The sequence below is a fragment of the Xenorhabdus budapestensis genome, assembly GCF_017743015.1.
In the GTDB taxonomy this organism is placed as follows: domain Bacteria; phylum Pseudomonadota; class Gammaproteobacteria; order Enterobacterales; family Enterobacteriaceae; genus Xenorhabdus; species Xenorhabdus budapestensis.
Window position 1 is genome coordinate 1,759,646 of the sequence record NZ_CP072455.1, and the last position, 57,671, is coordinate 1,817,316.

At 39.4% G+C, this 57,671-nt stretch carries 44 protein-coding genes, 2 tRNA genes and 6 pseudogenes (1 of these 52 cut by a window edge); 29 read left to right on the top strand and 23 right to left on the bottom strand.

What is annotated here, in order from left to right; all coding sequences use genetic code 11:
- Nucleotides 1-771: 771 nt before the first annotated feature.
- Together HGO23_RS08020 and yccS are read right to left on the bottom strand one after the other, a co-directional pair.
- A complete protein-coding gene (locus HGO23_RS08020) occupies nucleotides 772-1,917 on the bottom strand; it encodes a hypothetical protein (RefSeq protein WP_099135707.1) in 1,146 nt (381 codons plus the stop codon).
- A 399-nt stretch (nucleotides 1,918-2,316) separates the two neighbouring features.
- Nucleotides 2,317-3,774: pseudogene (gene yccS, locus HGO23_RS08025) on the bottom strand (YccS family putative transporter); the annotation flags it as partial.
- A 66-nt stretch (nucleotides 3,775-3,840) separates the two neighbouring features.
- Here yccS and helD point away from each other — a divergent pair.
- Nucleotides 3,841-5,937 carry a DNA helicase IV gene (helD, locus tag HGO23_RS08030; RefSeq protein ID WP_209028503.1) on the top strand — a complete coding sequence of 699 codons (2,097 nt, stop codon included), beginning with the start codon at nucleotides 3,841-3,843 and terminating at the stop codon, nucleotides 5,935-5,937.
- Nucleotides 5,938-6,086: 149 nt separating this feature from the next.
- Nucleotides 6,087-6,500 (top strand): CoA-binding protein, encoded by a 414-nt coding sequence (locus HGO23_RS08035; protein ID WP_099135711.1) that lies wholly within the window; start codon nucleotides 6,087-6,089, stop codon nucleotides 6,498-6,500.
- An 82-nt stretch (nucleotides 6,501-6,582) separates the two neighbouring features.
- On the opposite strand, the gene hspQ is transcribed toward HGO23_RS08035, so the two are convergent.
- On the bottom strand, nucleotides 6,583-6,903 hold the full coding sequence (hspQ, locus tag HGO23_RS08040) for a heat shock protein HspQ (RefSeq protein ID WP_176551317.1): 321 nt from the start codon (nucleotides 6,901-6,903) through the stop codon (nucleotides 6,583-6,585).
- 297 nt (nucleotides 6,904-7,200) lie between these two features.
- Here hspQ and yccX point away from each other — a divergent pair, with 297 nt between their 5' ends.
- A complete protein-coding gene (gene yccX / locus HGO23_RS08045; RefSeq protein ID WP_209028504.1) occupies nucleotides 7,201-7,479 on the top strand; it encodes an acylphosphatase in 279 nt (92 codons plus the stop codon).
- Between the two features lie 15 nt (nucleotides 7,480-7,494).
- On the opposite strand, the gene tusE is transcribed toward yccX, so the two are convergent.
- Nucleotides 7,495-7,824: a sulfurtransferase TusE gene (gene tusE, locus HGO23_RS08050; RefSeq protein WP_209028505.1), complete on the bottom strand. Its 330-nt coding sequence runs from the start codon at nucleotides 7,822-7,824 to the stop codon at nucleotides 7,495-7,497.
- A gap of 182 nt (nucleotides 7,825-8,006) precedes the next feature.
- Between tusE and HGO23_RS08055 the strand changes: the two genes are divergently transcribed.
- The 3 genes and pseudogenes from HGO23_RS08055 (at nucleotide 8,007) to HGO23_RS08065 (ending at nucleotide 12,047) form a co-directional block, all read left to right on the top strand.
- A tRNA-Ser gene (locus tag HGO23_RS08055) sits at nucleotides 8,007-8,094 on the top strand.
- 194 nt (nucleotides 8,095-8,288) lie between these two features.
- Nucleotides 8,289-9,503 (top strand): annotated as a pseudogene (locus HGO23_RS08060) (tyrosine-type recombinase/integrase).
- A 105-nt stretch (nucleotides 9,504-9,608) separates the two neighbouring features.
- On the top strand, nucleotides 9,609-12,047 hold the full coding sequence (locus HGO23_RS08065; protein ID WP_244967952.1) for a DUF5906 domain-containing protein: 2,439 nt from the start codon (nucleotides 9,609-9,611) through the stop codon (nucleotides 12,045-12,047).
- Between the two features lie 1,055 nt (nucleotides 12,048-13,102).
- Here HGO23_RS08065 and HGO23_RS08075 read toward each other — a convergent pair.
- From HGO23_RS08075 to HGO23_RS08085, 3 genes are read right to left on the bottom strand one after another with little or no spacing between them, the layout of a single operon-like run.
- Nucleotides 13,103-15,082 carry an AAA family ATPase gene (locus HGO23_RS08075; protein ID WP_209028506.1) on the bottom strand — a complete coding sequence of 660 codons (1,980 nt, stop codon included), beginning with the start codon at nucleotides 15,080-15,082 and terminating at the stop codon, nucleotides 13,103-13,105.
- Nucleotides 15,079-15,585 carry an ABC-three component system middle component 4 gene (locus HGO23_RS08080; RefSeq protein ID WP_209028507.1) on the bottom strand — a complete coding sequence of 169 codons (507 nt, stop codon included), beginning with the start codon at nucleotides 15,583-15,585 and terminating at the stop codon, nucleotides 15,079-15,081. The genes HGO23_RS08075 and HGO23_RS08080 overlap by 4 nt, the downstream gene beginning before the upstream one ends.
- A complete protein-coding gene (locus HGO23_RS08085; protein ID WP_209028508.1) occupies nucleotides 15,582-16,790 on the bottom strand; it encodes an ABC-three component system protein in 1,209 nt (402 codons plus the stop codon). The genes HGO23_RS08080 and HGO23_RS08085 overlap by 4 nt, the downstream gene beginning before the upstream one ends.
- Before the next feature lie 508 nt (nucleotides 16,791-17,298).
- Here HGO23_RS08085 and HGO23_RS19640 point away from each other — a divergent pair.
- The 6 genes and pseudogenes from HGO23_RS19640 to HGO23_RS08110 all read left to right on the top strand — a co-directional run.
- Nucleotides 17,299-17,483, top strand: a pseudogene (locus HGO23_RS19640) (DNA primase); the annotation flags it as partial.
- Nucleotides 17,484-19,039: 1,556 nt separating this feature from the next.
- On the top strand, nucleotides 19,040-19,306 hold the full coding sequence (locus tag HGO23_RS08090) for a helix-turn-helix domain-containing protein (protein WP_099134068.1): 267 nt from the start codon (nucleotides 19,040-19,042) through the stop codon (nucleotides 19,304-19,306).
- 398 nt (nucleotides 19,307-19,704) lie between these two features.
- A pseudogene (locus tag HGO23_RS08095) lies at nucleotides 19,705-20,918 on the top strand (tyrosine-type recombinase/integrase).
- A gap of 143 nt (nucleotides 20,919-21,061) precedes the next feature.
- Nucleotides 21,062-21,895 carry a DUF6387 family protein gene (locus tag HGO23_RS08100; RefSeq protein ID WP_209028509.1) on the top strand — a complete coding sequence of 278 codons (834 nt, stop codon included), beginning with the start codon at nucleotides 21,062-21,064 and terminating at the stop codon, nucleotides 21,893-21,895.
- 193 nt (nucleotides 21,896-22,088) lie between these two features.
- On the top strand, nucleotides 22,089-22,304 hold the full coding sequence (locus HGO23_RS08105) for a helix-turn-helix transcriptional regulator (protein ID WP_209028510.1): 216 nt from the start codon (nucleotides 22,089-22,091) through the stop codon (nucleotides 22,302-22,304).
- A gap of 82 nt (nucleotides 22,305-22,386) precedes the next feature.
- Nucleotides 22,387-23,253 carry a hypothetical protein gene (locus tag HGO23_RS08110; protein ID WP_209028511.1) on the top strand — a complete coding sequence of 289 codons (867 nt, stop codon included), beginning with the start codon at nucleotides 22,387-22,389 and terminating at the stop codon, nucleotides 23,251-23,253.
- A 535-nt stretch (nucleotides 23,254-23,788) separates the two neighbouring features.
- Here HGO23_RS08110 and HGO23_RS08115 read toward each other — a convergent pair.
- Nucleotides 23,789-24,067 (bottom strand): annotated as a pseudogene (locus HGO23_RS08115) (integrase core domain-containing protein); the annotation flags it as partial.
- Between the two features lie 82 nt (nucleotides 24,068-24,149).
- Nucleotides 24,150-24,575 (bottom strand): annotated as a pseudogene (gene tnpA / locus HGO23_RS08120) (IS200/IS605 family transposase).
- A 225-nt stretch (nucleotides 24,576-24,800) separates the two neighbouring features.
- Between tnpA and HGO23_RS08125 the strand changes: the two are divergent.
- Both HGO23_RS08125 and HGO23_RS08130 read left to right on the top strand, forming a co-directional pair.
- The gene (locus HGO23_RS08125) at nucleotides 24,801-24,977 is read left to right on the top strand and encodes a hypothetical protein (protein ID WP_209028513.1); all 177 of its coding nucleotides are present in this window, start codon (nucleotides 24,801-24,803) and stop codon (nucleotides 24,975-24,977) included.
- A 4-nt stretch (nucleotides 24,978-24,981) separates the two neighbouring features.
- The gene (locus HGO23_RS08130; RefSeq protein WP_209028514.1) at nucleotides 24,982-26,109 is read left to right on the top strand and encodes a phage baseplate protein; all 1,128 of its coding nucleotides are present in this window, start codon (nucleotides 24,982-24,984) and stop codon (nucleotides 26,107-26,109) included.
- 31 nt (nucleotides 26,110-26,140) lie between these two features.
- Here HGO23_RS08130 and HGO23_RS08135 read toward each other — a convergent pair whose 3' ends face one another.
- The 4 genes from HGO23_RS08135 to HGO23_RS08150 all read right to left on the bottom strand — a co-directional run bounded on the left by HGO23_RS08135 (nucleotide 26,141) and on the right by HGO23_RS08150 (nucleotide 29,566).
- Complete coding sequence (locus tag HGO23_RS08135) at nucleotides 26,141-26,875, bottom strand: glycosyltransferase family 25 protein (RefSeq protein WP_209028515.1); 735 nt, start codon at nucleotides 26,873-26,875, stop codon at nucleotides 26,141-26,143.
- 537 nt (nucleotides 26,876-27,412) lie between these two features.
- Nucleotides 27,413-27,489: transfer RNA gene (locus HGO23_RS08140), tRNA-Pro, on the bottom strand.
- Nucleotides 27,490-27,564: 75 nt separating this feature from the next.
- Nucleotides 27,565-29,307 (bottom strand): LPS biosynthesis-modulating metalloenzyme YejM, encoded by a 1,743-nt coding sequence (gene yejM, locus HGO23_RS08145; RefSeq protein ID WP_209028516.1) that lies wholly within the window; start codon nucleotides 29,305-29,307, stop codon nucleotides 27,565-27,567.
- A gap of 31 nt (nucleotides 29,308-29,338) precedes the next feature.
- A complete protein-coding gene (locus tag HGO23_RS08150; RefSeq protein WP_099134811.1) occupies nucleotides 29,339-29,566 on the bottom strand; it encodes a YejL family protein in 228 nt (75 codons plus the stop codon).
- Between the two features lie 277 nt (nucleotides 29,567-29,843).
- Here HGO23_RS08150 and yejK point away from each other — a divergent pair, with 277 nt between their 5' ends.
- Complete coding sequence (yejK, locus tag HGO23_RS08155; protein ID WP_099134810.1) at nucleotides 29,844-30,851, top strand: nucleoid-associated protein YejK; 1,008 nt, start codon at nucleotides 29,844-29,846, stop codon at nucleotides 30,849-30,851.
- Nucleotides 30,852-30,963: 112 nt separating this feature from the next.
- Here yejK and rplY read toward each other — a convergent pair whose 3' ends face one another.
- Both rplY and radD read right to left on the bottom strand, forming a co-directional pair.
- On the bottom strand, nucleotides 30,964-31,245 hold the full coding sequence (rplY, locus tag HGO23_RS08160; RefSeq protein ID WP_209028517.1) for a 50S ribosomal protein L25: 282 nt from the start codon (nucleotides 31,243-31,245) through the stop codon (nucleotides 30,964-30,966).
- 164 nt (nucleotides 31,246-31,409) lie between these two features.
- A complete protein-coding gene (gene radD / locus HGO23_RS08165) occupies nucleotides 31,410-33,167 on the bottom strand; it encodes a DNA repair helicase RadD (protein ID WP_209028518.1) in 1,758 nt (585 codons plus the stop codon).
- A gap of 266 nt (nucleotides 33,168-33,433) precedes the next feature.
- Here radD and rsuA point away from each other — a divergent pair, with 266 nt between their 5' ends.
- The 3 genes from rsuA (at nucleotide 33,434) to HGO23_RS08180 (ending at nucleotide 36,382) form a co-directional block, all read left to right on the top strand.
- On the top strand, nucleotides 33,434-34,141 hold the full coding sequence (gene rsuA, locus HGO23_RS08170; RefSeq protein ID WP_209028519.1) for a 16S rRNA pseudouridine(516) synthase RsuA: 708 nt from the start codon (nucleotides 33,434-33,436) through the stop codon (nucleotides 34,139-34,141).
- Between the two features lie 43 nt (nucleotides 34,142-34,184).
- A complete protein-coding gene (locus HGO23_RS08175; protein WP_209028520.1) occupies nucleotides 34,185-35,372 on the top strand; it encodes a Bcr/CflA family multidrug efflux MFS transporter in 1,188 nt (395 codons plus the stop codon).
- A 659-nt stretch (nucleotides 35,373-36,031) separates the two neighbouring features.
- Nucleotides 36,032-36,382, top strand: coding sequence for a YejG family protein (locus tag HGO23_RS08180; RefSeq protein ID WP_099134806.1), 351 nt, complete (start codon nucleotides 36,032-36,034; stop codon nucleotides 36,380-36,382).
- An 89-nt stretch (nucleotides 36,383-36,471) separates the two neighbouring features.
- Here the strand turns inward: HGO23_RS08180 and mepS are convergent, their stop codons facing one another.
- Both mepS and HGO23_RS08190 read right to left on the bottom strand, forming a co-directional pair.
- The gene (gene mepS / locus HGO23_RS08185) at nucleotides 36,472-37,068 is read right to left on the bottom strand and encodes a bifunctional murein DD-endopeptidase/murein LD-carboxypeptidase (protein WP_099134805.1); all 597 of its coding nucleotides are present in this window, start codon (nucleotides 37,066-37,068) and stop codon (nucleotides 36,472-36,474) included.
- Nucleotides 37,069-37,409: 341 nt separating this feature from the next.
- Complete coding sequence (locus tag HGO23_RS08190) at nucleotides 37,410-38,114, bottom strand: phosphatase PAP2 family protein (protein WP_209028521.1); 705 nt, start codon at nucleotides 38,112-38,114, stop codon at nucleotides 37,410-37,412.
- A gap of 926 nt (nucleotides 38,115-39,040) precedes the next feature.
- Between HGO23_RS08190 and HGO23_RS08195 the strand changes: the two genes are divergently transcribed.
- Nucleotides 39,041-39,358: a type 1 fimbrial protein gene (locus tag HGO23_RS08195; RefSeq protein ID WP_099134802.1), complete on the top strand. Its 318-nt coding sequence runs from the start codon at nucleotides 39,041-39,043 to the stop codon at nucleotides 39,356-39,358.
- Between the two features lie 78 nt (nucleotides 39,359-39,436).
- Here the strand turns inward: HGO23_RS08195 and yeiP are convergent, their stop codons facing one another.
- The 3 genes from yeiP to HGO23_RS08210 all read right to left on the bottom strand — a co-directional run bounded on the left by yeiP (nucleotide 39,437) and on the right by HGO23_RS08210 (nucleotide 41,945).
- Nucleotides 39,437-40,009 carry an elongation factor P-like protein YeiP gene (yeiP, locus tag HGO23_RS08200; protein WP_099134801.1) on the bottom strand — a complete coding sequence of 191 codons (573 nt, stop codon included), beginning with the start codon at nucleotides 40,007-40,009 and terminating at the stop codon, nucleotides 39,437-39,439.
- 134 nt (nucleotides 40,010-40,143) lie between these two features.
- A complete protein-coding gene (gene mtr, locus HGO23_RS08205; RefSeq protein ID WP_209028522.1) occupies nucleotides 40,144-41,388 on the bottom strand; it encodes a tryptophan permease in 1,245 nt (414 codons plus the stop codon).
- 137 nt (nucleotides 41,389-41,525) lie between these two features.
- Complete coding sequence (locus HGO23_RS08210) at nucleotides 41,526-41,945, bottom strand: nucleotide triphosphate diphosphatase NUDT15 (RefSeq protein ID WP_099134799.1); 420 nt, start codon at nucleotides 41,943-41,945, stop codon at nucleotides 41,526-41,528.
- Between the two features lie 242 nt (nucleotides 41,946-42,187).
- Between HGO23_RS08210 and fruK the strand changes: the two genes are divergently transcribed.
- On the top strand, nucleotides 42,188-43,126 hold the full coding sequence (gene fruK / locus HGO23_RS08215; RefSeq protein ID WP_099134798.1) for a 1-phosphofructokinase: 939 nt from the start codon (nucleotides 42,188-42,190) through the stop codon (nucleotides 43,124-43,126).
- Here fruK and nfo read toward each other — a convergent pair whose 3' ends face one another.
- Together nfo and HGO23_RS08225 are read right to left on the bottom strand one after the other, a co-directional pair.
- On the bottom strand, nucleotides 43,127-43,969 hold the full coding sequence (gene nfo / locus HGO23_RS08220; protein WP_209028523.1) for a deoxyribonuclease IV: 843 nt from the start codon (nucleotides 43,967-43,969) through the stop codon (nucleotides 43,127-43,129). It lies immediately after the preceding gene.
- A 125-nt stretch (nucleotides 43,970-44,094) separates the two neighbouring features.
- On the bottom strand, nucleotides 44,095-45,177 hold the full coding sequence (locus HGO23_RS08225; RefSeq protein ID WP_209028524.1) for a YeiH family protein: 1,083 nt from the start codon (nucleotides 45,175-45,177) through the stop codon (nucleotides 44,095-44,097).
- Nucleotides 45,178-45,368: 191 nt separating this feature from the next.
- On the opposite strand from HGO23_RS08225, the gene yieE reads away from it, so the two are divergent.
- The 9 genes from yieE to dld all read left to right on the top strand — a co-directional run bounded on the left by yieE (nucleotide 45,369) and on the right by dld (nucleotide 57,262).
- Nucleotides 45,369-46,232 (top strand): DNA-binding transcriptional regulator YeiE, encoded by an 864-nt coding sequence (gene yieE / locus HGO23_RS08230; protein ID WP_099134795.1) that lies wholly within the window; start codon nucleotides 45,369-45,371, stop codon nucleotides 46,230-46,232.
- 158 nt (nucleotides 46,233-46,390) lie between these two features.
- Nucleotides 46,391-47,878 carry an amino acid permease gene (locus HGO23_RS08235; protein WP_099134794.1) on the top strand — a complete coding sequence of 496 codons (1,488 nt, stop codon included), beginning with the start codon at nucleotides 46,391-46,393 and terminating at the stop codon, nucleotides 47,876-47,878.
- Between the two features lie 229 nt (nucleotides 47,879-48,107).
- Complete coding sequence (locus HGO23_RS08240; protein WP_280529534.1) at nucleotides 48,108-49,241, top strand: ABC transporter substrate-binding protein; 1,134 nt, start codon at nucleotides 48,108-48,110, stop codon at nucleotides 49,239-49,241.
- Nucleotides 49,242-49,260: 19 nt separating this feature from the next.
- Complete coding sequence (locus HGO23_RS08245; RefSeq protein WP_099134792.1) at nucleotides 49,261-50,343, top strand: FecCD family ABC transporter permease; 1,083 nt, start codon at nucleotides 49,261-49,263, stop codon at nucleotides 50,341-50,343.
- Nucleotides 50,340-51,128: an ABC transporter ATP-binding protein gene (locus tag HGO23_RS08250; RefSeq protein ID WP_209028526.1), complete on the top strand. Its 789-nt coding sequence runs from the start codon at nucleotides 50,340-50,342 to the stop codon at nucleotides 51,126-51,128. The genes HGO23_RS08245 and HGO23_RS08250 overlap by 4 nt, the downstream gene beginning before the upstream one ends.
- A gap of 146 nt (nucleotides 51,129-51,274) precedes the next feature.
- A complete protein-coding gene (locus HGO23_RS08255; protein WP_209028527.1) occupies nucleotides 51,275-53,278 on the top strand; it encodes a ligand-gated channel protein in 2,004 nt (667 codons plus the stop codon).
- 460 nt (nucleotides 53,279-53,738) lie between these two features.
- Nucleotides 53,739-53,951 carry a hypothetical protein gene (locus HGO23_RS08260; RefSeq protein WP_209028528.1) on the top strand — a complete coding sequence of 71 codons (213 nt, stop codon included), beginning with the start codon at nucleotides 53,739-53,741 and terminating at the stop codon, nucleotides 53,949-53,951.
- A complete protein-coding gene (locus tag HGO23_RS08265) occupies nucleotides 53,941-55,323 on the top strand; it encodes an APC family permease (RefSeq protein WP_209028529.1) in 1,383 nt (460 codons plus the stop codon). The genes HGO23_RS08260 and HGO23_RS08265 overlap by 11 nt, the downstream gene beginning before the upstream one ends.
- Nucleotides 55,324-55,504: 181 nt before the next feature.
- Nucleotides 55,505-57,262, top strand: coding sequence for a D-lactate dehydrogenase (gene dld, locus HGO23_RS08270; protein WP_209028530.1), 1,758 nt, complete (start codon nucleotides 55,505-55,507; stop codon nucleotides 57,260-57,262).
- 65 nt (nucleotides 57,263-57,327) lie between these two features.
- Here dld and sbcB read toward each other — a convergent pair whose 3' ends face one another.
- Nucleotides 57,328-57,671, bottom strand: partial view of an exodeoxyribonuclease I gene (gene sbcB, locus HGO23_RS08275; protein WP_209028531.1) — the 3' end only. 1,084 nt of this gene lie beyond the right edge of the window; the window shows 344 of its 1,428 coding nt (coding positions 1,085-1,428); the start codon falls outside the window, past its right edge — the gene reads right to left on this strand; the stop codon is at nucleotides 57,328-57,330.

The following is a 57,671-nucleotide window of genomic DNA, read 5'->3' on the forward strand; positions in this document are numbered from 1 at the left end:
ATAATAAAATTATTAAGTTATAAATACATAATTTATGATAGAAGTATAATAGAAAGAACTCCAATTGGCCTGATGAGAATCATATGGGAAGAGTTTTCATTTATCTATAATAGATTTTAATGCGGAGGGATAAAATTCTTCCCTGGAACAGAGAGAGGAATGAGCGAAATAAGAGTGTGTAGAAAATAAGTAAAAGTTTAAGTACGCACCAGTAAAATTAAATCGGAATAGTAAAACACACAATTTATGTCATTGCCTGTTTTTGATATTTGGATTTTATGATTGCTCAAAGTGTAATTTTATATATGTTTTGAGCATCATGGAGTGAATTTGGACTAATTCCCATAAAATAGGGAGATGATTTTTTATTATTAATGTGATGGTTTTCATTATGATAATAAGTATCACGCTTGGATTCGCCTAATAAGTACATTTTCTTTCGGGAAAACTGCATCAATTAAACTCATTATTTATAGGTGAAATATGATAAATAACAATGAAGAAAAAGAGGATATGATCGTTCAATCAGATACTGAAGTTGTTGTTACAAGTGTACATGGCAGTTTTTTTAAAGTGCATCCGGCACTCGCTGAGGTTTTTCCCTGCCGATGTTGTTGGGGAAGAAAATGACTCAATCCTCTGATAGTGTAGTTCGTAATGGGCAGAGAAAACCACTGCCAAAACGCAGGTAAATCTCTGAAAGAAATCACTCGCAGGACCAATCGATCAGAGGTACTGGATCTGATTTGTCGACGGAATGGCTTCGATTTTTTAAATTCTATTTTCAATATAATTGGCGATAATATTATTTTCATTATTTTTAAAACATTCATTATTAAAATTTGTTTTTGATTTTTCTTTTTTTAAGAAAATATTGATCATATCTATGGATCGTTGTCGTTCCTTTGAATTACTTATGAATAAATTTTGACACTCTTGTATTAATCGTATTCCTTCTTTTTCAGGTATATCGGCTGGAATATCAGGATAACCATATTCACGACTCCATAAAAAGCCGTATTCATTTGAGTAATAATTTTTAAGATAAATCTCTAATTGCAACTGCTGGCTATAGTTCTGTGGAGGCAAAAAAAAGACATCTTTATTAAGTATTGTGCATTCATAAAAAGTTGTTAACCCAGGGTTTGCCAAAACCTTACGGGCATGATGTAGTCTTTGCAGAAAATCCTGCCGTTCAAGGCAGCTAATTTTAATATGCGGATGTGTTTTGGCGAATAAATTTGCCAGTTTGTTAATAGTATTTCCACCACCGGCAATAGTGATATTGGGCTCCTGATTTAGATTGGAAATAGTCAGTAAATCTTGAAGAAAATGGAAATAGAAGTCAGAGGTGTCAGCATAAACAGTATCAATACCGCCTAGTGTGATTAGGATGCCGTCAGATTCGGAGGGATCCATCATATATTGGTACACAGAGCTATGAATAATGGGAGGAACTACCTGATAATTTCCCAGCTTACTATGAAACTTTGCGATTTTAAACTCCACTCCATGGAAATTTTGAATAAATGTTTTCTCTATATGGCGTAGATCAACAGGTAGCGAATCCCACATCCAAAATAAAGTATCAATATAGATAATAGGTGTTCCTAAATTAGAAACAAAATTAATTGAGTTTGGATTAGTATTGGTGATATACAGTTTGGCTCCTGCAATGATTTCAGTATAGTGGGAGAGAGCAGTACAAGAAGTCGTATCGCACTCATAAATTTGATCAAAAAGGTTGGATTTATGGCTCAATTGTGTGGAGGTAAGAGTGCCTAATAAAATGATTTTAGTTCCTGATCTTAATCTTTTTCTGGTTCTTAATTGTTCTACTATATTAAGTGTGGTGGATATAGGGCCAAAACAAAATGGGTCAGCATCAAAAATGATATATGGATTATTTTGTAACATATCATTGCCTCATGAAGGAATATTCACAAATAAAAACAGGTCATTATCACATTGTGAAGTACGCTGTTCGAGCATGGTGGCGGTTTGAAATCTTACGAAAGCTGCCTTGGCTGAGACAGGATTCGTTTTATGTTTGTTAAACAAAGGCGTAACAATTGAATAAATAACTCTACCATTTAATATTTTTCCTGTTTATTAATTTGTTTTTTTAATGTAACAATTTCCGGTAATAATTCAATCAATAACCCCACCTGCTGTAATACAAGTTGGACTTTATTGTTATCAGAGGTCAGCTGATTACTTCTTTTGATCAAATGCTCTGAAATATCCTGAAGAGGCTCATTATCGATTCTGTTCTGTTGTAATACAAATTCAACATGACAGATTGCGCCATTAAGTCACACCTGAAATCACGATCAAAAATAGTTGTCCTTCAATAGAAGGCACAAGGTAGAGAATGGGTAACCCAATCAAAATGCCTGCCAGCGTGCCAATAACACGGAAAGCAAGACGACGGAGGGTTGCACTATAGTTAGGTTGGCAAACAAATAGGCTGGTCAGCAAGATCCAATAGCCCCGTTGTAAATCAAACAGTTGAATAATCGCATAACCAGTACATAGCAGAGCAGATATACGAATAGCATGGCGGAACAGGGTTGATTTTGGTGTCAGATTGCTGCGGAGCCGAAACCAAATATCACGCCAACCCGTTAAGGTTTCATCGGATAATTGTGTATCTTCTTGTTTATCATGGTTTTGATTCTTATTGCTTTGCTTATTACTGCCTTGCTTATCAATGTAAGAGAACCCTGGGGAAATGAAATATTGGTCAGAACTGAGCCCTGCTAATTGAGTATCAATTGCTCGTAAGTTATTCAGTAAATTATTGAATATGTTTATCTTAGTGTCAGCTATTTGCTTGTTTTTTAATCTCTCCAGCGAGTTTTCAAGATAGTTGAAAGCATTCTTGAAACGTGAGCTATGCTGATACTGTTTACGCAGGATAATGGATTGTGAAACTTGCTCACAGGCGTGTGCTTGCATGGATAATAATCGTTGGAAACGAAATAGAATATCGCTGTGACGCAACGTTTCCCGTAGCTTTTGATATTGAATGTGGGATGAACTGGCCCGTTCATGGATATCCTGAATAACAAAATAATAGTGGAGAGTCTTACGGGTTCCCTGTTGTCCTCGATCCCCTTTCAGACGACTTAATAAAGCTATTTTGGCCTGATTGAGTGCTGTAACTAATGTGCTGTTAGCCATAACAACATCAAATACAGCTTGTTTATATTCTTCGGCTTCAGAATCGGGGTCAAACAGATTCGTTTTGGTGTAAAGGTATGCAGAAAGCTGGTGGTAACAACGGGCCAGATTTTCTTGTAATGGGCGAATAGGAAACAGTAAATGCCCCGCCAATGTCAGCAAGTTATACCAAATTACACCAGTGAGTAATAATAAAGGTTGCTGATACCAGACAGGAAATATGGATGCACCGAGCATGGTATAAATAGCAATCAATAAAGCGCCGAGCAGGATAAAACTACAGGTAGAGATTGCCAGACCAAAAAAGAAAAGCCAGGGATAAGGAAAAAGCAGAGTGATGGATACAGAGGCAGCAAAGAAGGAGATTAAAGTGATAACAAGGTTGCGTAAACGGCCGACTAAGCGATCATCCAAATCTGTTAATGCTGCGGGCAACGACGCCTAAAGTGAATGGGACGTGATTTTGGGTTCTTCCTGCAATAACCAGGGAACGAGAGTTGTTCCTGTTAGCGCAATGAATATACGAATATAATAGAGAACGTGATTGTTATACAGAAAATGGCGGGCGCTGGAAAAAACCGTTAGCACAAAATACTCCTAATAACATTTATATGAGCGGGGCGCTCAACAATTTTCAGGTACGGTGCTATTACAATGGAACTAAAATCAACACAAATTGGTCAACGACTTGCCCGGCACCCATATAATCGGGTGCGTTTGCTTAATGCTGGCATTGAAGTCAGTGGTGACAAGCATCAGTACCTAATTCCATTTAATCAATTAATTAATGTTCAGTGTAAGCGAGGGATTGTCTGGGGGGAACTGGAATTTGAATTACCTGAAGGAAAAGTTGTCCGGTTACATGGGACTGAATGGCAGCAAACACAGCATTTTTATCATTATTTACTGAAAAAATGGCAGGTATGGAGCCTTGATATGAGTGATGTCAGTGCTGATGTATTGGCTGCCCAGGTAAATCAAATTGATGAAATCAGGCAACTGAACCGTTGGATTAAAATAGCAGATTTGTCTTTATTGCAGCAACAAATCCAGGAAACATTTCAATCCCTCCCTTTACCCTTACAAAGAGTTAAACAATTTGAGAATTGCTGTGATAACTATCAGATTTGTTTGGACTGGTTGAATGAAGGAGAAAGAAAATTAAAGCTCATAAACCAGCAGTGGGTTGAGCGCATGTTGGAACAATATGGTGAGTTTTTCCAGTCCATAGAAAATTTGTCATTTAATCATTCTCAGTGCCGGGCCGTAGTTAACGGTGAAAAATCCATATTAGTTTTGGGAAGTGCTGGGAGTGGGAAAACCTCTGTTTTAGTTGCGCGTGCTGGATGGTTATTGTTACGCCAACAGGCACGTCCTGAACAGATTTTATTACTCTCTTGCGAGCGTCAGTCGGCTGATGAGATAAATAAACGTATTCAGTTACGTTTGGAAACAAAAGAGATAAAAGCGCAAACATTCCATGAACTGGCACTCAATATTATTCGGCAAGCCGGTAATCATGTTACCAAAATCAGCGAATTAGAAACTAATGCTCAAAAGCGCCGTGATTTTCTCATTCGGGAATGGCAAAAACAGTGCAATGAAAAAAAAGCGCAGGCAAAAGGTTGGCGAGAATGGTTGGAAGAAGAGCTGGACTGGCAATTACCGTATGGAGAATACTGGCATGATAAACAAGTGCAGACTTGTTTATCCAGTCGTCTGGAACACTGGCTGGGGCTAATAAGAATGCACGGTGGCAGCCAGAAAGAGATGATTGAGCAGGCTTTGCCTGAACATGCTGGCCTGTTTCAAAAACGCATACGTCTTATGGCACCATTACTGAAGGCCTGGAAATCAGCATTAAAGACAGAAGGGACGATGGATTTCTCTGGTTTGATCTATCAGGCAATAAATGTTCTGGGAAAAGGGCGTTTCATTAGCCCGTGGAAACATATTTTGCTGGATGATTTTCAGAATATCTCTCCATTAAGCGTCAGGTTATTGGCAGCACTGAGAGTACAGAATAAACAAAGTAATATATTTGCTGTTGCAGATGATTGGCAGGGAATTTATCAAATTAATGATACAAACCCGACTTTTTATTTTGCTGAAGAGGTTTTCGGTAAAAGTATTTCTGATGAGAGTATTTCTGACGAGGTTACTGAGTGTATTTTGGATACCACTTATCGTTTTAATGATCACATTGGTGAAATTGCTAATGGATTTATCCGGCAATATCCCCATCAAGTGAGCCATTCATGCAGTAAACTAACCACTCATAATTTAAGAAAAGGGAATAAAAAATCAGTTGTAATCTTGCCGGAAGAGCAACTGGAAGCATTACTGAACAAAATGAGTGGTTATGTCACTAACGAAGAGACCATCTTGTTATTGGCTCGTTACCATCACCTTAAGCCTGATCTAATGAAAAAATCTTCTACCCGTTGGCCGAATTTGAATATTAAATTCATGACGATCCATGAATCCCAGGGACAACAGGCAGATTACGTAATTGTCTTGGGATTACGGCAAGGTAGAGATGGTTTTCCTGTATCAGAGAAAGGTTCTGTATTAGAACAGGTGTTATTGCCACAACCTGAAAAATTTTCTGATGCAGAAGAGAGTTACCTTTTGTATGTTGCACTGACAAGGGCAAAAAAACAGGTATGGTTGATGCAGGAGTCGAAGAACCCATCGGTCTTTATTCACCAACTCTCTCAATTGGGTGTTCCAATCCAGCGTAAACCTTAGGTTTTCGGGAGAGGGCAGACTCTATCCTTATTGATGGCTGAAACTATTTTAATTTTTCATGCAGATAACCTTGATAGTCCGGTACAAGAATATCGACTTTTTCTGTAAAAAGGGGAGAGTTGATAATGAAAGGCATAAAGGAGGATTAAATGAGTGATCAGTACATAGAAAATATTCTGAAAAAGGTCAAAACCATCGCGTTAGTCGGGGCGAGTGAGAAACAGGAACGGCCGAGTTATAAAGTCATGGAATATCTACTCAATCAGGGATATTGCGTTATTCCGGTCAGCCCTAAATTAGTGGGAAAAACATTATTGGGACAGATGGTAGTGGGGCAATTATCTGATATCGGACAATCAGTTGATATGGTTGAAGTATTCCGCAATGCAACTGCTGCTTATGGTGTTGCTGAGGAAACTATTACTATTGGGGCAAAAGTGCTTTGGCTACAAAAAGGGGTAATTAATGATGAAGCAAAATTACTGGCAGAAAATAAGGGATTAAACGTTGTCATGGATCGCTGCCCAAAAATTGAAATTCCCCGTTTAGGATTGGAAAAATAAAGAAGGCGATGTTCGTTTTTGTTTCACCGCCTTTCTTTACCAGAATTGTTAAAATTATTTTCAGTAAAGAGAAGAGATTTGTTTAATTTCTTAACCTTGGGGCTAACAATTGGCTGCGGATAGACTCAGCTAACTCATCCAAAGAAGGATGTTCTGGGTGGTCATCTGATATCTCGTAAGTCAATTGTGCCTCTGCCAAATAGGTGTGAACGGGTTGCCCATCATCACCTTCCATCACAACGTGATACCACGGAGCTGAACGTAAAGTAGCATTAGATGCAATATCATTTTCCTGCGGTTGTTCTAAAGAATATTCAGCATCAATATCTACAACAACACCCAAATAGCCTAGCAACTTATGCCTAACTTGCTGGCCGATACCGAATTTGCTGGCGATCATCATAGTCACCTCCAGAGAAACCTTGCAATCACTCTTATATAAGGGCAAAAAGGTAAATTTCAAGCGCACACCCGGTAACCGGAATCTTGCATTCAGGATGGTATGTGATCACCATCTCATAATTCAGGTTAGCTGTTGTGTATATAAAATACAATACTAAAAGTGGTCTTAGTATGCCAAAGTTATTATACCCAATAGATTTCGAACGGTTACACAAGGAAAAAGAAACGCACTTTCGGCAACATGTCCTATTAGGTGACTGGGGATATTTCTTCAATTTTGCTTGTGGGGAGACAAAAGATGACTACTCAAAGTATCACTATTTATGTATATGGACGAGTACAGGGAGTTGGCTTTCGTTATCAAACATATCACTGGGCAAAACAGAATAAACTGTTGGGATATGTTCGCAATATGAATGATGGTAGTGTCAAAATAGTTGCTTGTGGTAATGAGGGGCAAATCAAAAAATTAATCCATTGGTTAGAGCAGGGAGGGCCTCCGGGGTCAAAGATTGAACATTTTCAATCGCAGTTTTGTGAGGTGAAAGAAATGGACGATTTCAGCATCCGCCATTAAAGACGGATGTCTGATTCAGATACATTTTACTGGTTTTGGAAGACCTGCAATTTTAGTTGCTTGTTTTGCTGGCCCTTTGGGAAATAAGCGATAAAGATAGCGACTATTTCCTTTTTCTTCGCCATATTTCTGTGAAATTGCTTTGACTAACATTCGGATAGCAGGAGAAGTGTTGAACTCCTCATAAAATTCGCGCACAAAACGAACCACTTGCCAATGTTGTTCGGTCAAAGTGATATCTTCCTGCTCAGCAAGCAATGGTGCCATAGCTTCTTTCCAGTCACTGCTGTTTTTCAGATAACCTTGTGCATCAGTTTCGATCTCACGACCTTCAAATACCAACATAACTTTTTAACCAATCTATAATGATGGCGGCAATTTAGCAAAAATCACCTTTGTTCCCAAGAAAGATCATCATAAATGCTGAATAAATGATCCAATAAACAGTGATGTGAACAATTTGACATCAATTGAACATATAAATACTTTACATTGGGAACAGTGATGTTTATAGTGCTCGACATCGCGGAGGGGTGGCCGAGCGGCTGAAGGCAGCGGTCTTGAAAACCGCCGATGGGAAACCATCCGAGAGTTCGAATCTCTCCTCCTCCGCCAGTTACACTTCTAGCAGCATCTCTTAAAGTCTACTTTTCCCAATAAAATCAACGAAAATCCCCAAATAACACTCTATCAACGTCTACTGGCATCTATTGCAATGTACCCCAGTCAGGGGGTATATATAGGGGTAACTTTCTGTACCCCCTAAAAAAATACCCCCATTACTGTGAGGGGGCAAGGATGCTAGAAATATGAAACTAACAGCCCGACAAGTTGAAACAGTAAAACCCCAAGATAAAGATTTTAAGCTATCGGATGGCGGCGGTTTATATCTGCTGGTAAAGACAACCGGTTCTAAATACTGGCGACTGAAATACCGCATTGCAGGAAAAGAAAAATTACTTTCCATTGGCACTTTTCCACTTATCACTCTGGCAGAGGCCAGAAGAAAACGTGATGAAGCCAAAAAACTGATAGCCGAAGGTATTGATCCCAACCAAGATAAAAAACAAAAGAAACTGGCGGCTCAGGGAGAAATCAGTAATACCTTTGAAAGTATTGCGCGTGAATAGTACGAGGGAAGAAAAGACAGGTGGTCTGTTGGTTATCGTGAAGATATGATGGACGCATTCGAAAAAGACGTTTTCCCTTATATTGGTCATCGCCCGATTGCTGAAATAAAACCCCTCGAATTATTAGACCTCCTTTCTATTATGGAAAAGAGAGGCGTCACCGATAAATTAAAGAAAGTCCGCCAACGCTGTGGTGAAGTTTGGACATATGCAATTATTACTGGCAGGGCAGAATATAACCCAGCTCCAGATTTAGCGAGTGCTTTTATCCCTCATCAACGCGAACACTACGCTCACCTTTCAGTAGATGAATTACCTGAATTTCTCCGTTCCATTGATAAATATATGGGTAGCCAGATAGTCAGAACGGCATTGCGAATGCTGATATTAACCGGCGTTCGTCCGGGAGAACTTCGCAAAGCTGAATGGTCAGAAATTAATTTAGATAAGGCTGTTTGGACAATTCCAGCCGAAAAAATGAAAATGCGCCGTACTCATGTAGTGCCATTATCAGAGCAAGTTATCGATTTATTGAAGCAAATTCAGCCTATCAGCGGCAGTTATCAATATGTTTTTCCAAGCCGTACAGATTACAGAAAGCATATATCTGATATGGCAATCAATACCATGATCCGACGTATGGGATATTCAGGACGAGCGACAGGCCACGGCTTTCGCCATACTATGAGTACCATCCTGCACGATCAAGACTTCAACACTGCATGGGTTGAAAAACAGCTTGCTCATGTCGATAAAAACAGCATCCGGGGTACTTACAACCACGCGCAATATCTGGATGGTCGCCGGGAAATGCTGCAATGGTATGCCGATTATATGGAGATGCTGGAACGAGGCGAAAATGTGCTGATCGGGAAATTTGGCAAAAGGGCATAAAGATATAGCGATTTTTTTAAGAAAAGTAACATAAAAAACAACGCCCCAGTGTGCAGCAACACATCTGAGGCGTCTAACCAACAACCGTTAATAGGAGTAACGATGATGGCTGATACACAGCATACCCAAACTCACCCCAAATTTACATATTCAGATAAAACAGACGAACAAAAACCACTCGATTTTATCCAAACAGTAAAAAAATCCGCCATGTATCACTGGGAAAATCTGCTACCTGCCTGTGGTATTGATATTCCCGAAAAGGGTAAACATGGCGCTTGCTCTGTCTGTGGTGGCACTGACCGTTTCCACTTTATCGACGATCACCATCACGGCAACTGGCATTGCCGCCAGTATGACGCTCCGAACTATGGTGATGGATTGGATTTAGTGGCTAAAACCAACCGGATCTCAATTTTTGACGCTGCAAAAATTATTGCAGATGCGTTGGCATTGCCTTTGCCAGAACCCAAGCCAACCCAAACGCCGATTCATAGCGCTAAACCGATCTCAGAACGCATCACGGCACTGGTTGCCGCTGCTGTTACGGGTGAATCTCAATATCTGGTGAAAAAGGGGTTGCAATGCCCTAATCAGCGATTGTTAAAAGACGGTTCTTTATTGCTGGTGACTCAGACACTGGATGGCACAATCACGGGCGCACAGACCATCAAGCCGAACGGCGAAAAACGCCTTGTTGCAGGTACACAGAAAAAAGGCAGTTTTATCCCAGTATTTGAAATTATCGGAGTGCCAGACACTTTCATTATTACCGAGGGTTACGCGACAGCTTTAACTGTCAGTCAACTACATAAAGGTGTGGTACTGGCAGCGATTGATGAAAGTAACCTATTGATTGTTGCCGGGCAGGTTAGAGAGCTGCACCCAAACTCCAGAATCATAATTGCCGCCGATAACGACTGGCACGAACCGGAAGAACGAGACAAAAATGGCAGGCTAAAAAAGAATGTTGGCAAAATAGCAGCAGAGAATACCGCTATAGCGATTAGCGGCTGGATAACGCTACCGCCTACGGAATTAAAAGCTGATTGGGACGATTATCGCCAGCAACACGGTGTGGAAATAGCACAGCAAGCCTTTGCTCAGGAGCTTTATCAACCAGCATTAACCAAGAAAAAAGAAGCTATTCAGTCCAATGATGCTGAGTCATCTAAGTTGACATTATGCCAAATGGGAGCCAGCCAACGCGGAGAAGTATTGTTGGCACGTTATAACGGTGATTTGGCACTGGATGGTGCTTCGGAAACTGTTCATCACTATGACGGTATTATCTGGCGTCCGGTCAGTGACCGTGATTTAAGGCGGGAAATGGTGGCTGCTTTTATGGAAGAGAAACTACCATACTCGCCACATGGTATCAGCTCTGCCGTGGATGCTTTGAAATTACAACTTCCCATGATGCAACCACCAGAACGCCACTTAATCGGGTTTAGTAATGGCGTGTTTGACTTGAAAGCCGGTCAGTTCCGGCCTCACCGCAAAAATGACTGGCTATTGCTTGCCAATGACGTTGAATTCAATTCTCCTGTTTCGGGGGAAACCCTGCAAGATCACGCGCCACAGTTCTGGCGCTGGCTCAATCAGGTAACAGCCAACTGTGAAAATAAAACAAACAGAGTGCTGGCAGCACTGTTTATGGTGCTGGCGAACCGTTATGACTGGCAACTTTTTCTGGAAGTCACCGGAGCAGGAGGTAGTGGCAAAAGTATCTTTGCCGAAATTTGTTCCATGCTGGCAGGTAAAGGCAATACCGTTTCCGCAAGTATGGCCGCACTGGAAAATCCACGGGAAAGGGCGTTGATTGTCGGTTATTCGCTGATTATCCTGCCAGACCAAACCCGTTATGCGGGCGATGGTTCTGGTATCAAGGCGATTACAGGCGGAGATGAAGTTGCCATCGATCCGAAGCACAAACAACCCTATTCAACCCGTATTCCCGCCGTTGTACTGGCAGTAAACAATAATGCCATGAGTTTCAGTGATCGCAGTGGTGGAGTATCGCGGCGTCGGGTGATTTTTAATTTTTCCGAAATCGTGCCGGAAAATGAACGTGATCCGCTCCTGCGGGATAAAATTGCGGCAGAATTGCCTGTGATTATCCGGCATTTGCTTCACAGATTCCTTGATCCGCAAACTGCAAGGTGTTTACTGGCAGAGCAACAGAAATCAGAAGAAGCACTGGATATCAAACGCGGTACAGATCCACTGGTCGATTTTTGCGGTTATCTCATTGCTTCCCATGAAGTTGACGGCCTATTAATCGGTAATGCGGAAATTATGCCGTTCAATCCCCGCAAATACCTTTATCACGCCTATCTTGCTTATATGAAAGGCAATAACCTGAATAAACCTGTTTCCGTGACTCGTTTCGGCATGGATATGTCAGGCGCACTGGCAGAGTACAGCCAGCAATATTTACGCAAGAAAAGCAAACAGGGCATTCGTAGCAATCTGAGCCTGAACCTTGATACTGCTATCGAATGGATGCCGAAATTGACAAGGGATAGCCTGCCAGAAGAATAATTTTTTCTGATTACAGTCATTTTCAAAGAAATATACAAAAGTATTCACCACTGTTCACTCTATAATTTAAATCAAATATATCAAGTAATTATAGGGTGAATAGTTATTTTAAAACTGTTCACAACTATTCATCACTGTTCACCTTTTTTCTGGTTGGAGGTGAACGGTTGGGTGAAGAGTGGTGATGAGTTTAATTTCAACTCATCACCCTTTAACAACATGAATTTAAATAAAAATACTCAAAGGTGAACAGTTTTATCCCTAATTCTTTAATAGGGAGGGGTAGATAAAAATGTTTTCTCTGGCAGGTGTTTTTTTCAGCTCTCCGAGTTACTGGGTTAATGTATTAGCCCGGTAACTCGGAGAAGACAAGCGCAGCGCGTCAGTAGGGGTTGAACTATTACATCTAAATCATTGGAAATTACTTTTAGCCTGATTCTGGAGAAAAAGAGTTAGTTGTACCAATTTTATTACTAAATAAGATTCGATCTGACACTATTAATGATCTGAGCGAGACCTAATTAAACAGTCGGCTTTGTGCCAAGTGGACATAAACCCATGACGCTCTATTTACAGTTTCAATCGCATTAAGTTCGGTTTATAGATATCTGGAATCCAAACTACGGTTAACGTCTATCCAGAGGACAAGGCAACCTTAATCTTTTCTCTGACCAGTTTCATAAATGCCTCGGACATAATGCTCCAGTTCTCGGGAACAAAAGTTCTTTGATAATGCGCTCTGAAATCAGTGATTAGGTCGTCGATTTGCGTAGTAAGAGGCAATATCACCGATAACCGCATACTGCATTCCTTTATGAGAAGCGGCTAGAAACGCCTTATTTTCGGTTCGATCTTTTCATTGTCATCAAAAAGATCGTAATCCTGCCCAAAATAAATACCAATCAAATTATCCTGTGCGCTGATATTAATCATATCCATCGTCAACGCTCCGGAAATGTAATAGAACTTTCAATAATATGGCGGAATTCCAGTGTTACCTGCCCTAACTATAATCTACTCTCCATTATTAAACACAACCCCCAATAATAGATATGTTAATGTTTGTAAATCACATCGTCAATTAATCCAACGGGTAATCCATTTTCTCGGTTTGTGCTGAAATGTGCGGCGGTAATAGCCTTTAGTCTCTCTGAGAGCTTGTCTGGTACATCATTATCAACCACTATTATCTGGCATGGTGATTTTTTTCTCTGTGCATAATTACATATTTCAATGAGTTCATTGTAAATGTTTTCATATTTTTCAGGATCTGAAATTCCTTCATCAATATCTTCTTTTATATTTGTTTGTGCAGCATATTTTGGCTTTAGGTTTTTACCCAGATATTTACCTATCGTATCAAGCATTAAAAGGCGGGGATGATTAATATCAGCATCAATTGAGCTTTTCAATATTGCTGCCATATATCCTATGGAAATTATCGTTCTTAATCCGCCAGATGTTATATTGAAATAATCTCTTTCTCTTACGACAGGGGAAAAGTGTTTCTTATTAATACTTATGCCAGTTCTATTTTTTATTTTCACACCAGTTAAGAAAGCCATTAAATCATCACCCAAAGAAGATAATACTCCCTCAATGCTTGGAGCCTTACCTTTTAAATCATCAAGTTTTTCTATTAAAGTTTCAATATTATCAGAAATAGTTTTTTGCTTAGTTAAAAGTTCATCTTGATGATTTCTAACTCTCAAGCTCGAAACCAAGCTTTCTCTCTTTTTACTTACAGAAGTCATCTCCTTTAACAAGGCATCGCGTTGCGTGAGAAAAGGTGTGATAAACTGTTTTGCTTCAGTATCTATCATTTCACTAACTTTGATTAAATCACCCTCAAGTTTAACCTTATTACCTAAGAGATTCCTTTGTTCGTTAGTCAGGGTTATAATAAGCTCTTCAATAGATTTTTCTCTCTTTAGTAAAGAAAGTAATTCTTCGTCCAAAGATTCAGGTTTAGATTTAATGAAACCTCCATCGCCTTTTTCGATAGTGATTATATTATCACAGATCGGGCAGTTACATTTCATATCTTGGGCTACACCAATTTTCTTATTCACTAAATGGATTGCTTTTATTTTCTTTATATCATTTGCATAATCATTTTTAAGTCTAATATACTGTTCTTTCTTAGATGTAATATCTTCGATGTTTTTAGTGATTACTTTTATTTTAAGGCTAAATTCAGAATGGTAGGTCTTAAGTTGATTGTAATTGTCTGAATTTGCCATCATGTTGTTATTTAGTTTAGAAAGTTCATCATTGAATGATTCATAAATTACCTCACACTCTCCTATTGCATCATCAATTGATGGTATACTCTCGTATCCGGTCTCTCTAAGAAAATCAGAAACATGTTCATATTTTTTCCTTAAATTATTTAGCTCTATACGCTTGTTAGATATTTGTTGTTCTATATCTAAGATGTCAGTGTCTAGAACATTATATATATACTTGAATACCTCTTTGGTATAGGTGTATTTTGCCCAATCTGTGAGTCCCAAAAGAGACTTGCTACCCATGTCATCTTGATTTACATAAACATACTTAATAATATTTCTAAAGCTTAATCTTTTGAACTGGCTGGTCGATTGAGTCGGGGAGACTTTTAATTTAAGTTTTGGGAAGTTTAATGCATCCATTAAAAAATCGGAGTAGAATCCATCTGGAGCATTATTATTTGAAAAGTTTGGGGCATACTTTCTGGAGATAAAACCTTCTCTTTTTTCGAAAGAACAAAGGTAAACTTCTATAAAATCCTGTGGCTTGTAAATATCCCGAACAATAGTATGAGGTGTATCATTAATGATGATTTCTAAGGCGGCAAAATTAATGGAAGTAATTATTTCATCAGCTAATTCTATTTTGCTTGCTCCTAGCAAATAATTAATGAATTCTAGAATACTAGATTTTCCTGTGTCTGAATCACCATGTATTATATTTAATCCTTCTTCAAATCTTACAATGTAGTTTTTACGAACACCTGCAAGTATTAATCGTTCAATTCTTAGATAGGATTTCATTTTGAGACCTTAAATACTTCATTAAGTATAGAGTTTAGCTTTCTTGAAGATAATGATTTTATTTTCTCTAAAGATTTAGTGTAATTTTTTATTGAGTTAAAATATTCCCCATCAAGTTCATTATAGAAATTTTCACCAAGATAAGAAAGGCTGAAATAAGTTACATTACCAATTTTTTTTACACTAAGAAATCCCATTGCAGCTATTTTTTTTAAAAGTGTTTTTATCTTGGATGTTTCAAATAATATATCAACATTTAATGAAAAGCTCTTTATTGTATATGTTTCAGACATGTCGATGGATACATTTTTTTTGCCTGTGAGAGTCATTACCTCTTCAAGCTTGGATGGGTTTTTAATTAAATACATAAATATTTGAGCTTTGTTTTTATTCAATATCCAAACATCATTTTTATTCTTGCTTAAAGTATGAATTAAAATAATAAGCAAAGAAATATTCAAGTTTAATTCTTCATCGAGAGGAATATATGGCAAAGTATTCATTTCTGACCTCTTAAATTATGCAAAGAGTCAAGAGATGTGTCGGGAGACCAGATTACATCCCTGTCTAATTTGTTGGCAAGCTGATGTAACATTCCTTTTTTATGTACGCTACCAAGAGAATTAAGAAGAGATAAAAGTTTTACCTTATCCTCGTCCTCTATCTTTTTGTGTATCGCGGCCAAAAGCTGATTTGATGTATTGTGATTTGCAATAGAGTCATGATATTGAGTTTGATATATCTCTCTAATTTTTCTATATAAACTGCCCAATATCTCTCTATCGTGATCGCTGGTAAAAACGTTCCTAGCTAATTCTGCATTATAGTAATATTCTTTAGCATGCTTTGCTATATCACTATGGACATCTGCTATTATCATTTTCAAGAAGAAAAACTCTTTGTCATATTGACTATTATCTTTGAATTCAGTTGGAGATGAAATGAGGACCATTTTTTTATTTATTTCTAAAGCGAATCTTTTAACAATTAAATAAACATTGGATTCTCTATCTTTAGGCTTGCAAATAGTCATATGGTCTTCTTGAATTGCAATTGATTCTTTTGCGGGAACTTGGATAGGAATTGCGCTTTGTTTAACAACAAAATTATCATAGCTACCATATAAAAATTTTAATTCTGGAAGTTTGGGTAATCTTATCCATTTGCGGTTTAAATCATCAGTCTCTCTACTAAATACACTTAAGTCACCCAGTTGAACATTTGAGGAAACCATACTACCCCATGACGCAGTTTCTGAACCTGAATGCGGAACTGCAAGCGAAATGAAACCAGAAATATTATGAGAAATATCTCTTTCACTCATTTTTATTATGCATGATTTTGCTATCAATCCACCCATACTATGAGCAACAAAAATTATATTATTATAATTTGAAAGGTTGATCTGACACTCTCCAACCAATAGTTCAGAAAGTTCATCAACTGGAAGGTTAACTTCTCTTTTTGGCAGCGTGGTAAATAATCTTGAGAATAAATTTTTAGCTTTGCCATAGCTATTTGTGAATTTGGTGAAATATTCAAAGCAGGCTATATCAAAACAGTCATTTAAATCATCATCATCAGATATTAATTGAGGGAAAGATATATCCTTATTAAAAGACCATGTAGAAGATCCACCTTTTAATCCGTGGATAAACAATATTATATTTTTAAAATTATTTCTTTTCTTCCAAATTAGCATGCTCATTATTATCTCTTTTAATCTCTTTGGGTTGAACTCCCCGTCGCTTGCGACGTATAAAATTAAGCTGAACGATGCGAAGCGGGTGATTTCATATCAATACCCCGCGCTTGCGGCGGGGTTATTTATTAATAAGATATACTCCGTATATGGTTACATTTTCTAACCAATTGATTAACTGATCAATTGAAAATTATGTTGATAATTTAAATGTATATTAATCAATGTATTATTCTATATTAGGGAGTCGCTAACTGTATTCCTCATATTAAAGAGACTTGAAAGCTTTTTCACTACTACTGAGCAAGGGGCACTACGTTCTGTATGCAAAAACTAATTTTTTCTCCTATGTGCTTTCCATTTCCATATCTGCTTCCGGTTAATGGTTTCCCAACACAATCCGTTCCACAAGGAGTGGCACGCATTCTGCTCCCGTGTGGGATGGAGCGATACAGGGAAAGCGAACTGTCAGGCACACGAAGACGAAAATCACACCACTGACGGAGAAAAAACTATGACTATTTTCCTGCATATCCAAGCTAGCGCTCCTAACACCGTAGCGGCGATTGTGTACCCTCGCTGGATCTGTCAGACTCCTTAAAAACGAAATTTTCTAAAATCCGAACTGATATTTACCAGTCCGTAACTGACAACATTATTGTGGCACTGTTAGCAGGAATTAAGCCGTGGTCGTACCCGTGATAGCGAGTTCTAGCATGGCAGTATTAAATGTCTACCTCACGCCCTGAGACATTCGACAAGATTTTATGCTTTAAGCAAAGGAGAATTTCGAACTTTTAGTGCCAGTAAGTATTTTGCTTCGTAATAACAAATTGTTATGGTGCAAATTTACGTTGTGTTTCGGTTATGTACCATAAAGTCAATTAGTCGAGTCCTTCTTATTAACTCTTTTAATTGGTCATTAGATTTTCTAGGTGGCCCATCCAGTTTAACTTTTTTAATAGGAGTAGTGTACAACATGTTTTGGGGCATAAATGAGTTAAAGCAAACTGTCAAAATTAGTCATTTTATGAAATTATATTTGACAGATTAAATTCCAATTAACCCATAACATAAGCTGTTGACCCTACTCACCATAGCCGCTAATATTCCACTTACACTAATGATCCATCGCCTGTCAGGATCGCCTTCGGGTGGCGAAACAAAACTCTCGTAGCCTGAAAGAGAGAGCAAGAATTGCGGTACATCTGCCCACCTTTGGGAGCAGATATTGTCAAGACACCTAAAACATCGTCTGGCAATGAAGGTCTCTTAAACTAATAGATAACCCAAAAGGATATCTTTATCTTGTTACCGAAGTGTATTGAACGTGGGTTCATACACTGGCGTTTCAAATCAACATAAATCCTATTTGTCTTCAATGAACAACAGGATAGCCTTTGCGCATCTGTTCATACTTTTACCTATCCCTGTTTGAATTATTCAATAGACAATTTTTCTACAGCTAATCCATTAACATGACTACCGTTTGATATTTAACCTTACGGCATTTTGCTGTGCCTGATGGTACTTCAACGTTCGCACGATTTTTGCTGACTGTTTACAGAACTCAAGGTGTCACTTTTTGCAGGTTTACAGGTTTACCGCTGAAAGTGACGCCGCAGCCATAGCATCACTCAACCCTGACAGACTCTGGCCTGATTAACCACGCAGTGAATCTGACACTGCTTTTTATAGATTGAAAAAGGAGAGATTGACGATATCGAGGCTGGCTTTATGCCGGTGGGGATGACCTGTTCATACAGGCGGCAGTACCGTGTACTCAACCGATGCCCCGCAATACCTCAACTTGCGTTCACTCTGGCGCACAGATATCGATCAAGGGCAAAGCAGGTATTTTTTGTTTTGTCCGAACTGTCGCGCGCCAGAGATTGCATGTTGTCAGGTATAAGTAAGAAAATTAATGAACTGGTTGATTGGGGAATTAAGTATTTGGATCGCTGTCCGTTATGTTGAGTGAGTTTATAGTCGTTAAACTTAGCCGTTCGGTTATTGATTCAGATAAAACAATCAGTTAAAGTTTCCCCGCCATTGGCACAATCCAGTGGTAAGGTTTCGCAGCCTTGTAATGAACTATCCACTGGTAGGAAGTTTCTACCAGTGTGTCTGCTATCGCCTTTTCAATGGCGGTTCAGGTGGGGGAGGCTTAGGCCTCGCCGGTTGATAGTTCCCGGTACTGCGAACCCTGTCTGAATCGCCACCATCAATATTAATTAATGGAAGGGGTAGCAGGAATGAATAACAATGTTAAAAATGACTGGCATCAGGCCGATATTATTGCTGCATTACGCAAACGAGGTACAACTTTAGCGGCTGTCTCTCGTGAGTCGGGACTCAGTTCATCTACACTGGCAAATACTCTCAGCAGACCGTGGCCGAAAGGCGAATGGATTATCGCTAACTATCTCGAAATACACCCATCTGAAATCTGGCCGAGTCGCTATTTTGATTCGTATGGTCGACTAATTGAACGTAAGGTTCGCGATAAACCACAGGAATAACCCGTTTTAATTTGTGATCTAGTTCGTAAAAATGATAAATATTTATATGAAGCCTTGAGTGTGAAATGGCAGTTAAATTTGACCATTTTCAAATCTCATGGCTTTTTTGCTTTAACACGATGATTAAACAGTTATAAACCTAATTTTCACGCACAATCGACCAAATTTGATGTAGCAAAATAATGTGGGGGTACTATTGGGGGTATGTAACTTTTTTCATAAAATTAACTTATTAAACATTAGCATGTTAATATGCCAGTATTGCGCTCTCCTCCAACGAACTTCAATATCTAACTCTCCCAAGGTCTAGCGTCGTCTTCCTAAATCTATGCAATTTGTTGTATAGTTTTTTGTATAGAAATTCCCTCTACAATTTTCCTATACAATATTGGTGATTTATGAAGCTGACAGACATGGCATCAAGCGTGCTAAGCCAAAAGAAAAATCATATACGCTGGCGGACGGTAACGGGCTATCTTTGTTAGTTGAAACTAATGGATCTAAAGGTTGGCGCTATCGTTATCAGTTCACAGGTAAAACTAAAATGATATCGTTAGGTATCTACCCAGTTGTAACTCTCACTGAGGCAAGAGCTAAAAGAGATGAGGCTAGAAAACAGGTAGCTAACGGCATCAATCCGAGTGAAGCCAGAAAAGCGGAGAAAGTCGCATCAATTAGCCAGTCTGAGAATACATTTAAAAATATCGCTCTCGAATGGTACGAAGGTAGAAAAGATAGATGGTCTGTCGGTTATCGTGACGACATGATGGACGCATTCGAAAAAGATGTGTTTCCTTATATAGGTGATCGCCCGATTGCTGACATTAAACCAATGGAACTACTCGAAGTGCTTTCTGTTATGGAAAAACGCGGCACAACTGAGAAATTGAAGAAAGTCCGCCAGCGTTGCGGTGAAGTTTGGAAGGACGCCATTATTACGGGCAGGGCGGAGTATAATCCAGCGCCAGATTTAGCTAGTGCCTTTGTTCCTCATGAGCGTGAACACTACGCACATCTTTCAGTAAGCGAGTTACCAGAATTCCTTTCTTCTATAGATAAATATATGGGAAGCCAGATTGTTAGAGTGGCTTTACGGATTCTTATATTAACCGGAGTTCGACCAGGCGAATTAAGAAAGGCTGAGTGGTCAGAAATTAATTTTGATACTGGTATATGGGAAATTCCGGCCGAAAAAATGAAAATGCGCCGCCCTCATATAGTGCCATTGTCTGAACAGGTTATTGAGTTACTGAAACAGATACACCCAATCAGCGGTAGTTATCAATATATTTTTCCTAGCCGTACTGATTATAGAAAGCATATATCCGATATGGCATTAAATACGATGATTAGGCGTATGGGTTATAGCGGTAGAGCCACAGGTCACGGCTTTAGGCACACCATGAGCACTATATTGCACGAACAAGGCTACAACACCGCATGGATTGAAACACAGCTTGCTCATGTTGATAAGAACAGCATTCGAGGAACCTACAATCACGCCCAGTATTTAGATGGTCGTAGGGAAATGCTGCAATGGTATGCCGACTACATGGAAACACTCGAACGAGGTGAAAATGTGATACATGGCAAATTTGGGAAGAGTATTTAACTGGATGAATAGACAGTTATTATTGACTTTAGTAGACTATCGAAGACGTTAAAGAATAAAGCTATGCCTAGGGTCGCTCCCGAAAATCCGTACACCTCTACGAACTGGCATAGCTCCTACTAAATAGAGGGCGTGAGGTGCAAATGAAAAATAAACCTGATTATTGTCCAGAGTGGTTTGATTTAGATAATTATAATGTTTGCTATAAATTCAATAGAAATGCATGGTGGCAAGCAATTATGCATCGCAAAACATTACTCTCCAATAATTTGGAGCAAATTTTATTATCTGGAATGAGTAAGGATTATGCTATAGATACGTTGAAATTTTACTCAACCGAGGCTAATGCAGTTATTTATAATAACTCAGGCGAAGAAGATGCCTTGCTCAGAGATAATAGTATTTCAGAGATTGGATTATTTGAATACATTGATATTAATGATACTTTAAGGAAGAAGCATCCTGAAATTATGAGTGGCATCAGCAGAATGCTCAAAAGAATTGATAAATATCAAGAAATAGAAGGTATAACAGTAGATTCAATGGGATATGAATACTTATGGTCTGATTATGACATAGATGAGTTTTTCCCTTCCGATTTAAAAATTACTGGTTCTTTTTATGATCAGGGTATAAAGTCACCACCTTATATTCACGTGGATTTAAATAAAAATGATGATTTAATTATTGATGATTTCATTGAATGGTTAAAGCAAAAAAGAAAGCAAAAAAACATTACGTCTAGAACAGTAAGAATTACAGATAAAGATTTATCTAAACTAGCTGAATACAAAGTCTTACCATTTATTGATTTATATTTATGGGGAATAATATCCGGACAAGAGTTGACCCAATATCAAATGGCAAGTTTGCTATTTCCTAATGAATTTGATGTTGACATAAAAGATAGGTTAAGAGCTGTGACTAAACCTAAAGCAATGGCATTATTGAATAGTAAAATTGATTTAATCATGTAATGAATTTTCGTTTTTTTCGTTTCGGAGTAAAAATAAATATTTTTATTTCGGAGCGAAAGCTATAGGGTTTTAATTCGCAATAAAATTAATAAATTACCGTCTCTCGTATCATCTTACTTTTTGAAGTTTAATACCTCCTGTAATCAAACAACGTCCATTACAACATCTTAAGGACTAGATAACAGGGGGCTACATGCTAACAATCACAACACTCAAAGCAAACCTTATCCGTTTACCCGAAGTTCAGCGCAGAACTGGCTACGGTAAAGCGTGGATCTACAAACTCATTGCAGACAATAAATTCCCGAAGCAAGTCAAAATAGGTACTCGCTCAATCGCTTTTATTGAGTCAGAAATTAATGACTGGATATCACAGCGAATCTCTGAATCTCGCGGTGAGGCTATGTAATGAAAAACTTTATATTCCTGCCAACAGTAGAGAACGTAAATAACCCATACAGCCGTAAACTTGCTAATTAAGGAATAACATCATGGAAAAAATTACTGCCTTGATTGGCAACGGCCAAACTCACTCTAAATTCAGCCAGAGTGATATTTCAATTATCCGTAAGGCGGTTATTTCGGGTAACTGGACGGCAATTAACAAAGGTATTTGCACACTCACTGACTTGGGTTTACGCCATAATGGACAGGGACTTGTTTGGCTTAATTCTGGTGTATCGGTTCACGATGCGGATAAGGACACGGGGCTGACAGGCAAAGCTAAAACATCATTCGATTACCATGCAGCGTTATGTCCAAATAACGCATTGGAAAACAATGATTTTTGTCGTGGTGTCCATCCTCATAAAGTAGACAATTATTGCCTGCTGATATTGTCAGAGTCGAATTCGTGGGTTGAATACTGGCATCGAAAAGATGGCAAAGCATTGACGACTTTTGCAGTACAGGTACTCACCAATGAAAGACAGGAGGCTTTTGATAACTGGTTTATCTATCGCCACCCTACACAGCAAGACAAGTACACTGTTATTAATGTTGAAAAAGATAAGACGTTGGTACAGGAATATATTCGCCACGGCTGGTTATGCGAATCAACTTATGAACTTTCTTTGTTGGTAAAAAACAATATTGAGTTTGGTCGCTTAATGGCTCGATTGGGCTATATCAAAATCCGAACCGCTAAGATCACGGGACATAAAGAAACGTTCTGGGTTTATCGTTCCGCTGAAAAGGGGTTAAGTGCCAGAGAAAAGCAACCTTGCATTGATGCCAGCTATGCTCGTGTGATAGCGCGTGTTTCTCATGGAAAACAGTCGTTATGTCCAAGTAACACATTAAAAAATAATGGGTTTATTCCATTTGCCCAGTACGCACATTCGAGCGCATTGCTGTAGATGGTCAGTGGCTTTATGTCTATGCCGATCACATCCGTTTTCTGACTAAAAAACGTCACCGCGTTGAGGGTATCCGAGTTCAGGGCTACACGGCTCAGGGCATAGAACTGCGAGAGGTGGTGTGATGGTCATTATTAACTATAGGGATTCTTTGATCTTAAGGAGTCCTACTGTTGAAGTTCTCACTTTGGCTGCCCCGATAATTTCGGGTCAGTTACCTAACCCATTGAAATATAGTCACACGGCATATTTGCAGTCTGGTCATAATATGCGCGTATCATTTAGCGACGCGGTTAATTTGCGATCCTCATTTAGTGGAGCACAAAAAGAAAAGGATAGCACGGCGAATGCTACCCTTTGGCGTAAAGCAGATTTTCTTTACAAGATAAATCAATCAGTTACCCGTAATCCAAATCTGGTTTACGAAGAATTACAACAGTTTAAGAACTTACCATCTTTAAGAGGGTTAGTTGGGTTCACCTCTTTAAGAGGTGTGGTTAGTTACTGCTCAGATGATACTTTGGTTTTGTTCTGCTCAAGAAAAATCGGACACTTTTACGAAGGCCATGTCATATTCCACGGGTGTTAAATCATTATTGGCCGTGTGCAATCGTGTTAAATTGTAATAATGCAGATAATCCAATCCATCTTTTTTCCTCTCTGCCTGGTTTTCATGATGGGTTTTGAAGAGCCAATCCTGTTTCAAACTGCCAAAGAAACGTTCGACAACAGCGTTATCCCAACACGCCCCGACATCCCCCTGGCTTGCTCTCATGTCATAACTGCTGAGCAAGTCCCGGTATTGCTGAATTGTTTACTCAAAAACCACCGACTAAAGTCGGTGGGTTAGTGATTAACGGACTGAAAGTCCGGATATGCATCGGCTGAACGATGCGTCAATTGTCCAGCCTGAAGTTATCATTCGGGTTTGGTTCAAAATGATGCTCCAGATAGGCCTTTATCATCTCTTCCGTTAACTGACCTACCGTCGCACAAAAATAGCCTCTGCCCCAAAAATGCTGACCCCAGTAACGCTTTTTCAGGTGAGCAAACTCTTCAAACAACTTGCTCGCTGTCCTTCCCTTTATTCGCTTCATGATTTCTGAGGGCGCTAAGGTCGGAGGACAACTCACCAGTATGTGTACATGATCTTTGCTCACGACTCCTTCTACTATCCTGATTTCAAACGCTTCACATGTCTGACGAACTCACTCTCGCACCCGTAGGCCAACTTCACCTGTCAGTACTTTGTATCGGTACGTTACCCACACGAAATGATACTCAATCTGAAATACCGTGTGGCTGCCATATCTGTAATCCATATTGCACCTCTCGTGCAACAGAGTATCGCAGCTAAAGCTGACCGACTAAAGTCGGTGGTTTTAACCTTTCATATGGAAAAATAAACTTTATTAATCCCTCCCTCAGTTTTACGTGGCATCCTTGTGATATAAAAAAATTACGTAATGAACTTCTAATCTATTCATTGAAAACACCAAAATAGACTTTTCCGTATTGATAAACCTAATGATTAATGAGGATCATATATGAATATCCAAGAAAATAAACTTAATAAAACCCCGAAAAAAGATGATGTATTTCCTAATACTCCTATCAGGGAAAAACAAGCTGTCGCGCTAACTCAAGCTGTAAACAGTGACAGTAATATCTTTGGCTTTGGCTACCAACACGCCAACTTCTTCAATAGCCACTTCGGAGCTTAATTCTATGACAAAAACATTTAAAGTTCCTTTCGCCGCACAAGGAGATCGGGTTTCCATTCCTGATGAAGTTCAAGCAGATGGTGCTGTTTCGTATGCACAAGGTTATGGCAGTGGATATGGACTTGATCCAAACGAAGATCCTACCGCAATGAATATTGAACGTGAAAAAATGAACGGTATTTTTCACGATATCACCGAAGCGGTGGGGGAAATACAAGCCTTTGGAGCTGCTCAATGGAAAAATGATGCACAACCTTATCCCTTGCGTGGGTTGGTCTACCATAAAGAAAAACTCTGGCAATCACCTATTGAGAATAATAAGGATGAGCCTGCTGTAGGTACTGCTTGGGTAGAGTTAAAAGCTGATCTTACTGCTAGTGATGTGGACGCCTACAGCAAGGATGAATCAAATCAGCGCTTTCAGTCGAAAGGTAATTACCAACTTGCGGGTGATTACGCGACAAATTCAGCGCTAAATAACGGATTAGGACAAAAAATTGATAAATCCAGTATTGTCCAAAATACCGGAAATTCAACAACATCGGTAATGAGCCAGAATGCCGTAACACAGGCGCTTAAAAGCTCAATGGATATCGACACGATTTATCCTATTGGTGTTGTTATATGGTTTGCTAAAAATAAAAATCCAAATAACTTATTTCCCGGAACGAAGTGGGCTTACATTGGTGAGAATAAAACCATTCGATTAGCTGCTGGTAATGGTTCAAATGTATTATCAACAGGAGGAGACGACATTAAATCGCTGTCTATAAAGCATATTCCAAAGCACAGTCATTTTTTTAGCGGTAATACCAATAGTGCTGGAGGTCACAATCATAATAGAGGGAATATGAATATAACTGGTTACATACCCAGTGTTATTGTGCATGGAGATGAGCTTTTTGGAGGTGCTTTTGCTAGAAATGGGCGGAGTCTACCTGGGGTAGAATATACAGATGTATGGGAAAATCTTACTACATTTGATGCATCTCGAACTTGGACGGGAAATACATCATGGGCAGGAGAGCATGCACATAATATCAGTGGTAATACAACCGAAACTGGAAATGGAGACGGGTTTGATGTGACTAATGCTTATATTATGTTAATGGGCTGGTATCGAACTGCATAGCTTATTTATGGAAGCCTTAGCCTTCTCCAAGCTAAGGCTTAACTTTTTTGAACCAAGTGCGAATAAAAATACGCCATAATGCCAGTTTTATTTGAGTGATAAATGTGCGTTTTCGATTTTTTATATCTACCTCAGTCAGTGTATATTCTCGTTCCCCTATCGATGAGCTAAGTGATTGGACAGAAGTATGAATTACTGGAGGGAAAACAGCTTTCAATTTAATTACACCCTGTTCTCTGAATAATTTCCATTCATCTGCAACAAACCTGATAGGTGTGAGGAAATGGTATAGTTTTTTAGCGGCTGCTTGATTGATAACATAACCATGAGAGAGTGCTGCATCTATTACATTGACAATTTTGTATTCATCAATGAGCGATTTTTGAAAAGATTTAAAATATTCATTCGGCTTATTGAGTAAAAATACGATAGGTTCTTTACTTATTTCTACTGATTCTAGTGCCTGCAATACTCTGGATAGACTATTATCTAATCTGGCATCATCTTCTAACACAAGTGAAATAGGTATATTGGCATCTATCATTTTCTTATAGACATTCAAGTGACTCATTGAGCAGCCAACTTCTCCAAGAGTGAGAGTCATTTTATCGAAGTCTGGGCAGATGTCTTGGAGTTGTTCGTCAGTGAGTTCTTTTCCATACACCGCTGTAATGAATTCAGCTTCAAGATCTACATTTTGCAATTGTTCTTGTATTGATTGTTTGCGATCTATGTCTTTTTCTAAATTAATAACAAATATTTTCACATCAATCTCACTATTCTTATGATGGAGTTTCCAATCTTGCTAAGTATTAAGATAGCATCATCAGTATATTACCACCACATTATTCCTTGCTCTACTTTGTAGAGTATCGAAAAGTGAGATGGTGAATTAATTTAGTGACTGCCTCAAATACTCCTGACACTCTTCCCACACATAATCAGGGTTAATATCTGAATAGCCTCTTTTTTCATCTATAGCTTGGTTTACCCAAACAGGCATAACTATACATGTACCATTATCACGAATTGATTTCTCAACTCTTTTAAAAGCCGAAATGAGTCGATTTTGATAAAAAATATTAATTTGTTTTAACTGGAAACTCATCATTCAAGAGAGGAAAAAGTTGACGTAAAAAGGTGTGAAACAAACGAAAAAATCTATACAGGTAAGTGAACATTTTAACCATTTTTTATTGTCTTTTTACTATGGGGTTTTTCCCTAGTTTCTCCCCCATATTTCCCCCCTCAAATTTCACCCATAAAAAACCAACCCTAACAGGTTGGTTTTTTATGGGAAATTTGGTCGGCATGATAGGATTTGAACCTACGACCCCCGACACCCCATGACGGTGCGCTACCAAGCTGCGCTACATGCCGATGACTTCGCTTATAGTACCTTTTTTTATTCGCAAAGCAAGCCCCTTGTTTAGTGAGTGATTGATTTTTCAACAATTAGTTTGCTAAAAATCGTTTAATTTCAGTTAGTATTTGTAACAACTGAGTCAAATTGGGTTTGGCATCTTGGATCTCATTGCCATTTAGGTCATACAGGTGATATTCACCATTCTTGGAAAGGTAGATTGTGTTTTGAGCTGTTGTCACAATTAATGAACCATTTTCACCAGTGATCAGCCAAGGAGTATTTCTTTGAGTTCTGAAAAGGTCTTCTCCCTGCGAGTAATCACAGGGGGTATTACTGACATGCAATAAACGTTGCATTAATGTCGTCATAACATCCTGATGGCTAGTCAGTTTGTTAATAGTTTGTGCTGGTGTACCTGGCCAATGGATAATCAGTGGAACGTGCATCTGTTGACGATTGAATTTATCGCCTATAAACCATTTTGGTGGATAGTTTGTAATGGTGCTGCCATGTTTAGCAGTAATAACAACAATGGTATTGTTTAGGACACCTTTATTTGTTAAAGCTTCCAGAACATGGTTGATTTCAACATCCAGTGTTTTCTTGTCAACTTTATCTGATGAAGGTGGAATACCATTCAGGTTTAAGAATGAAAACCATGGTGTTGTGTTATTACGTAAATTTAGCCACTGTTGCCATTGTTCCAAGGTTAAGCGGTCATTTGGTTTGTCAACATTGGGGAGTGAATAGTCAGTTAAAATAGCTTGGCGGTAAAGTGGAGTTTTGAATCCATCTGATGAGTATAAACCAAACTGATACCCTTGATGAGTCAAGGCATCTATAAGTGCCGAAGATTTTCTGCTGTAAAGAATACCATCCAGATAGCCAGATGATATGCCGTAGAATACTCCGAATAACGCAGTATCGTTTTGCATACCAGTGCTGAAGTGTTGGGTGAACTGGATGTTATTCTTTGTAAAGCGTTCAAGGAATGGCATCTCATTAGCGGTAATGTCATCATTATCTAAACCATTCACAACCAGTAACAATAGATTATAACCGCGCCCGCTATCACGGTAAGACAACGTATTCAATGGATATTCAACTGTCAGGGCAGCAGGATTGCCTTGTTGGCTTATACGACGCTGGTACTCTTGCTTATCCAGCAGGCCATGTTTTTCAAGAAACTTACGTGCTGTCATTGGATATGAAAGTGGTAAGTTCGAGCGTTGCATGGTAATAGGCCGATAGAAATTGGCATCTGCCCAGATATACATCATATGGGAAGCGACAAAAGCTGTGATAAATACAGCGGCTAATGGTTTGCCGAACCGTTGTCGATTCAGGCTGCGTAATTTTTGCCAACTCCACGTACTGTATAGCATCTGTACCAGAAAAATAACTGGTATGCAGATGAACATCAGTTGCCATTCTCTTGCCCGTTCACCTTGTTCCGGGTTGGTTACCAGATCCCAAACTAATGGTGTCAGGTGTAGGTGAAAACGCACATAGATGGAGGAATCAAGTATCAGTAGTGTTAACCCTGCCGTTGCCACGGTGGCAGAAAGAAATCGTAGCAACCTTTGTGACATAACAATAAATGTCAGCGGGAATAGCACCAATAAATAAATGGTAAAAACAATGAAGCTGAAATGACCGAGCCAACTGACCAGCGCATAGATGCGTCCAAACAGTGAACCCGGCCAATCCGATGCGAATAAATAGCGACTGCCCAGCACAAGACTGAACACAATATTGAACAGAGCGAACCAGTGTCCCCAACTGATCATCTGAGAAACTTTTTCGCGGTAATGCTGGCGGCTAGTCACCATATTTTCTTACGTTAATGTCTTAATGGAAAAATCAATGCGCTTTATCTTCATTGATTGAAGATTGTAACGCGTGTGCAAACGAGTTTGCGATATGTCTGCGTTGGGCAGGAGCAATACTCGTGTTGATCAAATTCGTAACCATGTTACCTAAAACCATCAATGAAAGATCGGTAGGAATATGGTTTTTCTCGAAAACATTTACCAGTTCAGCGAGTAAATGTTCAACTTTTTCATCGCTGTAGCGAGATGACTGTGGCATGACTCAAATATCCTGAATATACAAAGCTTCATATATTACCGTATAGAGGGGGTATTTTCTGCTTTTTTATAACAATTTAATTTCATTATTGTGCAAATTGTTGCCATTCTTTTAGCTGTTGCATTATTTTAATCTTTGAAATGATTAACGTTAATAATTAAATTGTGAGCGCTTTTCCACCATTGGGATTTTTGGTTGCAGCAGAGAGGTAACAGTGTTTGAATACGCCGCTAATTGCAAGGCCCTGAAGGTCAAAGCTGTAAAAGGAGTATAAATAATGAGTCTGGAAATTACCCAGATCGCGTTACATCAGTTGATTAAACGTGATGAACAAACACTGGAAGTGATTTTGCGGGATTCTCTGCTGGATACCAATGAGGTAGTGGAAGAGATGATGGCAGAATTACATCGTGTGTATAGCGCCAAAAGCAAAGCTTATGGTGTGTTCGATGATGAAAGTGAACTTGCGGAGTCACTTCGTCATCAACGTAAGGGGAATGAAGATTTTTTAGGTTTTAGCCGAGCTGCAACCGTTCGTCTGAAAGATGAACTGACAAAATACCCGTTTGCAGAAGGTGGCACTGTGTTGTTTTGTCAGTACCGATATTTGGCTGTGGAGTATTTGTTAATTGCAGTTCTTAACAGTTGTAGTAGCACTTCTGTCAATGAAAAACTAGATGTAAATACAACACAGTATCTTGATATTCCTCATGCTGATATTGTTGCCAGAATTGACTTAACTGAGTGGGAAACTAACCCTGGATCCTGTCGCTATTTGACTTTCCTGAAAGGGCGAGTAGGGCGTAAAGTCTCTGACTTTTTCATGGATTTTCTGGCTGCTAGTGAAGGAATGAATGCTAAAGTACAGAATAAAGGGTTATTGCAGGCAGTAGATGATTATTGCGAATCTGCTCAGCTGGATAAAAATGAGCGACAAGCCTATCGCCAACAAGTTTACAGTTATTGCAATGAGCAGCTACAGGCGGGCGAGGAGATTAGATTGCAGGAGCTGTCTCAAGAATTATCACCATTGGGTGAACAGAATTTCCAGCAATTTTCACAGGATAAGGGATACGAGTTGGAAGAAAGTTTCCCGGCAGATCGCAGTACATTGCGTCAGTTAACTAAGTTTGCTGGCAGCGGTGGCGGATTGACAATTAATTTTGATGCTATGTTACTCGGAGAAAGGATTTTCTGGGATCCGGCAACAGATACATTAACGATTAAGGGAACTCCTCCAAATCTGCGTGATCAACTGCAACGTCGTGGCTCTGGTAATCACTAATATTTTTCGATTCTGAGATTGAAATATTCAGTTACGAAATGACAAAAATAAATAACGCCGCAAATGCGGCGTTATTTACTCGGCGTCCCGATAAAAGCTCGATTGTGGCTAATTAAGCACGCAGGAAATCAATGTGCGTCAGTTTAGGTTTAAACGGATGACGCTGTACTGCCTGCACTTTAACTTTAGTTTCTTTACCATCAACAACCAGAGTCAGAACTTCGTAGAATTCTGGCTTGCTTTCGTGGTTGATAATTGCATCGTGATCCAGCTCAATAGAAACTGGCTCTTGGTTACCACCATAAATGATTGCTGGAAACTTGTTAGCTCTACGCAGGCGGCGGCTCGCACCCTTGCCCTGCTCTTTACGTACTTCTGCATTAATAGTTAACATTATTTTTTCTCTATAAAAGAAGAAAATAAATCCGGCTACAGGCGACCCAGCAGCAGGTTCGATACTTGGCTAAACATTATGGATTACGCTAAGCGGGCGGCATTTTAACGAAAAACCTATATGACAGCAAATAGAAAGTACTTTGCCATAAGTAATGACATAGCTTAATACAGGTCATCAGCCCGTCGGAAGCGGCCTTGATAATCAAAAATTTTTTCCCGGATCTGCCAGAACTGCCCTTTTTTCCGTGCAACAACAAAATCAGGATGTCGTAGTAAAGGAAGTTGATGAGCAATATCTCCAGCTGTTTTCCAATGTAAAGGAATGCCTGGTGCTCGTTGGTGATGGCGCATGAATTGCAGTTCAAATACTTTTTTTTGACCGGACGTTGTCAAACGGAATAATTCAGATACGTTTGCTCCATCTTCATCGTAATAAGTGATTTTGAGCCATTCGCCTTTATTGTCATTACCCGGAGTTAATTGCATACCACCACAACGCAGTACAAGAGCATCTTTGAGTTTAAGAGCTGCTTTTAGCATATCATCAGGGTCCACCAGCACTTTTTGACAGCGATGGCAACGTCGGGCTGCAATATCGTTTTCTGCTCCGCAATGCGGGCATGATTTGAAGCGAAAGCGAAAATCACATTGATGTCTTTTTCCTGTTTCGTCTTCTTCCCATCCTTGGCAACGGCGTCCAAAGTGTTCAATGATATTACCTTCTGCGGTGCATTTTCCCCAGAAGGTATTGGCAAACTGACAGACTGGGCAGAATACTTGTACAGGCTGATTTTGTGAACTGGGTTTGTGGCTGCCGACTTCTGGCGTATAAAGGTCGTGAGGGTTGCCCGCATAGTCTAAAATTAGGCACTCTTTCTTATCAGGAAATAGGCGTAATCCACGGCCAACAATCTGTTGATAGAGGCTCACGGACTCTGTTGGGCGCAATATCGCAATGAGATCGACATGAGGTGCATCAAAACCTGTTGTCAGAACAGCGACATTAACCATATAGCGTAGTTGCTGTTTTTTGAAGGCGCTGATCAGAAGATCCCGTTCAGTGCTCGGTGTATCGGCGCTGACTAATGCTGCCTGTCCTGCGGGAAGTAACAGGAAAACTTCTTTTGCATGTTCAACTGTGGCAGCAAAAATCATTACACCTTTTCGATCTTCTGCATATTCAACGATCTGCTTGACAATATGTGGCGTAATACGTTTCTGTCGTTTAATTTCCCGACTCAAATCAGCTTCATTGAAAATGCCTTGTTGGCTGGTACGTACTTGACTGAAATCATATTGTATTACGGGCATATCTAACCTTTCTGGAGAAACCAGAAAGTGGTGTTTGATCATATAACGTAATGGAAGTTCATAAATACAGTCACGAAAAAAGCAATTTTCGTCACCACGTATCATGCCATGATAGTGATATTGATAAATCCAGCCAACGCCTAAACGGTAGGGGGTCGCGGTTAAACCTAGGATCCGGATATGGGGATTGTTTTTCTGGAGTTGCAGGATAATTTGGTGATATTGACAGTTTTCATCATCACTAATTCGGTGGCATTCATCAATGATTAGCAGTGAGAAGTTATGGTCAAAACGGTCTGAATTGCGGGCTACAGATTGAATGCTGCCAAAGACAACTTTTCCGTCACTCTTCTTTTGATGCAGCCCGGCAGAAAAGATATCTGCTTTCAGGTTATAAGAACAATATTTACTATGGTTTTGTGCAACCAGTTCTTTAACATGTGCCAGTACTAAAACCCGGCCGTGAGCCAGTTTAGCCAGTTCAGCAATGACAAGGCTTTTTCCTGCACCAGTAGGTAAAACAATAACTGCGGGTTCTTTATGTTTGCGGAAATGACGAATGGTCGCATCTACCGCTTCTTGTTGATATGGGCGTAAAGTAAAAGCCATGGTTATGTTACTGTCACGAAGATCGAGTAAAAGGTTGTTGATGGAGAGGATAACATTTTTCCTTCAACCTGCCGACGAGAAAATATTATCAGGATCAGTGTGCTATAACAGATAGTTTATGGTTATTATAGTTATTTGATCTACTATTATTCTGCAAATTATCTGCTTAATCTTGTATTCAAAGTGGTTTTGAAATTGCCTGTAATATCAAAGGCGTTTTCATATTTATTTTCTGTTAGATTATTTTTTGTTAGGTATAACTATTCATGCGATTGGATAAATTTTTATCACAACAATTGGGTATTAGCCGTAATGATATCGGGCGTGAATTACGTGCTGAGCGAGTTACTGTTGATGGCGAAATCATCAAAATAGGGGCATATAAGTTGAAACCTGAGCAGGTAATTGCCTACGAAGGAACAATATTGGAGCAATTGGACGGCCCACGTTATTTTATGTTGAATAAGCCACAAGGGTATGTGTGTTCGACTGATGATCCATCAAATCCAACTATTTTGTATTTTATTGATGAGCCTGTTGCCCATAAACTGCATTCAGCAGGGCGATTAGATATCGATACTACAGGCTTAGTGTTATTGACGGATGATGGTCAGTGGTCACATCGTATTACTTCACCCAAGCATCATTGTGAAAAAACCTACCTTGTAACACTGGAACACCCAATATCAGAGGATACTGAGGAAAAATTTCTTGTAGGTGTTCAACTGAATGGAGAAAAAACACTGACAAAGCCGGCAAAATTAGAGATCATCGAACATCAGCTCGTTCGTCTGACTATTAGCGAAGGACGATATCACCAGGTAAAACGGATGTTTGCTGCCGTGGGGAATCATGTTATTGAGCTTCATCGTGAACGTATTGGCGAAATTTATTTGGATCCCAAATTAGAGCCAGGGGAATATCGAGCGTTGACGAAAAACGAAATTAAGAGCATACAAATGCCAGTAGCTTAATTTTTATCTATTCATAGTTTCATAGTTGTTTTGGGAAAAAAGCGTGCAACAACAACGATTATCCTATTTGGGGTTAGTCCTTATTCTTGGGCTGCTCTCTATGTTAATGCCATTGGCAATTGATATGTATTTGCCAAGCATGCCAACAATAGCCATTGATTTCGGTGTCAGCGATGGCAAAGTTCAAATGACATTGAACAGTTACATGCTGGGGTTTGCCATTGGTCAAATAGTTTATGGGCCAATGTCTGACAGCCTGGGACGTAAGCCCGTTATTCTAGGTGGTGTGATTGTTTTTGCAATATCATCTGCTGCATGTGCTTTGGCACAAAATATAGGCACCTTTATTTCCATGCGGTTTTTGCATGGTTTTGCTGCTGCGTCGGCCAGTGTTGTGATTAATGCTTTGATGCGTGATATGTTCACAAAAGATGAGTTTTCACGCAGTATGTCGTTTGTGACACTGGTAATGATCATAGCTCCGCTATTAGCTCCCATGTTAGGTGGGATGGTGATGGTATGGTTCAACTGGCATGCTATTTTTTGGTCTATCACGATTGCTGCTGTAATAGCTGCATTTTTATTTGCTGTTTTTATCAGGGAAACACTACCTAAAGAGAAAAGGTTGCGCTTCAATCCAAAAGTCACTTTAGGGCAGTTTGTTATGCTGTTCAGGCAGCGCCAAGTGCTGTGTTATATTTTGGCAAGCGGTTTTTCTTTTGCTGGAATGTTTTCTTTTCTGAATGCTGGGGCATTTGTTTATATTCAATTGAATGGTGTTCCTGCACAGCATTTTGGTTATTACTTCGGATTGAACATTATCTTTATGTTCATTATGACAACCATCAATAGTCAGTTTGTTCGCAAATATGGCGCATTGAATATGTTGAATTTTGGAATATTTGTTCAATTCGTCATGGGATTATGGTTGTTATTCAGCACCATGCTTGATTTAGGTTTTATTTCTTTGGTGTTGGGTGTTGCAATTTATATCAGCAGCATTTCTTTGATTACCTCCAACGCTATGGTCGTTGTGTTGGATGATTACCCTCATATGGCTGGAACAGTAGCTTCATTATCTGGAACCATACGTTTCAGTATTGCTGCCCTGGTTGGGGCAATTTTATCTTCTGCTCCTGAAAAAAGTGCTTGGCCAATGGTTGGTTCGATGGCCTTGTGCGTAATATTAGCGATGATATTGATTGTCTATGCACGCAAGGCCAAAACATAAAATAATCAAAGAAGCCACCTGTACTTTCAAGTGGCTTCTTACTTTTCTTTCTCATGTCTATATCGTTGCTGGAGTTTATAGCGATATTAAGTTTATCAACGCCTCAGTTTCCTTTTCTCAGGAAACATAGTTTCCATTCGTAAAAACTCAGAAGAATATTTATATAAATTAAGAACAGTTTGTTTATTAGATAAACAGGAAATATCGAACGATCAGTAGGAAAATATTAATGATTGTTAATTTGATGATATCAGCTGAATCTTCTGTGTTGGTTTTTTGTTAATTTCAAAATGTTAAATATATTAACTCAGATGGTTAATACTGTGTTGATGATTAACTTTTTGTAAAACAAGGATATTATGAGAACGCTATCATGTAGCACAATTCATGAAAACATAAATTTGTAAATAAAATTTGAATATAAAGTTGCTGTTTTGCATAAAAATAAGTTGAATTTTTTACTAAAACAGTATAAATATATATAAAGTGCGAGTTTGATCCCATTTTTTTCCAAATAGAAGATGAAAAGAGTGTGATATTGTAATTTTTATTTTAACTTTTTATTTACTTTTTTGTTGGGTGGTTATTCGGTTTTGACGAATCGATAGCCTACAGTTGGTGGTTAGATGTATTAATGTTGTTTCTGATAGGAATAATACGTGAATAATATCCAACTTTCGGTAGTACACAGACTGCCGCAAAGTTATCGGTGGTCATCTGGCTTTGTTGGTACAAGAGTTGAAATCTTGCCAGAGGAAGATACAGAGACAGATACAGGGAATAGCCTGATGGGGCTGAAATTGTTAAGCCATGAAGGCGAACATGCATGGAATATTTTGCATGATATAAATCAGTCTATTTCTGATATGCAGATAGTAAGTGCGGTGATTGAGTGGGAAGGTGAGCCATGTTTGTTTTTTGCTCGAGAGGATGAAAGTGCTGTGATATGTCGGCTCAAGACATTAGGTGCTGCAATTGCGGAAAATATCACCGCATTTTACCCGCTTTAATAAATAATAACCGGATAAAAAATGCTTCCTAATGGAAGCGTTTTTTATATCTGCAAGGGAAAAGCAGGAAAAGGAAGTCAGGTTAAAGATTATATCGAGGCGTTAATGCTATCTGATAAAATACGTCTGGCACCATAATAACGCTTGCTCCAGTAGGTGTCATTTAATCTCGAAACAATGACTCCACTGCTGGTTGATGCATGTACAAATTGGTTATTCCCGATATAAATGCCAACGTGACGCCTATAAACACCTGTTTTGAAGAGAACCAAATCACCCGCTTTTAATTTTGAACGGCTGACTGTTTGGCCTATTTTCTGTTGCTCCGAGGTAGAGCGTGGTAATTCCATACTAAATTGATCATGAAAGGTGCGCTGGACAAAAGCTGAACAATCAATGCCACGTTTTGTACTTCCTCCAAGGCGATAGGCAACGCCTTTCCAATCCGCATATTGGTTCAGGAGCTTGGATTTAATATCCAAATTTTTAACCAAAGTTTCAAATTCATCCTGAGATGTTTGCAGTAGGAAATGCTTTTGGCCGTTCTGGCTATTTACTGCATGAGTTTCAGTTTTTTTGCCACGTATTTGGGAGTCTGGAGAACTACATGCGGTCAATGCCACTGCCGCGATAATTGCGGGGATTAACCGCAATATATATCTCACTATTGGTTGAGATTTGACCATTATATTGATTTTCCCTTGCAGTCCTTAATGTGACTTATCGCCATCATTAAAACATTAAACGTCTTAAAGACTAGTAGAATATGGCGAATTGACAAACTTTCTGTCCCTAAAGTGTGTGAAGTCACACATTTTATTAATATCTTTACAAAGCGATTATTTTAATAAAAGGACTCGCGGAAGAGTACAGAAGTTATGAGAAAAAAGCGAGAGATAAAAAGAGTTATTTACAAAAAATTAGATTATAAACTAAGAGGTTAGAATGATCTTGGTGATTTTACTCCTATTCGAGAAAAGTTGTGTGGTAATAGGGAGATAGATCACATCTCCCCACTAATATTATTTTAATGAGTACGGCCGATATGAGGTAATTTTTTATCTAGCCATGCAACCATAATGTCACTGAGTGGGGTCAATAACACCCAGCTCATTCCAATTAATGTGAGTGATAATGAACCGACAGCAATGTCTGTAAACCAATGAGCACCTGCCATGATACGGGGGAGGGCAAAAATGATCATAATCAGTAAAGCAATGAAGAACGCTCCGCGAGAAATATAGCGAAGAATAAAGCAACTAAAAATGAGTAGCATCAAACCATGATCCCCCGGAAAACTATCGCCGGAAGCATCTTTGGTATGCAAACTTGTCATTTCATTTACGCGGTTGACGTTTTCAAATGTTAATGTCGGGCTTGGACGGCTGACGGGGATCTGATGGCCGATCTGATTTATGATTACTGCTGTTATTAACATGACCAGACCAAGCATAAAAAGACGGCGTTTTCCTACATAGTCTTGTTTGCGAAATGCGCTGTAGTAAAGCAATCCCATACATAAGAGCGACATAACATCAAATGCCCTTACATTGACGATAGCAACAAATAATGCAAATTTTGAATTTGGCAGTAATTTTTCATTAAAATAATGAAAAATTGCAGAATCAATGTGAAACCAAAAGCCGTGATTTTCAGGTAAATACCATGAGAGAAACAAGGCGATACCGAGCAAATTGAGTATAAGTATAGCGAGTGGATGGCTACGGGTCATGGGTTACCTATCTTAACGCGAAAATGGATTTTTGTAGTCAAATTGGTTGATGATGCACTATAGCAAAATTTACAGAAAAGGGTAATCGCCCAACGGTAGAGTATGTAATCAGCAGAAGTATCTATTCATCATCTTTCAAGTTGTAACTTTGTTGCTCTTTACAGCTATTTTTATGGCTATATGCATTCATATTATTTATTAGTTATCATCAATGTTATTATCATATAAATAATTATGAGCTATCGTAAAAATAGCTAAATCATTAATGCAGTACTGATAATATATATTTGGTACAATTATTGGGCACTGACTATTATTAAATAGATAAAGGTTGATTTTTTCATATCCTAATTTGATAGTATATTATGTCGAATTGTGGTTGTGATAAATAAAATATATAAAGAAATTGTTTCATTTTCCGTTATATCGTTATATAGATAGCTGGTCGTTAAACCATTATCTGGTTTTGAGATTGGCATGGGGTTAAAACCGAAAAAAGGTAATGATACCTGTCGTGGAGGTTAACTGCTTATGTTACGAAATATGATCGTTTTTCTGTTTATATTTTTATTTTATCCTGCGATGGCCCATTACCCTCTGGATTTTAAATCTGGCATTCTTCAATCTTATAATGCTATTGCTGATCCCTCTTGTCAGCGAACATTTTCTTGCATATCTAATTTAAAGATTATAATGATTAATTTTAAACTTTATTTATGATTTAACTCAAATAATGGTTTTTTATAACAGAATTTTAGATTAATTAATAAAATTAGCATCAATTTTTGGCTGTAAATTCACCTTTGATATAAATCAATAAAAGATATTAATGTCGTATTCTTTTTACATGAAATATTTATTATGGAGTTTGAAGGAGTAAAAGGTAACTGAGTTTTGGTTAATGGAAAAACGAAAGTGAGGTGACCATGCAAGATTATTTTAAACTATTAATTAGCTGTTTGTTGTTTTCATGGATTTCTTATGGATATGCACAATCTACAAGTGGGCAGATACAATTTTCAGGCTCTATTGTTGATCCGGGATGTCAAGTTGTTGTATCAAACACTCAGGCTAATATTTCCTGCTATCGATTAGGAAAAAACATCACCATAAAGCAAATTGTTTCAATGTACAAAACAAAAAAAACAGGAGATGTCATACTTCCCGGAAATATAGGTGTTTCCAGAGTGAAGTGGGCAGATAATAAAAAACGTTTGGCGATCATTCATGTGGATTACTTTTAATTTAAATTGGTAAGAAGTTGCTCTTTTATCGAATAAGAAAAGAGCAACTTATATATAGAGGGTATAGAAACTACAGAATTAATCGCAACGTCCCATATAGCGGCGTTCTGCAATATGAATACGAATTTTTTCTCCTGAACTGAGATATTCAGGAACTTGGATCGTGAGCCCTGTACTCATTCTGGCCGGTTTTGTACGGGCACTTGCTGATGCACCTTTAATTCCCGGTGCGGTTTCTTCAATAATCATATCGACAGTTTGTGGTAATTCCAGAGCCAGTAATTGGCCATCCATCGTCATAACTTGCATTCCCGGCAGACCTTCATCTGGGATGAACAAAAGTTCTTCTTCAATTTGCTCTTTCTTAAAGTGATAAGGGGTGAAGTCCTCGTCATCCATGAAGATGTATTCGTCACCATCAATATATGAGAAGCTGACACTGCGGCGGATTAATGTAATTGTTTCAAGAATATCATCACCTTTGAAACGTTCTTCCACTTTCTGACCAGTGCGAATATCAGTAAAACGCATCTTATACAGTGTGCTGGCACCACGTGCGCTGGGTGATTGAATATCGATTTCTTTGACTAATAATAACTTTCCGTTGTGGCTGATTGCGGCTCCGCGTTTAATTTCATTGGCTTTAGCCATAAATACCGTCCGTAAAAACAGGATAATAGTGGAATGAATGTTAAGGTGGCGACAAAATTACTCGCAGTCAGTGGATTAGGCAAGAGATGAATGAGAACCCTGGTTAAAATACCAGGGCAGAGGGAAACTAAAAGTTAGCGGTAGGCAGGTAACAGATCAAATAAAGAGAGAATATGAACTACCGCATTTATTAAACCAAACAGGATAATAAATGCTATCAGGAAGTTACCACCGGGGGTACGATAGCTGGCTTGTGGATAACGCTGGCGGCTGGCCCGGGCCATAAGTGCTGGTACGATAACAGCCCAAATAGTTGCTGCCAACCCTGCAAAACCAATCGCATACAGGAAACCATTTGGATAGAGTAATGCCAGTACAGTAGGTGGAATAAATGTTACTAAAGCAGTTTTTAAACGGCCTGTATTACTGTCATTGAATCCGAAAAAGTCAGCCAGATAATCAAATAAACCGAGAGATACACCTAAAAATGAGCTGGATAATGCCATATATGAAAAGGCATTCAATAGTTGATTTATTGTTGCATTGTCGGATGTACTATCCATTTGGTTCAGTAAGTCACTTACGTTACCGCCATCAGCAATAATCTGTTTGAATGCTACACGGGGAATATTTCCCTGAATGGCATACTGCCACAAAATGTAGATAGTCAGTGCAATCAAAGAGCCATAGAACAAACTGTGTGCGATGGCTTTGACATCTTTATTATAGTATTTCACTAATCCTGGAACGTTGCCATGATAACCAAATGACGTCAGCAAATATGGCAGAGCCATTAAAGCATAAGGTAAGTAACTGGTTTCAGTATTCGCATGATCAAACAAAATAGCAGATTTAACTTCCGTAAACATACTTCCCACTGACATGATAAATGTGATTATCATGCCACCAATCAAAATAGTGCTTAAGCGATCGACTGCTTTGGTTGATAACCAAACAATAAAGGCAACAATAAATGAGAAAATAAGACCTGTCCCTGTTTGTGACAAAGGAATGATGTCTTTCATGTTACGCAGAATAATTGAACCACCGGCTGAAATATAGGCGTAAGTCAGAATATATAAAACAAAGGTAATAGATAACCCAGTGAGTATATTCCAGCCTTTCCCCAGTAAATCTTTTGTAATGGTGTGGAAGCTGGCTCCACTGGGGTAATTCATGTTGGCTTCCAAAATCATCAGACTGGAGAAATAGATACAAACCCAGGTGTATACCAGCAAAATTATCGATCCTGCAAACCATACGCCAGAGGTGACAATGGGAATGGAGAACATACCTGCACCGACGGCAGTGCCAGCAATGATCATAGCTCCACCTAATATGGAGGGGCGTTTTAAATTTTGCGTTACCTCAATGGTCATATAGACTCCTGATGAATCAGTGTTACCTTGTACTAGCTCGACGATACATTAATGAATGATGTGTGTAAACAGTTAATTATGAGACTGTACAAGTAGCTGTTGTCTTATTCTGTATACATTGATAGAGAATCAATTTATTAAACAGATAAATAGAATTTTTTCGCTTGCCACAGTTTAATGGCGGTACGACTGGCTTCGAAATGGGGTTCAGGAAGATTATTGGGGTCGCACCAAATTAATTGGTCACATTTTTCCGGCTCTATTAAATGAGGCTCTCCACCGGAATGATGAGCCAGTAAACAGACAGAAACCGTATGTTTTCCTTCATCATGATAGGTCTGGATATTATTGCAAATCCCATAAACCTGAGGATTTTGAATTGTTAGCCCGATTTCTTCTTGAATTTCCCGAATAGCACACTCTTCAAAAGTTTCACCAGGATCAACATGGCCACCGAATATTGACCAGAATGGGGCGTGTTTTCCTATCCGTTTTCCCAGTAAAACTTCCCCTTTATTATTAATGATGATGACACCAACTCCTACAACAACTGACATGCGTTATTCCTTTGTTTGTGAACTATCCACGTTGTGGAAGAGAAATTTCAAATTAGTTGTGGTGGTTTTCTTCGTCATTTGCCAAAAAATTTTCTGTCGGGCGTATTTTTACTCTTGGATCGAGATAACACAATGATCCATCTAATAGCAATTTTAACTGAAACGATTCAATTTTGATGTTATAAATAATAGAGGAATTTTAATATGACTTATGATTATTTATTCAGGAGAAACTAGGCAAGATGAGCCGTCGAGTTGCCACAATAACTTTAAATCCAGCTTATGATTTAGTTGGCCTGTGTCCAGATATTGTTAAGGGAACCGTTAATCGCGTCAAGACAGCAGGGCTGCATGCTGCCGGTAAAGGGAATAACGTTGCGAAGGTACTGCGCGATTTAGGTATTGATGTCACAGTCAGCGGTTTTCTGGGAAAAGAAAATCAGGAAGGTTTTCAACATTTTTTCAATGAAAACCAAATGAACAACCGTTTCCACTTAGTTTCTGGCAGAACACGTATCAATGTGAAACTGACAGAAAAATATGGTGATGTAACGGATTTTAATTTTTCTGGTTTCCATGTAACAGAAGAGGAGTGGAATCAATTCATTGATGATTCTCTTTCATGGCTGGGGCAGTTTGATATGGTTGTGGTTAGTGGCAGCTTGCCGGAAGGTGTTTCTCCAGAGTCTTTTACGGACTGGATGAAACGATTACAGCAATGTTGCCCTTGTATTATCTTTGACAGCAGCCGGGAAGCATTTGTGGCTGGGCTTAAGGCAACTCCCTGGTTGGTAAAACCCAATCGTCATGAATTAGAAATTTGGGCGGGTAAACCTCTGCCTGATTTAGATAGCATAATTGATGCGGCTCATGCATTGCGTCATAAAGGGATTGCGCATGTTGTTATTTCATTAGGAGAGCAGGGAGCATTATGGGTTAATGCTTCTGGTGCATGGCTGGCAAAACCACCATATTGTGAAGTGATCAGTACGGTTGGTGCAGGAGATTCTATGGTTGGTGGGTTGGTTTATGGTTTATTGATGCGTGAATCCAGTGAACATACATTGCGTTTGGCGACTGCTGTCTCTGCACTGACGGTTAGCCAGCCGAATGTAGGGATCAGAAGCCGAACTGAATTGGCATCAATGATGTCAAGGATCCAGCTGACTTCTGTCAGGTAATCAAATTTGCTGTGATTTTAACCAGGCAATTTCTTGATCCCAAATATCTGGATTGATCGTTTCAAGTACCATCGGAATGTCATTGAAACGGTTATCTTTCATAATATAGCTGAAAGGTGTTTTACCAATGTTACCTTCACCAAGGCTGTGATGGCGGTCAACACGGCTGGAGAATTCGCTTTTGGCATCATTAAGGTGCATAGCTCGCAGATATTTGAATCCCACAATTTCATCGAATGCTTTAAATGTGGAATTACAATCTTTCTCTGTACGCAAATCATAACCTGCTGCAAAAGCGTGGCAGGTATCAATGCAAACACCGACCCGGCTTTTATCTTCGACACCCTCAATAATGGCAGCTAACTGCTCAAATTTAAAACCAAGATTGGTTCCTTGCCCGGCAGTATTTTCAATCACAGCCGTCACACCTTGTGTTTTGTCTAACACAATATTGATAGATTCAGCAATGCGGGCAAGGCACTTATCAATATCAATTTTATTAAGATGACTGCCGGGGTGAAAATTAAGTAAATCAATACCTAACAGTTCACAACGCTTCATTTCATCAAGAAATGCAGCGCGGGATTTTTCCAGCCCTTCTGCTTCAGGGTGTCCCAGATTAATTAGATAACTGTCATGAGGAAGAATTTGTCGGCTGCCGTAGCCGTAGTGCTCACAATTAGCTTTAAATTTATCAATCACTTCTGTTGATAAAGGAGGGGCATTCCATTGGCGTTGATTTTTTGTGAACAGTGCAAAAGCAGTTGCTTTTAATTCATGAGCTCGAATTACAGCTTGATCAACACCACCAGCAGCGCTCACATGGGCTCCAACAAATTTCATATTTTTCTCCTGTTTTGTTTCATTAATTATGCATTGTTCTTGTTGTTAATGAAATTCTGTAAGGCATGAGCCCAAACAGTAACGCAGCACCTGAAATGTAAAGCTGAACGTTTGGGCAAATAATGTTAACCAAATAAATGATGAATGCTTTTATTGATGATTAGTCCTCCAACCATCAACCAGATAAACAAAAGAAAGGCTAACAAAATAGGTTTAGTGCCAGCTTGACGAATTGCACTGACATGGGTTGTTAATCCTAAAGCAACCATAGCCATTGTTAGCATGATAGTATCAACAATAATGATATAGCTGACAATGGATGCAGGTAATAACTGGAGAGAGTTGAAACCTGCTGTAACGATAAAAAATACCGCAAACCATGGGATGGTAATTGACGCTTTTCCATGATCGTTGGCACAGTTTTTAGCCTCTGTACGACTAATATAACCAGAAAGCAGTAACAAAAAGGGAGCCAGCATCATGACGCGGATCATTTTGCTGATAACGGCCGTATTTTCAGCATCATTTCCTTGTGTATGACCAACAGCAACGACTTGGGCAACTTCATGAATGGTAGAGCCGGAAAACATGCCAAATTCTGTTTGAGAAAAAGAGAACCACTGATGTTGGATGTTAATTTGATAAAACCAGGGATAAATAAAGATGGCAAGTGTGCCGAATATCACAACTGTAGAAATGGCAACGGCGACGTTGTCGGAAGAGGCCTTGACGACAGTTTCAGTAGCCATAACCGCAGCGGCACCACAAATGCTGCTTCCTGCGCCAATCAGCATGACTGTCTGACTATCCATTCTGAAAAAAACGTGCCCAAGCCATAACGCAATAAAAAAAGTGGAGGATAGCATAATAACATCAATCAATATGCCTGTTACTCCAACATCGGTGATTTGCTGGAATGTTAATCGAAAGCCATAAAGAATAATACCTGCTCTCAACAGATAGTGTTTGGCGAAATGGATCCCTTTGCCACAAGTTGATTTTAATGAAGGATATAGCGTATTTCCGACAATAATCCCCAGTAGAATTGCGATGGTCAAAACACTGAGTCCCAGATTGGTAAACCATGGGATCTGGCTCAGATAAGTGGCAATTGTTGTCAGTATTACAGTTAATACAAATCCGGGAATGAAATGTAGTGCAAGGTGACGGAGAGCTGTGCCAGTTGCATCAATTTTACTTTCAGACATTATTGCCACTCGTATTACTTATGTATTTTAGAACTAAGCATATAGCAAATAATTTAATTATTAAAATTTATTATTTTTATATATTTAACCATTAAATTGGATTAATTAAAGGCGACTTTTGTTAAGTTGCGTAATAGTGTCTAAAATCAAGATTATCTTATCATTTTATTTTTTGCTTCCCGCGAGGCCATATGCGTATCACTCTGAGACAGCTGGAGATTTTTGCAGAAGTTCTGAAAAGTGGTTCAACGACACAGGCTTCTCAACAATTAGCGTTATCACAATCTGCGGTAAGTGCTTCATTAACAGATCTTGAAGGGCAGTTGGGTGTACAGCTTTTTGACAGAGTAGGAAAACGACTGGTTACTAATGAACATGGTCGTTTGCTCTACCCTAAAGCATTGGCACTGCTTGAACAGGCTGGTGAGGTGGAGCAGCTTTTCAAATTGGATTTGGGAGCACTGCGACTGGCAGCCAGTAGCACGATTGGTAACTATATGTTGCCTGAAATGCTGGCGAAATACCGTCGGGATTATCCTGATACACCATTGGAGTTGAATATCAGCAACACTGAAGATGTTATAAAGTCGGTTGTGGAATTCCGGGTCGATTTGGGCTTGATTGAAGGATTGTGTCACAATCCTGAATTAATTAGTCAACCGTGGATGAAAGATGAACTGATTATTTTCGCTTCACCAGGAAGCCCACTGGCGAACGCTAATTTGACGGTGGAAGATCTGATTAAGGCCCCCTGGATATTAAGAGAGAAAGGTTCAGGAACAAGGGAAGTTCTCGACCATCTTTTGTTCTCACAGATGCCTCGGTTCAATATTGCAATGGAATTAGGCAATTCGGAAGCCATCAAACATGCCGTTCAGTATGGAATGGGAATTAGCTGTTTGTCGCGTCGGGTTATTCGGGAACAGGTACAGAATGGCACATTGATTGAATTAATGATACCGGGGCTACAACTTTATCGTACGCTTTATCTGATTTATCACCGACAGAAACACATGTCTAATGCATTACAAAAATTATTGAGCTACTGTCATTAGCATCAATTTAATGCCATATGGAATGACATATAATCGTGTAGCTTATAATTGGCGGCTGATCATGAAGGTATCTTATAACCGCCAATCGCCGCTATTCTGGAGACGAAGATTTGTTACAATCCTGCACTAAAAATTATTCTCGATGATATAGGAATAGAATGTCTCAAGAACAAAGCACGCCACGGGATCAGGCTCCAAAAACCTTGCGCCGTGAATTAAAAGCACGACATATGGCGATGATTGCCATTGGTGGATCAATTGGCACAGGATTGTTTGTTGCTTCTGGAGCGACCATTTCGAAAGCTGGCCCAGGTGGAGCCTTGCTTTCATATGCACTGATCGGCCTGATGGTCTATTTTCTGATGACCAGCTTGGGTGAATTGGCTGCTTACATGCCGGTATCAGGGTCGTTTTCTACCTATGGTTCCAATTATGTTGATGAAGGCTTTGGTTTCGCATTAGGGTGGAACTATTGGTACAACTGGGCTGTTACGATAGCAGTTGACCTTGTTGCCGCTCAATTGGTGATGGGATATTGGTTCCCGGATGCACCGGGCTGGATATGGAGTGCTTTATTCCTTAGCTTGATTTTCCTGTTGAACTTTATTTCAGTTAAAGGGTTCGGAGAATCGGAATATTGGTTCTCCCTAATCAAAGTTTCTACAGTTATTGTTTTCATTGTTGTCGGCATTCTGATGATTGTCGGTATCATGAAAGGCGCCGAAGGAGCTGGCTGGCATAACTGGGCTATTGGTGATGCACCGTTTGCTGGTGGATTTGCGGCCATGATTGGGGTGGCAATGATTGTTGGTTTCTCGTTTCAGGGGACTGAACTTATTGGTATCACAGCAGGGGAATCAAAAGATCCCGCGAAAAACATTCCCCGTGCTGTACGTAAAGTATTCTGGCGTATCTTATTATTTTATGTGTTTGCCATTTTAATTATCAGCTTAATTATTCCTTATACAGATCCGAGTTTGTTACGTAATGGTGTGAAGGACATTAGTGTCAGCCCATTCACATTGGTATTTGAAAATGCGGGGTTATTATCAGCAGCAGCCGTGATGAACGCAGTAATCTTAACCGCTGTACTATCTGCGGGAAACTCGGGAATGTACGCTTCTACCCGCATGTTGTTCACATTAGCACGAGAAGGTAAGGCACCTAAGGTTTTTGGTCATCTGTCAAAAGGCGGTGTTCCACGTAACGCGCTTTATGCTACAACCGTGGTGGCGGGATTATGTTTTCTCAGCTCAATGTTTGGCAACCAGACGGTATATTTGTGGTTGTTGAATACCTCGGGTATGACAGGTTTTATTGCATGGCTTGGTATTGCGATTAGTCACTATCGTTTCCGTAAGGGTTATATTGCTCAAGGGCGAGATCTCAATGAACTGCCATATCGCTCCGGTTTTTTCCCTATCGGGCCGATTTTTGCATTTATCCTGTGTCTGTTGATCACATTGGGCCAGAACTATCAGGCATTCCTGCAAGATACTATAGACTGGTATGGTGTTACGGCGACTTATATCGGTATGCCATTATTCTTAATTATTTGGTTTAGTTACAAGCTGAAAAAGAAAACGCGTTTTGTCAAATACAGCGAGATGGAATTTCCATCATTAAAGAATACAAATTATGAATAAATTGTTAATGGAAAATCGATAGAATGATGCTTTTTTATTAATATATTATTATTTGTATTTTATAAAAAACTGCCTGTTCTGTGATGGAATTTGCAGTTTTTATTTTTTATAGAATTAAAGCAAAATTATAACAATTAAATTTCGGTTATATCGATTCAATTGAATTGATAATTATTCTTATTTGCTTTATTGTTAACAGCAAAATTATTGCATGAAGAGGCTAACTAAAGTGAAGTTTGGATTTCAAACAATCGTGAAAGGCGTGAGTATCAGTCTATTGGCAAGCTCTGCGATGATGACAAGTTTTGCATCTTGGGCTGAAACAGTCACGGATGTTGCTGGACGTACTGTAGAAGTGCCTGAAAAAGTCAATCGTATCTTGTTGGGTGAAGGTCGTTTATTCCACGCAATCGCATTATTAGAAGGAGATAAACCTCTGGCTCGTATCGCGGGTTGGCAGGGGGATTTCCGTAAACTTGACCCACAAACTTACTCTATCTATAAAGCCAAATTCCCTGAAATTGACAATATTCCTCTGATAGGTAACACCAGTGCTGATAGTGTCAGTTCTGAAAAAGTGCTGACGTTGAATCCTGATGTGGCTATCTTCGGTTTGTCTGGTCATGGCCCAGGCAAAAACAGTGAATTGGTTAAACAATTAGAAAAAGCAGGTACTCCTGTTGTTTTTGTTGATTTTCGCAACAATCCACTGAAAAACACACTACCGAGTATTCGTATGTTAGGTAAGGTGCTGCACCGCGAGGAACAAGCGAATGCTTACGCTGATTTTTATGAAAAAAATCAGAAACTGGTAACTGATATTACTGACCGTATACCAGCAGAGCAAAAACCTTCTGTATTTATTGATCTGAAAGCAGGTTCTATCGAAGATTGCTGTGGTACGGCAGGCAATGGCAACATGGGGAACTTTATTGATCTGGCTGGCGGTAAAAATATCGCTAAAGATGTTCTGCCAACTCCGCTGGGTACAATGAATCTGGAAAAAGTGATTGCTGTTGATCCTTATATTTACATCGCCAGTGGTGCGCAAGATCCCGGTGAGAAGGGCGAAGGTATCCAGATGGGCGCTCAAACTTCCGTAGATATTGCCCGCGCTGGTTTGAAATCCATCACTGAACGCAGAGGCATTAATAACCTGACCGCAGTGAAAGAAGGTCGTACCCATGCTATCTGGCACCATTACTATAATTCGCCTTATAACGTTGTAGTTACCCAAGTTTTTGCTAAGTGGTTCTATCCTGAAAAATTTGCTGATTTAGATCCACATCAAACATTAAAAGAACTTCATTCTAAATTCTTAGCTATTGAACCAGCAGGCACATATTGGGTCAGTGAGAAATAAGCAGTAACAGGTAATAAAAATGAGCGTCACTACCGAGCCTATGCCAATGGTGAAACAACAAGGTGAGTATGATATCAAAGCACACTATCGTCACATTCTGCATCGACGTATTGCATGGATTTTGTTGATAGTTTTGGTTATCTGCATCTCTTTAGTATTGGACTTTACAATGGGGCCATCAGGGTTATCTTTATCTGCTCTCTGGCAGACACTGATTTCGCCGGAGAGTATGGATGCAGGAACCCGGGTAATTGTCTGGGATATCCGATTACCTTATGCCTTGATGGCGGTAGTGGTTGGCTTGTCTCTGGGGCTGGCGGGAGCTGAAATGCAGACCATTCTGAATAATCCGTTGGCCAGCCCATTTACATTGGGCGTTTCCAATGCCGCTTCTTTTGGTGCGGCATTGGCAATCGTATTGGGTATTGGTATTCCGGGAATACCTGATCAGTGGCTTATCTCTGCAAATGCTTTTATTTTTGCTCTGTTGGCTGCTTTGATGCTTGATGGTATTACACGTTGGACAAAAGTTGCCACTTCTGGCGTGGTGCTATTTGGTATTGCAATGGTATTTACCTTCGATGCGCTGGTTTCTATGATGCAGTTTATTGCGACGGAAGATACCTTGCAGGGGCTGGTTTTCTGGACAATGGGCAGTCTTTCAAAGGCAACATGGGGCAAACTGGGTATTTTGCTGCTGGTATTCCTGATGCTTATGCCTGTTTCTATGATGAATTCCTGGAAACTGACCGCTTTGCGTCTAGGGGAAGATCGGGCAATTAGTTTTGGTATTAATATCCGCCGTCTCCGGTTGGGAACTTTATTGCGTATTAGTATTCTGACCGCACTGGCGGTGGCGTTTGTCGGGCCGATTGCGTTTATTGGCCTGATTGCTCCCCATATTGCCAAACTGATGTTTGGTGAAGATCACCGCTTCTATTTGCCAGCGAGTGCTCTGATTGGTGCACTGGTACTATCAATGGCGTCTATTGCGTCCAAGAATTTGATCCCAGGTGTCATCATACCCGTGGGAATTGTGACGTCTTTGGTTGGTGTTCCTTTCTTCTTGAGCATCGTGTTACGCCATAGGGGGAGTGTATGAATCAGGGATTGAAAATCAGTCGCTTCACGGCGGGTTACCCAAAGCATCCTGTTATTGAAAATTTGGATGTAAACCCACTACCGCGTGGGAAAATTACGGTATTACTCGGGCCTAATGGTAGCGGAAAATCAACGTTATTGCGTTCACTGGCGGGTTTAAATAAAGCCAATGGTGCTCTGCTGCTGGATGGGCAGGATTTAATGCAGATGGATTTTTCCCAACGTGCCCAGAACGTAGTTTATTTGCCTCAATCATTGCCTGCGGGGGTCCATCTGCATGTGCTGGAATCTGTGATTGTTGCTCAACGGGCATCAGGTGGTGTCAGCAGTGATCAGTGTGAACAAGAAGTCATGGAATTGCTACGTCAACTTGGAATTGAGCATTTGGCTTTAAATTATTTGGATCAATTATCCGGTGGACAAAAACAACTGGTTGGTTTAGCTCAATCATTGATAAGAAAGCCGACACTATTATTATTAGATGAACCATTAAGTGCGCTGGATTTAAATTACCAGTATCACGTTATGGATTTAGTCGCACGTGAAACACGTCGCCGTAATATTATTACAGTCGTTGTTGTGCACGATATTAATATTGCTCTGCGTCATGGTGACCATATATTAATGTTGAAAAAAGGTGAATTAATTTCTGAAGGTTCACCTGAACAGGTAATAACACCGGACAGTCTGGCTCAAGTATATGGTGTTAAAGGCCGGATAGAACGTTGTTCTCAGGGAATACCTCAAGTATTAATTGATGGCCTCGTAATGGATTTGGCTGGTTAGAATAATAAAAAGAATAAGTTGTTTTATTTAAATTGAAGAGTAAATAAAAAATAACACTGGTGGGGATAAATTCTTATCCCTGCACGTTGAGTTTATGTCGATTATCCAAATTAAATAGTTTTATTCTACAACTTGGAGAATCGGGAATGGTTGTTTTTGCAAAGAAAAAAATCGTCTTGGGCATTATTGTTACTGTTTCATCTGTTTCAGCCAGCGCTGTTTTGACTGCTAATGCGGCTAATAATGGCGAAGATAAAATTATTGTTACCACTGCTGCGGGTTTTCAGCAAAAAATTGAAGATGCGCCAGCCTCTATTTCAGTGGTTAGTCGTAAACAGTTGGAAACTAAAGCTTACCGTGACGTGACGGATGCATTGAAAGATGTTCCGGGAGTAGTAGTTACGGGTGGTGGTGGTAGCAGTGATATCAGTATTCGTGGTATGTCGTCACAATATACAATGATTCTGATTGATGGTAGGCGTGTTGACACCCGCAGCACTCGTCCAAACAGTGATGGGTCAGGTATTGAACAGGGATGGCTACCACCGTTGGCATCAATTGAACGTGTTGAAGTTGTACGTGGGCCAATGTCTTCCCTTTATGGCTCCGATGCAATGGGCGGGGTTATCAATATTATTACTCGGAAGGTTCATAAAGAGTGGAATGGCAGCCTACATGCAGATACTACCCTGACTGAACGTACAAAATCAGGTAATAGCTACCAAACCAGCGCTTATGTTGCAGGACCGTTAATTGATGGTTTACTGGGATTAAAGGTTACTGGCCTGTTTTCTCACCGTAATGAAGACAAATTTATTGATGGTTATAGAAAACAAGAAATGCGTAATGGTGCGGCAACTTTCTCTTTAACACCGGATGAGCAAAATAGTTTTGATTTTGAAGTCGGGCGTTATGAGCAAGATCGTGATGCAACAATTGGTAAGAGCCGAGTATGTACGATAAGATCTTGTGAAGATAATACCAGCCGTTATGCACGCAATAATTACTCGATAACACATAATGGTGTTTATAACTTTGGTACAATGACATCTTATATTCAGCGGGATGAATCGAAGAACCCTGAACGTGAGATGAAATTCGCAGATACTATTTTTAATAATCAAACCACATTTACCTTAGATGATCATACAGTAAGCGTAGGAGGGCAATATCGTTATGAAGACCTGCGCGATAATGGAAATAAATCGACGTCTGAAAAAAGTACAAATACAAATAAGCTAACTCGCTGGAGTTGGGCGTTGTTTGCTGAGGATGAATGGCAAATCATCAATGACTTCGCTCTGACGGGAGGTATTCGTCTAGATAAAGATCAACTTTTTGGTGCCCATATAACCCCTCGCTTATATGGAGTCTGGCGTGCTGATGAGCAATGGACAATTAAAGGTGGTGTCACTACAGGATATCGCTCACCTAATTTGCGACATGTTGCGCCTAATTGGTTGCAAGTGACGGGAGGGGGACGTAGCAATGGCGTGATCGAGAGTGATCCAAAACTGAAACCAGAAAAAAGCGTTAATGAAGAAATTAGCGTGATCTGGAACAACCAAGAAAACTTTAATGTAGGTGTCACAATCTTTAATACAAACTTTAAAGATAAAATCACTGAATTTAACATTTGTAGCAAAAAAGACAAATCACTTGTATCTTGTGAGTCAATTGGCAAGGGTGATTATGATTTTGTTAATGGAAGAATGAACGTTGGTAAAGCCAACATTCGTGGTATAGAGACGACCATAAATTGGGATATCATAGAAAATCTATCATTGGCAGCAAACTATACTTACTCCTATTCTAAGCAGAAAACGGGTAAGTTTAAGGGCCAACCATTGAATAAGATGCCAACACATATGGCTAATGCAACCCTAAACTGGCAAACATTGCCAGAAATGGAAACATGGGCTCGTATTAATTTCCGTGGGAAAACAAAGAATTTCCAGTACCGTTCATCAATAAGAAGTGGCACACCTTCTTATTCCTTTGTTGATCTGGGTATGACTTATAGTCTAACGAAAAATTTGAGAGTACTAAGTGGTGTTTATAACGTCTTTGATAAACGTGTGACGGATGAAATGCACGGTGCGACTCTTGACGGTCGCCGTTACAATATCGGCATTAATTATGACTTTTAATTAATATTTCGGTTTTTATTAATTAAAGTCATTATTATTAACGATTAAATGTAATATTAAATCTGTTCTTTATCGTAATTATGACTAAGAGCAGATTTTTTTGATATCATGCTTGTCATAATTAAATAGCAAATAATTTACTTCTGTGCTAAAAAATTATTAATCGCCAATCAAAGGATATGATGGCATTGAGTTTCTGAACTCCTTCAGTAAGAAGAGATTCCTGCGTACTCTTTTGTATTGTAAAAAATAATGAATTTTTAGTGTGATAGCCCTTGCTATTTCTGGACTTGAAGTGCAAAATGCGTCCACTAAAAATAACTGGTGTGTAATTATGCATCAGTTATTTTTTTTGCATTGAGTTATTTTTTACAACACCAAGAGGCCGGATATTCTCCGGATCGATACTGACCATAAGCAGCTACTAATGAAAAGAGCTGCTGTATTGAGGAACGCAAATATGGAGCAATTATTCGCTTTTGCACTTGTGCCAATTGGCGCTCGCTGCTGCAATGATGATTATGGGGCACGGCCCTCTGTCAGTTCGCTATCTTCCAACTCTTCTTTCTTTTCTGTTTATAGACAGATGCGAAGTCTACCCAGTAACTATCGATTAAGTAGTTGTAGTGATACCCAGATCGAAGTTATGGGAGGTTTCGCTCATGTCGCATAATACTACAGCCACTCTCGCTACTGTTCAGGCAAGTACCAACAATCGGGTTCAACTGAGAAGAACACTGACTTTATTTCAAGTAGTCATGATGGGGCTTGCCTATATGCAGCCGATGACTATCTTTGATACTTTTGGTATTGTTTCCAAATTGACGGATGGGCATGTCGCGACATCTTATGCTATCGCGCTGATTGCAATTTTATTTACAGCTTTGAGTTACGGGAAACTGGTAAAAAGATTCCCGTCAGCAGGTTCTGCCTACACTTACGTACAAAAATCAATGAATCCCCATCTTGGGTTTATGGTAGGTTGGTCATCTTTGCTAGATTATCTGCTTATGCCGATGATCAACATCCTGCTGGCAAAAATTTATCTTCAGGCTATTTTTCCTGGTATTGATCCTTGGGTCTTCGTGGTTGGTCTGTCGGTGTTAATGACCGTTTTCAACCTGAGTGGTATTAATGTTGTTGCAAATCTCAACGGTCTTATTGTCGTTGTTCAGATTGCCGTTATGGTTGTGTTTGTCGGCTTATTAATACACGGCATACATAGCGGTGAAGGTGCAGGAACACTATTTAGTGCCCGACCATTTACATCAGAAGAAGCGAAATTGATTCCAATGATTACCGGGGCAACGATACTTTGCTTCTCATTTCTTGGTTTTGATGGCATCACTTCTCTGTCTGAAGAAACACCTAATGCAGGCAAAGTGATCCCGAAAGCGATCTTCCTCACTGCGTTGATCGGTGGTGTTATCTTTATTGCTGTCTCCTATTTCTTACAGCTCTATTTCCCGGATGTTTCTCGGTTTAAAAACCCGAATGAATCTCAGCCAGAAATTATACTGTATGTTGCTGGTGCACTGTTCCAGGCCATTATCCTGGTATTCTCTTGTGTCACTGTAATGGCTTCTGGTATGGCGGCACATGCGGGTGTGGCTCGTTTACTTTATGTTATGGGGCGCGATGGTGTATTGCCAGAGAAAATATTTGCCTATATTCATCCGAAGTGGCGCACACCTTCAATCAACGTTATCTTGGTTGGGATAGTTGCCTTATCAAGTGGATTTTTGAATTTGGTGGCGGCAACTGCGTTGATTAACTTCGGGGCATTGGTTGCATTTACTTTCGTAAACTTAGCAGTAATTTCGCAATTTTACGTTCGTGAGCGTCGTAACAATACTTTGAAAGACACTATCAACTTCCTTTTGTTGCCATTATGTGGTGCAGCAACAGTAGGGGTATTGTGGACAAATCTGGAAGCAAGCTCTATGGAGTTGGGCCTGATTTGGGCAGGGATCGGTCTGATTTATATGTTCTTCCTGACTCGCAGCTTCCGGCAACCTATGCCACAATTCAGTGAATATGTATAAAATTCATTGCTATATTATTTTTATAAAACAGCACCTTTGAGTGCTGTTTTTTTTATCAATAACAAATTAATTTTAATTAAAAAATAATCAATATACGTCATATAATATGATTAAACTTTGTCCTTAATAATTTCATTAAAGGTATTTCCGTTTGATTCTACATTAAGGTAAGAAAATCATTATGAATGAAGTTAATACTCCTCAAAATCAGCAACTCATTGCAATTCTTACTCATATTGTGGGCTCCTCTCATATTCTCACTGAACCTCAAAAAACAGAACGCTATTGCAAAGGCTTTCGTTCTGGGCAAGGAAACGCCCTTGCTGTTATTTTTCCCGGCTCATTGTTGGAGCAATGGAAAGTTTTCAAGGCATGTATAGAAGCGGGCAAAATTATTTTAATGCAGGCTGCTAATACGGGGTTAACGGAAGGTTCTACACCCAATGGTAATGACTATGATCGCGATATTATCATTATCAGTACACTGAGAATGGATAAGATACAGGTTCTCAAATCTGTCAATCAGATCATTGCATTCCCTGGTAGCACATTGTGGAATCTGGAAAAAGTATTAAACCCGCTTGGCCGTGAACCGCATTCAGTAATTGGCTCTTCCTGTATTGGTGCATCGGTTATTGGTGGCGTTTGTAATAATTCTGGTGGTTCCTTAGTTCAGCGCGGGCCTGCTTATACAGAAATGGCTTTATATGGACGTGTGAATGAAAAAGACGAAGCCAAGCTTATCAATCAATTAGGTATAGAATTGGGGAACTCGCCAGAAGAAATCCTGACCTGTTTAGAAGAACAACGTTACCGTATTGAAGATATTCAGCAAAATAAAAGAGTAGCTTCTGATCATGAATATACCCAGCGTGTTCGTGATATTGATGCGGACACTCCATCACGTTTTAATGCTGATGAACGCAGGTTGTTTGAAGCCTCAGGCTGCGCAGGTAAATTGATTGTTTTCGCCGTTCGTTTAGATACCTTCCCGGCAGAACCTTCTACACAAGTATTCTATATCGGTACTAATCAACCGGAAGTGCTGACAGAATTACGCCGACATATCTTATCGAGTTTTCAACACTTGCCGGTTGCTGGTGAGTATATGCATAGGGATATTTTTGATATCGCTGAAGTTTATGGCAAAGATACCTTCGTTATGATTGATAAACTTGGCACAGATAAAATGCCAAAGTTCTTCAGCTTAAAAGGGCGAGTGGATGCCATTTTCGGCAAAATTCCTTTTTTGCCAGCACATTTAATAGATCGGGTAATGCAGGGACTAAGCCGTTTGTTGCCTTCACATTTACCCACGCGGCTGAAAGCGTATAGGAATCGTTTTGAACATCATTTGTTATTAAAAATGTCTGGTGAAGGTATAAAAGAAGCGAATGAATGGTTAGAGAGCTATTTCAAACAGGCAGAGGGTGAATATTTCGTCTGTACCCCAAAAGAAGGTGCTAAGGCTTTTTTACATCGCTTTGTAGCAGCAGGAGCAGCTATTCGGTATCAGGCAGTGCATAGCAACGAAGTAGAAGATATTTTGCCGTTGGATATTGCCCTCAGGCGTAACGATCGTGAGTGGTTTGAACATCTGCCGCCAGAAATCAATGACGCACTGGTACATCGTTTATATTATGGTCACTTTATGTGTCATGTATTTCATCAGGATTACATTGTCAAAAAAGGTAAAAATATTAATGCATTGAAAGAGAAGATGCTGGAAATTTTAGATCAGAGAGGAGCAGAATATCCTGCTGAGCATAACGTAGGTCATTTGTATAAGGCTAAGCCCCAGCTTAAGCAGTTTTATCAAAAGAATGATCCGACTAATAGTTTGAATCCAGGGATTGGTAAAACATCTAAGTTGAAAAATTGGGGAGGAGAGTGCGGAGGTCAATGTTTTGATAAATGTTCTGATCATCAGCATGACTAGAGTAATTGAACAAAGATTGAAAAAGACAAAACCTGAGTTCTGTCTTTTTCTGTCTTGACTGAAATTTATTCAGCTAGCTGAACTGCATAATCTATCAATGCCTTTAATTGACGGCATTTCTCTTCATCAGATTGGTGTTCAATAAAAAGTTGTTCAATAGTTGCAAAATATTGGGTGATATTTTCTTGTGTCAGTATCTCCCGGCGATGCTGCAACCAACGCTGCTGTTCATCATAATCCAAAGTTGCCGAATAGTTTCTGGCGCGGTAACGGAACAGAAGTGCTTTAATGCGTGTATCTTGAAACGTTAAATCCAACGCAGGCAGATTTTGAGGAATGGTTCCACGAATAATTTCCATCGCAGTTTTATCAGCGTCACTGAAAAAGCCACTATATATCTTAGCATCAA

Coding starts and splice junctions, on each gene's coding strand:
- HGO23_RS08020 (WP_099135707.1), bottom strand. CDS start 1,917: ATGTTACAAAATAATCCATATATCATTTTTGATGCTGACCCATTTTGT.
- helD (WP_209028503.1), top strand. CDS start 3,841: ATGGAACTAAAATCAACACAAATTGGTCAACGACTTGCCCGGCACCCA.
- HGO23_RS08035 (WP_099135711.1), top strand. CDS start 6,087: ATGAGTGATCAGTACATAGAAAATATTCTGAAAAAGGTCAAAACCATC.
- hspQ (WP_176551317.1), bottom strand. CDS start 6,903: ATGATGATCGCCAGCAAATTCGGTATCGGCCAGCAAGTTAGGCATAAG.
- yccX (WP_209028504.1), top strand. CDS start 7,201: ATGACTACTCAAAGTATCACTATTTATGTATATGGACGAGTACAGGGA.
- tusE (WP_209028505.1), bottom strand. CDS start 7,824: ATGTTGGTATTTGAAGGTCGTGAGATCGAAACTGATGCACAAGGTTAT.
- HGO23_RS08065 (WP_244967952.1), top strand. CDS start 9,609: ATGGCTGATACACAGCATACCCAAACTCACCCCAAATTTACATATTCA.
- HGO23_RS08075 (WP_209028506.1), bottom strand. CDS start 15,082: ATGAAATCCTATCTAAGAATTGAACGATTAATACTTGCAGGTGTTCGT.
- HGO23_RS08080 (WP_209028507.1), bottom strand. CDS start 15,585: ATGAATACTTTGCCATATATTCCTCTCGATGAAGAATTAAACTTGAAT.
- HGO23_RS08085 (WP_209028508.1), bottom strand. CDS start 16,790: ATGAGCATGCTAATTTGGAAGAAAAGAAATAATTTTAAAAATATAATA.
- HGO23_RS08090 (WP_099134068.1), top strand. CDS start 19,040: ATGAATAACAATGTTAAAAATGACTGGCATCAGGCCGATATTATTGCT.
- HGO23_RS08100 (WP_209028509.1), top strand. CDS start 21,062: ATGAAAAATAAACCTGATTATTGTCCAGAGTGGTTTGATTTAGATAAT.
- HGO23_RS08105 (WP_209028510.1), top strand. CDS start 22,089: ATGCTAACAATCACAACACTCAAAGCAAACCTTATCCGTTTACCCGAA.
- HGO23_RS08110 (WP_209028511.1), top strand. CDS start 22,387: ATGGAAAAAATTACTGCCTTGATTGGCAACGGCCAAACTCACTCTAAA.
- HGO23_RS08125 (WP_209028513.1), top strand. CDS start 24,801: ATGAATATCCAAGAAAATAAACTTAATAAAACCCCGAAAAAAGATGAT.
- HGO23_RS08130 (WP_209028514.1), top strand. CDS start 24,982: ATGACAAAAACATTTAAAGTTCCTTTCGCCGCACAAGGAGATCGGGTT.
- yejM (WP_209028516.1), bottom strand. CDS start 29,307: ATGGTGACTAGCCGCCAGCATTACCGCGAAAAAGTTTCTCAGATGATC.
- HGO23_RS08150 (WP_099134811.1), bottom strand. CDS start 29,566: ATGCCACAGTCATCTCGCTACAGCGATGAAAAAGTTGAACATTTACTC.
- yejK (WP_099134810.1), top strand. CDS start 29,844: ATGAGTCTGGAAATTACCCAGATCGCGTTACATCAGTTGATTAAACGT.
- rplY (WP_209028517.1), bottom strand. CDS start 31,245: ATGTTAACTATTAATGCAGAAGTACGTAAAGAGCAGGGCAAGGGTGCG.
- radD (WP_209028518.1), bottom strand. CDS start 33,167: ATGGCTTTTACTTTACGCCCATATCAACAAGAAGCGGTAGATGCGACC.
- rsuA (WP_209028519.1), top strand. CDS start 33,434: ATGCGATTGGATAAATTTTTATCACAACAATTGGGTATTAGCCGTAAT.
- mepS (WP_099134805.1), bottom strand. CDS start 37,068: ATGGTCAAATCTCAACCAATAGTGAGATATATATTGCGGTTAATCCCC.
- HGO23_RS08190 (WP_209028521.1), bottom strand. CDS start 38,114: ATGACCCGTAGCCATCCACTCGCTATACTTATACTCAATTTGCTCGGT.
- HGO23_RS08195 (WP_099134802.1), top strand. CDS start 39,041: ATGCAAGATTATTTTAAACTATTAATTAGCTGTTTGTTGTTTTCATGG.
- yeiP (WP_099134801.1), bottom strand. CDS start 40,009: ATGGCTAAAGCCAATGAAATTAAACGCGGAGCCGCAATCAGCCACAAC.
- mtr (WP_209028522.1), bottom strand. CDS start 41,388: ATGACCATTGAGGTAACGCAAAATTTAAAACGCCCCTCCATATTAGGT.
- HGO23_RS08210 (WP_099134799.1), bottom strand. CDS start 41,945: ATGTCAGTTGTTGTAGGAGTTGGTGTCATCATCATTAATAATAAAGGG.
- fruK (WP_099134798.1), top strand. CDS start 42,188: ATGAGCCGTCGAGTTGCCACAATAACTTTAAATCCAGCTTATGATTTA.
- nfo (WP_209028523.1), bottom strand. CDS start 43,969: ATGAAATTTGTTGGAGCCCATGTGAGCGCTGCTGGTGGTGTTGATCAA.
- HGO23_RS08225 (WP_209028524.1), bottom strand. CDS start 45,177: ATGTCTGAAAGTAAAATTGATGCAACTGGCACAGCTCTCCGTCACCTT.
- yieE (WP_099134795.1), top strand. CDS start 45,369: ATGCGTATCACTCTGAGACAGCTGGAGATTTTTGCAGAAGTTCTGAAA.
- HGO23_RS08235 (WP_099134794.1), top strand. CDS start 46,391: ATGTCTCAAGAACAAAGCACGCCACGGGATCAGGCTCCAAAAACCTTG.
- HGO23_RS08245 (WP_099134792.1), top strand. CDS start 49,261: ATGAGCGTCACTACCGAGCCTATGCCAATGGTGAAACAACAAGGTGAG.
- HGO23_RS08250 (WP_209028526.1), top strand. CDS start 50,340: ATGAATCAGGGATTGAAAATCAGTCGCTTCACGGCGGGTTACCCAAAG.
- HGO23_RS08255 (WP_209028527.1), top strand. CDS start 51,275: ATGGTTGTTTTTGCAAAGAAAAAAATCGTCTTGGGCATTATTGTTACT.
- HGO23_RS08260 (WP_209028528.1), top strand. CDS start 53,739: ATGGAGCAATTATTCGCTTTTGCACTTGTGCCAATTGGCGCTCGCTGC.
- HGO23_RS08265 (WP_209028529.1), top strand. CDS start 53,941: ATGTCGCATAATACTACAGCCACTCTCGCTACTGTTCAGGCAAGTACC.
- dld (WP_209028530.1), top strand. CDS start 55,505: ATGAATGAAGTTAATACTCCTCAAAATCAGCAACTCATTGCAATTCTT.